The organism is Rhizobium sp. S152, from assembly GCF_030380735.1.
Taxonomy (GTDB): Bacteria; Pseudomonadota; Alphaproteobacteria; order Rhizobiales; family Rhizobiaceae; genus Rhizobium.
The window spans coordinates 56,052-112,052 of sequence record NZ_JAUDRZ010000026.1 but is presented as its reverse complement, the minus strand read 5'-3'; the positions used below and the strand labels follow the sequence as shown (position 1 = coordinate 112,052).

Annotated in this window: 58 protein-coding genes and 1 tRNA gene (2 of these 59 running past the window's edge); 30 read left to right on the top strand and 29 right to left on the bottom strand. The window is 61.9% G+C overall.

Annotated features, from left to right (window positions below; translation table 11 throughout):
- From speC to QTL95_RS19750, 5 genes are all read left to right on the top strand, one after another.
- Positions 1-1,222, top strand: the 3' portion of a protein-coding gene (speC, locus tag QTL95_RS19775) for an ornithine decarboxylase (protein ID WP_289721630.1). It extends 1,142 nt beyond the left edge of the window; 1,222 of the gene's 2,364 nt are visible here — the last part of the coding sequence; its start codon lies off the left edge, out of view; its stop codon occupies positions 1,220-1,222.
- Between the two features lie 20 nt (positions 1,223-1,242).
- Positions 1,243-2,601, top strand: a complete 1,359-nt coding sequence (gene potE, locus QTL95_RS19770; protein WP_289721629.1) for a putrescine-ornithine antiporter — start codon at positions 1,243-1,245, stop codon at positions 2,599-2,601.
- A 15-nt stretch (positions 2,602-2,616) separates the two neighbouring features.
- Positions 2,617-3,534, top strand: coding sequence for an amino acid ABC transporter substrate-binding protein (locus QTL95_RS19765; protein WP_289721628.1), 918 nt, complete (start codon positions 2,617-2,619; stop codon positions 3,532-3,534).
- 144 nt (positions 3,535-3,678) lie between these two features.
- Positions 3,679-4,323, top strand: coding sequence for a cyclic nucleotide-binding domain-containing protein (locus QTL95_RS19760; protein ID WP_289721627.1), 645 nt, complete (start codon positions 3,679-3,681; stop codon positions 4,321-4,323).
- Between the two features lie 112 nt (positions 4,324-4,435).
- A complete protein-coding gene (locus tag QTL95_RS19750) occupies positions 4,436-6,151 on the top strand; it encodes a sensor histidine kinase (RefSeq protein WP_442981324.1) in 1,716 nt (571 codons plus the stop codon).
- 237 nt (positions 6,152-6,388) lie between these two features.
- Here QTL95_RS19750 and QTL95_RS19745 read toward each other — a convergent pair.
- Positions 6,389-6,473: transfer RNA gene (locus tag QTL95_RS19745), tRNA-Leu, on the bottom strand.
- Positions 6,474-6,659: 186 nt separating this feature from the next.
- On the opposite strand from QTL95_RS19745, the gene lipB reads away from it, so the two are divergent.
- On the top strand, positions 6,660-7,388 hold the full coding sequence (gene lipB / locus QTL95_RS19740; protein WP_289721626.1) for a lipoyl(octanoyl) transferase LipB: 729 nt from the start codon (positions 6,660-6,662) through the stop codon (positions 7,386-7,388).
- Between the two features lie 57 nt (positions 7,389-7,445).
- Here the strand turns inward: lipB and QTL95_RS19735 are convergent, their stop codons facing one another.
- From QTL95_RS19735 to QTL95_RS19725, 3 genes are all read right to left on the bottom strand, one after another.
- Positions 7,446-7,811, bottom strand: a complete 366-nt coding sequence (locus tag QTL95_RS19735) for a hypothetical protein (RefSeq protein WP_289721625.1) — start codon at positions 7,809-7,811, stop codon at positions 7,446-7,448.
- A 268-nt stretch (positions 7,812-8,079) separates the two neighbouring features.
- Complete coding sequence (locus QTL95_RS19730) at positions 8,080-8,577, bottom strand: BON domain-containing protein (protein WP_289721624.1); 498 nt, start codon at positions 8,575-8,577, stop codon at positions 8,080-8,082.
- 83 nt (positions 8,578-8,660) lie between these two features.
- Positions 8,661-9,155 (bottom strand): peptide deformylase, encoded by a 495-nt coding sequence (locus QTL95_RS19725; protein WP_289721623.1) that lies wholly within the window; start codon positions 9,153-9,155, stop codon positions 8,661-8,663.
- A gap of 169 nt (positions 9,156-9,324) precedes the next feature.
- Here QTL95_RS19725 and mgtE point away from each other — a divergent pair, with 169 nt between their 5' ends.
- On the top strand, positions 9,325-10,737 hold the full coding sequence (mgtE, locus tag QTL95_RS19720) for a magnesium transporter (protein WP_289721622.1): 1,413 nt from the start codon (positions 9,325-9,327) through the stop codon (positions 10,735-10,737).
- 111 nt (positions 10,738-10,848) lie between these two features.
- A complete protein-coding gene (locus tag QTL95_RS19715) occupies positions 10,849-11,241 on the top strand; it encodes a MerR family transcriptional regulator (RefSeq protein ID WP_037178397.1) in 393 nt (130 codons plus the stop codon).
- Here the strand turns inward: QTL95_RS19715 and QTL95_RS19710 are convergent, their stop codons facing one another.
- Positions 11,242-12,243 carry a heparan-alpha-glucosaminide N-acetyltransferase gene (locus tag QTL95_RS19710; protein WP_289721621.1) on the bottom strand — a complete coding sequence of 334 codons (1,002 nt, stop codon included), beginning with the start codon at positions 12,241-12,243 and terminating at the stop codon, positions 11,242-11,244. It abuts the gene before it with no gap.
- The gene (locus QTL95_RS19705; protein WP_289721620.1) at positions 12,244-13,008 is read right to left on the bottom strand and encodes a DUF599 domain-containing protein; all 765 of its coding nucleotides are present in this window, start codon (positions 13,006-13,008) and stop codon (positions 12,244-12,246) included.
- A gap of 189 nt (positions 13,009-13,197) precedes the next feature.
- On the opposite strand from QTL95_RS19705, the gene QTL95_RS19700 reads away from it, so the two are divergent.
- The 3 genes from QTL95_RS19700 (at position 13,198) to QTL95_RS19690 (ending at position 15,680) form a co-directional block, all read left to right on the top strand.
- Positions 13,198-14,604 (top strand): L-serine ammonia-lyase, encoded by a 1,407-nt coding sequence (locus tag QTL95_RS19700; protein WP_289721619.1) that lies wholly within the window; start codon positions 13,198-13,200, stop codon positions 14,602-14,604.
- A 131-nt stretch (positions 14,605-14,735) separates the two neighbouring features.
- Positions 14,736-15,131 (top strand): hypothetical protein, encoded by a 396-nt coding sequence (locus QTL95_RS19695; protein WP_289721618.1) that lies wholly within the window; start codon positions 14,736-14,738, stop codon positions 15,129-15,131.
- A gap of 111 nt (positions 15,132-15,242) precedes the next feature.
- Complete coding sequence (locus tag QTL95_RS19690; protein WP_289721617.1) at positions 15,243-15,680, top strand: DUF1489 family protein; 438 nt, start codon at positions 15,243-15,245, stop codon at positions 15,678-15,680.
- 5 nt (positions 15,681-15,685) lie between these two features.
- Here the strand turns inward: QTL95_RS19690 and QTL95_RS19685 are convergent, their stop codons facing one another.
- The 7 genes from QTL95_RS19685 to QTL95_RS19655 all read right to left on the bottom strand — a co-directional run bounded on the left by QTL95_RS19685 (position 15,686) and on the right by QTL95_RS19655 (position 22,000).
- Positions 15,686-15,964: a hypothetical protein gene (locus tag QTL95_RS19685; protein WP_289721616.1), complete on the bottom strand. Its 279-nt coding sequence runs from the start codon at positions 15,962-15,964 to the stop codon at positions 15,686-15,688.
- 115 nt (positions 15,965-16,079) lie between these two features.
- Positions 16,080-17,534, bottom strand: coding sequence for a D-alanyl-D-alanine carboxypeptidase (locus tag QTL95_RS19680; protein WP_289721615.1), 1,455 nt, complete (start codon positions 17,532-17,534; stop codon positions 16,080-16,082).
- 134 nt (positions 17,535-17,668) lie between these two features.
- Positions 17,669-18,460 carry a hypothetical protein gene (locus QTL95_RS19675; RefSeq protein WP_289722414.1) on the bottom strand — a complete coding sequence of 264 codons (792 nt, stop codon included), beginning with the start codon at positions 18,458-18,460 and terminating at the stop codon, positions 17,669-17,671.
- 197 nt (positions 18,461-18,657) lie between these two features.
- Positions 18,658-19,263 carry a transglutaminase-like cysteine peptidase gene (locus QTL95_RS19670; RefSeq protein WP_289721614.1) on the bottom strand — a complete coding sequence of 202 codons (606 nt, stop codon included), beginning with the start codon at positions 19,261-19,263 and terminating at the stop codon, positions 18,658-18,660.
- Between the two features lie 372 nt (positions 19,264-19,635).
- A complete protein-coding gene (gene pip, locus QTL95_RS19665) occupies positions 19,636-20,604 on the bottom strand; it encodes a prolyl aminopeptidase (protein ID WP_289721613.1) in 969 nt (322 codons plus the stop codon).
- A gap of 60 nt (positions 20,605-20,664) precedes the next feature.
- A complete protein-coding gene (locus QTL95_RS19660; protein ID WP_112534314.1) occupies positions 20,665-21,276 on the bottom strand; it encodes a PilZ domain-containing protein in 612 nt (203 codons plus the stop codon).
- 88 nt (positions 21,277-21,364) lie between these two features.
- On the bottom strand, positions 21,365-22,000 hold the full coding sequence (locus QTL95_RS19655) for a PAS domain-containing protein (RefSeq protein WP_289721612.1): 636 nt from the start codon (positions 21,998-22,000) through the stop codon (positions 21,365-21,367).
- Positions 22,001-22,301: 301 nt separating this feature from the next.
- Here QTL95_RS19655 and QTL95_RS19650 point away from each other — a divergent pair, with 301 nt between their 5' ends.
- Positions 22,302-23,072, top strand: coding sequence for a rhomboid family intramembrane serine protease (locus QTL95_RS19650; protein ID WP_289721611.1), 771 nt, complete (start codon positions 22,302-22,304; stop codon positions 23,070-23,072).
- A 96-nt stretch (positions 23,073-23,168) separates the two neighbouring features.
- Positions 23,169-23,603: a CBS domain-containing protein gene (locus QTL95_RS19645; protein WP_289721610.1), complete on the top strand. Its 435-nt coding sequence runs from the start codon at positions 23,169-23,171 to the stop codon at positions 23,601-23,603.
- 14 nt (positions 23,604-23,617) lie between these two features.
- Here QTL95_RS19645 and QTL95_RS19640 read toward each other — a convergent pair whose 3' ends face one another.
- The 3 genes from QTL95_RS19640 to folE form a co-directional block, all read right to left on the bottom strand.
- Positions 23,618-24,586, bottom strand: a complete 969-nt coding sequence (locus QTL95_RS19640) for a patatin-like phospholipase family protein (protein ID WP_289721609.1) — start codon at positions 24,584-24,586, stop codon at positions 23,618-23,620.
- A 112-nt stretch (positions 24,587-24,698) separates the two neighbouring features.
- Positions 24,699-25,154, bottom strand: coding sequence for a phosphoribosyl-AMP cyclohydrolase (gene hisI / locus QTL95_RS19635; protein WP_289721608.1), 456 nt, complete (start codon positions 25,152-25,154; stop codon positions 24,699-24,701).
- Positions 25,155-25,183: 29 nt separating this feature from the next.
- Positions 25,184-25,798 carry a GTP cyclohydrolase I FolE gene (gene folE / locus QTL95_RS19630; RefSeq protein ID WP_289721607.1) on the bottom strand — a complete coding sequence of 205 codons (615 nt, stop codon included), beginning with the start codon at positions 25,796-25,798 and terminating at the stop codon, positions 25,184-25,186.
- Positions 25,799-26,108: 310 nt separating this feature from the next.
- Between folE and QTL95_RS19625 the strand changes: the two genes are divergently transcribed.
- Entirely contained in the window at positions 26,109-26,555 is a 447-nt protein-coding gene (locus QTL95_RS19625) for an iron-sulfur cluster assembly scaffold protein (RefSeq protein WP_289721606.1), read from the top strand.
- A gap of 6 nt (positions 26,556-26,561) precedes the next feature.
- Entirely contained in the window at positions 26,562-26,960 is a 399-nt protein-coding gene (gene yidD / locus QTL95_RS19620) for a membrane protein insertion efficiency factor YidD (protein ID WP_289721605.1), read from the top strand.
- A 3-nt stretch (positions 26,961-26,963) separates the two neighbouring features.
- On the opposite strand, the gene QTL95_RS19615 is transcribed toward yidD, so the two are convergent.
- Positions 26,964-27,398, bottom strand: a complete 435-nt coding sequence (locus QTL95_RS19615) for an NUDIX hydrolase (RefSeq protein WP_289721604.1) — start codon at positions 27,396-27,398, stop codon at positions 26,964-26,966.
- Complete coding sequence (locus QTL95_RS19610) at positions 27,385-27,915, bottom strand: NUDIX hydrolase (RefSeq protein WP_289721603.1); 531 nt, start codon at positions 27,913-27,915, stop codon at positions 27,385-27,387. Before QTL95_RS19610 ends, QTL95_RS19615 begins: the two co-directional genes overlap by 14 nt.
- Positions 27,916-28,130: 215 nt before the next feature.
- Here QTL95_RS19610 and thrS point away from each other — a divergent pair, with 215 nt between their 5' ends.
- Positions 28,131-30,140, top strand: a complete 2,010-nt coding sequence (gene thrS / locus QTL95_RS19605; RefSeq protein WP_289721602.1) for a threonine--tRNA ligase — start codon at positions 28,131-28,133, stop codon at positions 30,138-30,140.
- 90 nt (positions 30,141-30,230) lie between these two features.
- On the opposite strand, the gene QTL95_RS19600 is transcribed toward thrS, so the two are convergent.
- On the bottom strand, positions 30,231-31,322 hold the full coding sequence (locus QTL95_RS19600; protein ID WP_289721601.1) for a hypothetical protein: 1,092 nt from the start codon (positions 31,320-31,322) through the stop codon (positions 30,231-30,233).
- A gap of 113 nt (positions 31,323-31,435) precedes the next feature.
- Here QTL95_RS19600 and QTL95_RS19595 point away from each other — a divergent pair, with 113 nt between their 5' ends.
- The 3 genes from QTL95_RS19595 (at position 31,436) to QTL95_RS19585 (ending at position 33,881) form a co-directional block, all read left to right on the top strand.
- On the top strand, positions 31,436-32,020 hold the full coding sequence (locus QTL95_RS19595; RefSeq protein ID WP_289721600.1) for a nitroreductase family protein: 585 nt from the start codon (positions 31,436-31,438) through the stop codon (positions 32,018-32,020).
- Positions 32,020-32,622, top strand: coding sequence for a flavin reductase family protein (locus QTL95_RS19590; RefSeq protein ID WP_289721599.1), 603 nt, complete (start codon positions 32,020-32,022; stop codon positions 32,620-32,622). The genes QTL95_RS19595 and QTL95_RS19590 overlap by 1 nt, the downstream gene beginning before the upstream one ends.
- Before the next feature lie 122 nt (positions 32,623-32,744).
- On the top strand, positions 32,745-33,881 hold the full coding sequence (locus QTL95_RS19585; RefSeq protein WP_289721598.1) for a DUF2336 domain-containing protein: 1,137 nt from the start codon (positions 32,745-32,747) through the stop codon (positions 33,879-33,881).
- Positions 33,882-33,904: 23 nt separating this feature from the next.
- On the opposite strand, the gene QTL95_RS19580 is transcribed toward QTL95_RS19585, so the two are convergent.
- The gene (locus tag QTL95_RS19580) at positions 33,905-34,315 is read right to left on the bottom strand and encodes a hypothetical protein (protein WP_289721597.1); all 411 of its coding nucleotides are present in this window, start codon (positions 34,313-34,315) and stop codon (positions 33,905-33,907) included.
- A gap of 126 nt (positions 34,316-34,441) precedes the next feature.
- Here QTL95_RS19580 and QTL95_RS19575 point away from each other — a divergent pair, with 126 nt between their 5' ends.
- Entirely contained in the window at positions 34,442-34,900 is a 459-nt protein-coding gene (locus QTL95_RS19575; RefSeq protein WP_289721596.1) for a GNAT family N-acetyltransferase, read from the top strand.
- On the opposite strand, the gene QTL95_RS19570 is transcribed toward QTL95_RS19575, so the two are convergent.
- A complete protein-coding gene (locus QTL95_RS19570; RefSeq protein WP_289722413.1) occupies positions 34,901-36,073 on the bottom strand; it encodes an AI-2E family transporter in 1,173 nt (390 codons plus the stop codon).
- 229 nt (positions 36,074-36,302) lie between these two features.
- On the opposite strand from QTL95_RS19570, the gene QTL95_RS19565 reads away from it, so the two are divergent.
- Positions 36,303-36,758 (top strand): OsmC family protein, encoded by a 456-nt coding sequence (locus tag QTL95_RS19565; protein ID WP_289721595.1) that lies wholly within the window; start codon positions 36,303-36,305, stop codon positions 36,756-36,758.
- A gap of 15 nt (positions 36,759-36,773) precedes the next feature.
- Here the strand turns inward: QTL95_RS19565 and parE are convergent, their stop codons facing one another.
- A complete protein-coding gene (gene parE / locus QTL95_RS19560; protein ID WP_289721594.1) occupies positions 36,774-38,852 on the bottom strand; it encodes a DNA topoisomerase IV subunit B in 2,079 nt (692 codons plus the stop codon).
- 213 nt (positions 38,853-39,065) lie between these two features.
- On the opposite strand from parE, the gene QTL95_RS19555 reads away from it, so the two are divergent.
- The 5 genes from QTL95_RS19555 to QTL95_RS19535 all read left to right on the top strand — a co-directional run bounded on the left by QTL95_RS19555 (position 39,066) and on the right by QTL95_RS19535 (position 43,993).
- Complete coding sequence (locus QTL95_RS19555; RefSeq protein ID WP_289721593.1) at positions 39,066-39,950, top strand: alpha/beta hydrolase; 885 nt, start codon at positions 39,066-39,068, stop codon at positions 39,948-39,950.
- Positions 39,951-40,182: 232 nt separating this feature from the next.
- A complete protein-coding gene (gene tpiA / locus QTL95_RS19550) occupies positions 40,183-40,953 on the top strand; it encodes a triose-phosphate isomerase (protein ID WP_289721592.1) in 771 nt (256 codons plus the stop codon).
- A 106-nt stretch (positions 40,954-41,059) separates the two neighbouring features.
- The gene (secG, locus tag QTL95_RS19545) at positions 41,060-41,575 is read left to right on the top strand and encodes a preprotein translocase subunit SecG (protein WP_289721591.1); all 516 of its coding nucleotides are present in this window, start codon (positions 41,060-41,062) and stop codon (positions 41,573-41,575) included.
- A 184-nt stretch (positions 41,576-41,759) separates the two neighbouring features.
- Positions 41,760-43,388 carry a CTP synthase gene (locus QTL95_RS19540; RefSeq protein ID WP_289721590.1) on the top strand — a complete coding sequence of 543 codons (1,629 nt, stop codon included), beginning with the start codon at positions 41,760-41,762 and terminating at the stop codon, positions 43,386-43,388.
- Between the two features lie 140 nt (positions 43,389-43,528).
- On the top strand, positions 43,529-43,993 hold the full coding sequence (locus QTL95_RS19535; protein WP_289721589.1) for an SRPBCC family protein: 465 nt from the start codon (positions 43,529-43,531) through the stop codon (positions 43,991-43,993).
- A 93-nt stretch (positions 43,994-44,086) separates the two neighbouring features.
- Here QTL95_RS19535 and QTL95_RS19530 read toward each other — a convergent pair whose 3' ends face one another.
- A complete protein-coding gene (locus QTL95_RS19530; RefSeq protein ID WP_289721588.1) occupies positions 44,087-45,769 on the bottom strand; it encodes a methyl-accepting chemotaxis protein in 1,683 nt (560 codons plus the stop codon).
- Positions 45,770-46,061: 292 nt separating this feature from the next.
- On the opposite strand from QTL95_RS19530, the gene QTL95_RS19525 reads away from it, so the two are divergent.
- The 4 genes from QTL95_RS19525 to QTL95_RS19510 all read left to right on the top strand — a co-directional run bounded on the left by QTL95_RS19525 (position 46,062) and on the right by QTL95_RS19510 (position 51,248).
- Entirely contained in the window at positions 46,062-46,586 is a 525-nt protein-coding gene (locus tag QTL95_RS19525; protein WP_442981339.1) for a FecR domain-containing protein, read from the top strand.
- Between the two features lie 6 nt (positions 46,587-46,592).
- Positions 46,593-48,455, top strand: coding sequence for a CHASE2 domain-containing protein (locus QTL95_RS19520; protein ID WP_289721587.1), 1,863 nt, complete (start codon positions 46,593-46,595; stop codon positions 48,453-48,455).
- Between the two features lie 97 nt (positions 48,456-48,552).
- On the top strand, positions 48,553-50,496 hold the full coding sequence (locus QTL95_RS19515; protein ID WP_289721586.1) for a DEAD/DEAH box helicase: 1,944 nt from the start codon (positions 48,553-48,555) through the stop codon (positions 50,494-50,496).
- A 35-nt stretch (positions 50,497-50,531) separates the two neighbouring features.
- Positions 50,532-51,248 (top strand): class I SAM-dependent methyltransferase, encoded by a 717-nt coding sequence (locus QTL95_RS19510; protein ID WP_289721585.1) that lies wholly within the window; start codon positions 50,532-50,534, stop codon positions 51,246-51,248.
- A gap of 13 nt (positions 51,249-51,261) precedes the next feature.
- Here QTL95_RS19510 and QTL95_RS19505 read toward each other — a convergent pair whose 3' ends face one another.
- The 6 genes from QTL95_RS19505 to trpD form a co-directional block, all read right to left on the bottom strand.
- Positions 51,262-51,678: an ACT domain-containing protein gene (locus QTL95_RS19505; protein WP_289721584.1), complete on the bottom strand. Its 417-nt coding sequence runs from the start codon at positions 51,676-51,678 to the stop codon at positions 51,262-51,264.
- A 132-nt stretch (positions 51,679-51,810) separates the two neighbouring features.
- Complete coding sequence (locus QTL95_RS19500) at positions 51,811-53,013, bottom strand: diguanylate cyclase (protein ID WP_442981338.1); 1,203 nt, start codon at positions 53,011-53,013, stop codon at positions 51,811-51,813.
- Between the two features lie 158 nt (positions 53,014-53,171).
- Entirely contained in the window at positions 53,172-54,413 is a 1,242-nt protein-coding gene (locus tag QTL95_RS19495; protein ID WP_289721582.1) for a molybdopterin molybdotransferase MoeA, read from the bottom strand.
- A complete protein-coding gene (moaC, locus tag QTL95_RS19490; RefSeq protein ID WP_289721581.1) occupies positions 54,410-54,907 on the bottom strand; it encodes a cyclic pyranopterin monophosphate synthase MoaC in 498 nt (165 codons plus the stop codon). Before moaC ends, QTL95_RS19495 begins: the two co-directional genes overlap by 4 nt.
- A gap of 1 nt (position 54,908) precedes the next feature.
- Complete coding sequence (trpC, locus tag QTL95_RS19485) at positions 54,909-55,721, bottom strand: indole-3-glycerol phosphate synthase TrpC (RefSeq protein WP_289721580.1); 813 nt, start codon at positions 55,719-55,721, stop codon at positions 54,909-54,911.
- 9 nt (positions 55,722-55,730) lie between these two features.
- A protein-coding gene (gene trpD / locus QTL95_RS19480) for an anthranilate phosphoribosyltransferase (protein WP_289721579.1) crosses the window boundary here: on the bottom strand, positions 55,731-56,001 show its end. The gene runs 746 nt beyond the window's last position; the window shows 271 of its 1,017 coding nt (coding positions 747-1,017); its start codon lies off the right edge, out of view; its stop codon occupies positions 55,731-55,733.

The window sequence follows — 56,001 nt, the reverse complement described above, 5'->3', positions numbered from 1 at the left end:
GTCGCCTGACATGCCGGGGCTTTTCTCCACGCAATCGGTGCACAAGCAGGGCGCGGGCTTCTCGCAGGCCTCGCAGATCCACAAGCGCGACGAACATATCAACGGCCAGCGACGCTTCATCGAGCACAAGCGGTTCAACGAATCGCTGCTAATGCATGTCTCGACATCGCCGTTCTATCCGCTTTTCGCGTCACTCGACGTCAACGCCAAGGTGCATGAGGGCAAGGCCGGCGAGATGCTGTGGGATCGCTGCATTGAACTCGGAATTGAGGTGCGCAAGAAGCTGCGCGGGTTCGTCGCGCATTACGAGACGAAGGCGGCGTCGCCCGAGGAGCAATGGTTCTTCGATCCCTTCGTGCCGGACAAGGTTTCGGTATCGGGGTCGAATCATACTGGTGATATCGCCGACGCCAGGTGGGAGGATATCCCGACCGAAGTGCTGAAACGTGAGCAGCAATGCTGGCGCTTCGATCCACAGGCGAAATGGCACGGCTACTCCGGCTATGCGCCCGGCTACACGATGGTCGATCCGAACAAGCTGGCGCTGCTCACCCCCGGCATCGACCGCAAGACCGGCGAGTATCGCGATTTCGGCATTCCCGCGACCGTCGTCGCCAACTATCTGCGCGAGCAGCGCGTGGTGCCGGAGAAGTGCGACCTCAACAGCCTGCTCTTCCTGCTGACGCCTGCCGAAGACGAGAGCAAGCTGAACACGCTGGTCGCCAAGCTGGTGAAGTTCAAGAACCTGTGGGACCGCGACGCGCCGCTTCAGGAGGTGCTGCCGACAGTGTTCGCCGCCAATCGCGAGCGCTACCAGGGCTACACCGTCCGGCAGGTCTGCCAGGAGATGCACTCCTTCTACCGCGAAGCGGGCGTGAAGGAGTTGCAGCGCCTCTGCTTCCGTTCCGAGAGTTTCCCCGAGCCCGCCATCCCCTCGAAGCAGGCCTATGAGGCACTGGTCGCCAACAATGTCGATTATGTTCCTCTGGCCGAGGCGGTTGGCCGCATCTCCGCGACGCTTGCACTGATCTATCCGCCGGGTATCGGCGTCATCTTGCCGGGCGAGCGCTGGGACGACCGGGCGTGGCCGATGCGCGACTATTTCCTGGCCTTCGAGGAATCCTTCAACCGTTTCCCGGGCTTCAACTACGAGGTCCAGGGCGTGTTCCAGGAGCGGATTCAGGGCCGCATCAAGTTCCATACCTACGTCGTGCGCGAGTAGCCGGAGGGGAGGGTGACATCATGACCGACAATACACTGCACGTCGTCAGCGAAACGACCACGAAGAAGAAGATGAACCTTGTGCAGCTGACCTTCATCGTTGCCGTCAACATGATGGGATCGGGCATCATAATGCTGCCGGCCAACATGGCGCAGGTGGGTGCGATCTCGCTGCTCTCCTGGCTGGTCACCGCGGTCGGCTCGATGGCGATCGCCTACGGCTTCGCGCAGGCCGGTCTGTTCAACCAGCGCCCCGGCGGCATGTCGGCCTATGCCGAGGACGCCTATGGCCGGGACGGCTATTTCCTGGTGTTCTTCCTCTATTTCCTATCGCTCGCGATTGGCAACGTCGCGATCGGCATCTCAGCTGTCGGCTATCTCGCCGGGTTCTTCCCGGTGCTGACCTCCACGCCTGTCATGACCTGCGTGGCGCTGATCATCCTCCTCTGGCTGACCACGGCCGCCAATTTCGGCGGCCCGCGCATCACCGGGCGGATCGGGTCGATCACGGTCTGGGGCGTGATCATTCCGGTGGGGCTGCTCTCCATCATCGGCTGGTTCTGGTTCAGCTCGACCACCTTCGGCGCGGCATGGAACCCGAAGGGGCTCAGCCTCGCGCAGGGGATGGGATCGAGCATCTCGCTAACGCTGTGGGCCTTCCTCGGCATGGAATCCGCGGCGCAAAATTCCGATGCGGTGGAGAACCCGAAGCGCGACGTGCCGCTCGCCTGCATGTTCGGGACGCTCGGCGCCGCGGTCATCTATATTCTGTCGACGACGGTCATCCAGGGCATCGTGCCGAACGCCGATCTGGCGGCATCCACCGGACCCTTCGCGCTTGCCTATGCCACCATGTTCAACCCGACGATCGGTTCCATCATCATGGCGCTGGCGGTGCTCGCCTGCCTCGGCTCCCTGCTCGGCTGGCAGTTCACGATCGCGCAGACGGCGCGCAGTGCAGCGCAGGAGCGAATGTTCCCGGCGGTCTTCTCACGCGTCAACGAGCTCGGAGCGCCGGTGCAGGGCATGGTCATCCTCGGCGTCGTGCAAACGCTGCTGGCGTTGATGACGATCTCGCCGACGCTCAGCGAGCAGTTCTCGGCTCTCGTCAATCTCGCCGTGGTGACCAACGTGCTGCCATACATCATCGCGCTGTCGGCGCTGTTCGTCATCATGAAGAAAGCTGGGGTGCCGCAGGCGAAGTATCGGCTCAACGCTGCCATCGCCACGGTCGGCATGCTCTACAGCGTCTACGCGATCTATGCCTCCGGCAAGGACGCGGTGCTGGGCGGCATGCTGGTGCTCGGGATCAGCTTCATCATCTACGGGCGGATCGCGCCGCGTTTCGCCGGCGGGCTCAATCGCGTACCGGCCGAATAAGGGGAGGGATCATCCATGTCGTACAACGCATATCGTCTGGTCGCATTGATCTCCGCCTTGTGCGCCGGAGTAGCCCTCCAGGCGGAGGCGCAAGCCCAGACGCTGGATCGGGTGCGCTCCACGGCCACGCTGAAGCTCGGCTATGAACCGGATGCAAGGCCGTTCTCGTTCAAGAGCGAGCAGGGGGCACCGGATGGCTATGCCGTGGCTCTCTGCAACAGGATCGCCGACAACATCAAGGCCGAGGCACAGATCGCGGATATGAAGATCGAATGGGTGCCGCTGGAGGGTGATGCGAAGGCGGGGGCGGTCAAGAGCGGTGCGGTCGATCTCCTCTGCGGTGCCGAGCCGGTAACACTGTCGCGGCGACAGGAGGTTTCGTTCTCGCTGCCGATCTTTCCAAGTGGGACAGGGGTCGTCGTCAGCAAGAACGCGCCGCTCGCCTTGACGGAAGTGCTGGCCTATGGCGAGCCTTCAGACCGTCCGGTCTGGCGCGGCTCGCCGGCGCGCACCATCCTCGAGCACAAGACCTTCCTGTCCATCGCCGGCACGACGAGCGAGCACTGGTTGGCGGACAAGATCAAAACCTTCCAGCTGGCGGCGTCGTCCGTGGCCGTCGAAAACTACAAGGCCGGTATCGATCGCGTGCTCGACGGCAGTTCGCCTGCGCTCTTCGGCGAGATGCCGTTGCTGATGGACGCCGTCGCCCGCAGCAGCGACGCGGACAATCTCGTCGTCCTGAGGCGGCATTTCACCTATGAACCGCTCGGGCTGGAACTTGCGCGCGGCGACGAGGATTTCCGTCTGCAGGTCGACCGGGCGCTTAGCCAGACTTACGCATCCCCCGATTTCGCGGCCCTGTTCACCACGTGGTTCGGACCGCCGGACGAGCCGGTCGTGACATTTTTCCGGCAGACCGCGCTGCCGCAATAGCGAGCCTATCAGGTAAGGGCGGCTACATCGCCTTGCCGTCGCTCCACCATCGCGCGACGCGAACCTCGTAGGAACACGTAGGGGTCGTTGCGAATTTTCCGACCTCTTGCGAAGACGTAGCGTCTCCTTCGATGGAGGGCGACCATGACCATTGCGAACAACGTCGCGACTGCGGGATTCCGACCGGTCGGGCCCGCCGAGATCAACCGGCTGAGAGCCCCGGTGCAGCGTCTGCTGTCGTTCGAGGGCGGACAACTCATCTACAGACAAGGCGAGCAGGCTTCATCGATCTATCGGGTGAACGAGGGCGCGGTGCGCGTCTATCGCATCCTCCCGGATGGGAGGCGCTACATCCTCGCCTTCCATTGCCCCGGCGATTGGTTCGGCCTGCAGGCGAACGGAAGGCATGACGATTTCGCGGAGGCGATCTGCGAGAGTAACCTGGCACGCTTCCCGGTGGTCGACCCCGCGGCGCTTCCCGTCAGTCTTCTCAGCCTGGCGATGGAAAACCTGGCGACTGCACGCGAACGGCAACTGGCGCTGGTGTGCCAGAGCGCCATCGGCCGCGTCGCGTGGTTCGTTCTCGACATGGCGGAGCATTTCGGAGGGTCGGACTACGAGCTCTTCATGTCGCGCCGGGATGTAGCAGATTATCTCGGGCTTGCCGTCGAATCGGTCGCGCGTTCATTCACCAAGCTCGCCGATCTTCACATCATCCAGATGGAGGGCCGCTCGCACCGCCTTATCCGGATATTGAGCCGCGAAAAGCTCAAGGCGCTGATAGATTGACGACCGTCCGCTGCATGACCATGTTCCGCCTTGATTTTACTTGCCTATATGCGACAGTGGAGACCCTGAAACACGAATGCCATCGTTCCTGGCAGATAGGGCGACCATGTCGTTGGATCAGACTTCCGACCGTCCCACGCCGCTTGCCAGCCTTACGCGGGCGACATCTCTTATCGCGCGTGCTCGCTCGATGGAGGAGGTGATTGAAACCATCCGCACGACCGCGCGCAGCCTGATCGGGTGCGAGGGAATCTCGATCATCCGCAGGGAAGGCGATCTCTGCCACTACGTGGAAGAGGATGCGATCGGGCCGCTGTGGAAAGGCCAGAGGTTTCCGGCGGCAGCCTGCGTTTCCGGCTGGGCGATGATGAACAAGCAGACGGTCGTCGTGCCTGATATCGCGATGGACGACCGAATTCCCTACGAACTTTACGCGGGTACCTTCGTTCGCGCCGTGGCGATGGCGCCGGTACGGGTGAACGATCCCGTAGGTGCCATCGGTGCCTATTGGTCACAGACCTACGAGCCGACCCAATGGGAGATCGAAACGCTGGAGGCGCTGGCGGAAGCCGCCACCACCGCCATCGAGACCATCGGCTTCATCGCATCGCTCTCCAATGATTTCACCCGGCCGGGTACGTCGAACAGCGAAATGTCCTCGGACTTCGCCAGGGATATCGAATCAATCGCCGGCATCGCCGCCGTGCCGACCATTCTTGATGTCGTCCTTCGTACCACCGGCATGGGGTTCGCAGCCGTCGCGCGGGTGACGGAGACGCGTTGGATCACCTGCGAGGCGCTCGATTATGTCGGGTTCGGCCTGAAGCCCGGCGACGAGTTGCCGATCGAGAGCACGCTCTGCAACGAAATCCGCGACCACCGGCAGGCAATCGTCTTCGACGACGCCGTCGTCGACCCAAACTACCGCGATCACCACACGCCACGCACATATGGGCTGCGCAGCTATATTTCCGTTCCGATCATCCTCGCCAACGGTACGTTCTGGGGGACGCTCTGCGCCATCGACGCCAATCCGGCAAAAATCAATAATCCGCAGGTGATCGGCACTTTTCGCCTGTTCGCGGAACTGATCGCGCACCATCTCGGAGCCGGGGAGCGGCTGGAGGCGACGCAGGCGTCGCTGGAACAGGAGCGCGAACTGGCTGAGCTGCGCGAGCAGTTCATCGCCGTTCTCGGCCATGATCTGCGCAATCCCCTGGCCGCCGTGGACGCCGGCACGACGCGGCTTTTGAAGGAAGGCTGGACGGAGCGCAGCCCACTTATCCTCCAGCTGATGAAATCCAGCATCTGCCGTATGGAGGCGCTGGTCGACAATGTCATGGACTTCGCGCGCGCGCGTCTCGGAAGCGGAATTTCGCTCGAAGTCAGTGACGCGGATCTGGCGGTGACGCTGCAGCATGCCGTGGACGAAATTCGCGCGGCCCATCGGGATCGCAATGTCGAAAGCGCGTTCACGTTCGATCACCGTGCGCGCGTCGATCACTTGCGTCTGGCGCAGATGTTTTCCAATCTCGTCTCCAATGCAATCACGCACGGCGCCGAGGCGCATCCCGTAAAAGTCAGAGGAAGAACGACGGCGGGCGAATTGGAGCTTTCCGTCAGCAACAACGGTAAGGCGATTCCCCCCGAGCAGGTGCCGAAGCTCTTTCTACCGTTTCGACGCGGCGACGCGAAGCCCGGGGTACAGGGTCTCGGTCTCGGCCTTTATATTGCATCCGAGATCGCCAAGGCGCATGGCGGCAGAATTTACGTAACGTCAAGCGATGCGGAGACGCGATTCACGTTTCGGATGCCATTGTTGTATTAGACGGGGAATCGGACAAGGCCGGTTCGACGTCATTCCTCTTATGAAAAAGAATCGGCGAAAAACGGTCGCTGAGCGAGTCGCTGATAACGATGTCGAATCATATCGCTATGGCGATTCTTTCATAAATGGCTTTATCGGTGAGGGGTGTGGCCAGAAGCGACAGGAAACAATAACTTTGTTTCGGATGATGCGCGGATCGTCAGTGACGATCTCGCGATCAGTTCCCTTGAGAAGGGATGGTGCGGTCGAGAAGACTCGAACTTCCACGGGTTGCCCCACAGCGACCTCAACGCTGCGCGTCTACCAATTCCGCCACGACCGCATCGTGGTAGGTGCCGGTTTGTGCCGGCGACGCAGCATGTAGCAAAAGGATTTCCGGGACACAAGGGCGATATGACAGATTTTTTTCAAAAGAAATCAGAGCATTTGAATCGGCCTGCAAACGGGGCCATATAGGCACTCTCAGCCGCTTTTCCGGATGTGGAAAAACGGGGCCAAGGATTCAAGCATGCTGCGCAACGATATCGATTTCTCCATGTTTCCCGCCGAAGGCGCGCGACCGGTGCGCTGGCGTGTTGCCGAGGGGCTCGTGCCTTATCAGGAGGCTGTAGGTATCATGGAGCGGGAAGTGGCCGCCATCGCCGAGGGCGGCGATGAGTTGGTCTGGCTGGTGGAGCATCCACCGCTTTATACCGCGGGCACCAGCGCCGATTCAGCCGATCTCGTGCAGCCCGACCGGTTTCCCGTTTTCGCCACGGGGCGGGGCGGTGAATACACCTATCATGGGCCGGGCCAGCGCGTCGCCTATGTGATGCTTGACCTAAAGCGGCGGCGGCAGGACGTAAGGGCTTTCGTGGCCGCGCTGGAAGAGGTGATCATCCGAGCGCTCGATTCGATGAACGTGCGTGGCGAACGGCGCGAGGACCGGGTCGGCGTATGGGTTCGCCGGCCGGAAAAGCCGCTGCTGCCCGACGGGACCATGGCCGAGGACAAGATCGCGGCGCTTGGCATCCGGCTGCGCAAGTGGGTGACATTTCACGGACTGTCGCTCAACGTCGAGCCGGAACTTGAGCATTTCAGCGGCATCGTGCCGTGTGGCATCTCGGCCTATGGCGTGACCAGCCTCGTCGATCTCGGCCTGCCCGTCATGATGTCGGACGCCGACCTCTGTCTTCGGCAAGCGTTCGAAGCCGTGTTCGGCGAGACGGTGTATGAGAGTGCGTTCCAGGAGGCGTGATATCGGTCCGCAGAGATCGAAGGCCGGCGGGACCGGCCTTCGGCTCCGAAGCGATTCTCAGTGTGTTTCGCGGCAGGCGGTCGGGCGTGTCGTGCCGCTGTCGCCACCCTGGGTGTGGACGGTCTGCTTTCCGTGAATCATGCTGTGGCATGGGGGCAGCGGCTTGATGCTCGCAGTCGCCATCTTGTCGACCGCAGGCGGCGCCATCTTCACGGGCGCAAACCCGTCGCTGTCGTTGGTATAATCCGACGAGTATTGCGGGGCGGCGTGCCGGGCGTAGTGGATCGGCTTGGCTGGTGCCACCTTAACCGGCGCGAAGCCATCGCTGTCATTGGTATAGTCATTGGAATATTGCTGCTGGGCAAAGGCCGAGCCTGCAAGGCCGAGGGCAAGAATGGACGCGGCGGCAAATGAAAAGCGCATAGGAGTTCTCCTCAATCCTCTGTTGCATTAAGCAACGCTGATTACCCCCCGGCAGAAGTAATTCGGCGCCCCAATTGTGGCAGGAATGTGGGAGTTTTGCACCGGTGAAGACGCGATTTATTCACGGAAATTCACGGATTCGCGACGGGATTTGATCGCTGCGTGTCGGAACATCCGCCGGCTAAATCGTTGACTGGCGCCAAACAGGATCCGCAATCATTGATTGCGGATCCATCGCCGCTGGTGGCTTCCATCGATCAATGCAAGCTCAGTCCTCATTGGGAATGTGCGCATCGACACCGATGGTTTCCAGGCGATTGCGGACCTGATGGACGCCATCGACCGAGAGGGCGGCAAGTTCGACCTTGCGGGCAATGCCTATGGTTTCCACGGAGCCCTCGATGGTCACTGTGTGGCCGTCCGCATGCACGTCTACGCTCTCGACGTCCACGTCGGGTATGTTCTCCAGATTCTCGGTGACCTTGGCCTCCAGCTCGTCGCTGTCTTCGCGATCGATCGTATCGGGGCGCAACGAATCCTTAAGGCGATTTTCGCCACCATCCGCATCGACACCGTCGATACGGAAGCCGCCGTTGCGTTCGCGATCAAAGTTGGCGCCGGTGTCGCCATAGGCACGATTGTCGGGCGCACTGGAGCGAGAGCCTGCGCCATCAGCATAGGGCCAGCCATCCTCCACATCACGCTCTTCGAAGTCACGGTAGTCCTCTTCGCGCGACAGCGGGTTCTTTTCGTCATTACGGGGCATCGTGGTTCTCCGTCCGTTTATTGTTCTCGGTAAACTCATCGGGACGGGATTGGTTCGGTAAAAAAGCGGGCAGACGATCGTGCTCAGCCGTTCGCTTTATCCCATTTCTTGACGAGGCGGTCGCGTTTGAGCTTGGACAGCCGCAGCAACCAGAATATGCCGTCCAGCTGATCGATCTCGTGCTGGATGCACACCGCGAGGAAACCCTCGGCGTCGTTTTCGTGCCAGCCGCCGTCCAAATCCTGATAGCGAATGCGGATGGCGCTGGGGCGAGTCACCTCGTCCACCATACCCGGCATCGAAACGCTGCCTTCCGTATGCCGGATCGTCTCCAGCGACGTGTCGAGGATTTCCGGATTGACATAGACGCGTACGCCATCCTCGCGGCTGAGTTCGAGCACGAAGATGCGCTTGAAGACGCCGATATGAGCGGCGGTGATGCCGACGCCGGGCGCCGCGCGCATGGTATCGAGCAGATCGTTCGAGAGAACGCGCAAGCTTTCGTCGAAGGTTTCGACGGGATCGCAGCGCGTCCTGAGGCCCGCGTCGGGGAAGCGTAGAATGGTGCGAACGGTCACAGCGTCGGGTTCCTGATTTCAGTCGGCGGAAACTATCGTCCCCCGCAGGCGTTGTCATCCTGGAGGGCGTTTGCTGCTGGACGCAACAGCATGTTTCAGCTAGCACGAAGACAATATTGCGGGCAGGCGAAGTCGTTGAACTTCAAACAGGATGCGAGGGCGGCACAAGATGACGAACGACGCAGAAGAGCTCGTCCGCGCACGTCCGGATGACGACAGGGCCGACATCTACGACGAGAGCGGAAACGTCCGCGGCGACTTTCTCTCGCTAGTCGGAGCGGCGATTGCCGACCGCGACACCATCTTCCTGCGCCAGTCCGTCGCGCGCCTCCACGAATCCGAACTCGGCGACCTGCTCGAATCTATACAGCCCGACCAGCGTCTTGCGCTCGTGCGCCTGCTCGGAGACGAATTCGACTTGACGGCGCTCACCGAAGTCGACGAGGCGATCCGCCGCGAGATCGTTGATCAGATGCCGAACGAGCAGATCGCGGCGGCGATCGGCGAGCTCGATTCGGACGACGCCGTCTACATTCTCGAGGATCTCGACAAGGAAGACCGGGAAGACATTCTGGCGCAGTTGCCGTTCACCGAGCGGGTGCGGTTGCGGCGCGCGCTTGATTATCCCGAGAGCTCCGCCGGTCGACGCATGCAGACGGAGTTCGTCGCTGTGCCGCCGTTCTGGACGGTGGGGCAGACGATCGACTACATGCGCGACGAGGAGGACCTGCCTTATTCCTTCTCGCAGATCTTCGTGATCGATCCGACCTTCAAGCTGCTTGGTGCCGTGGACCTCGACAAGATCCTGCGCACCAAACGGCAGATGAAGATCGAAACCATCATGCGGGATACCAACCATCCCATCCCCGCCGAGATGGACCAGGAAGAGGCAGCCCAGCTCTTCGAGCAGTACGACCTCCTTTCCGCCGCCGTCGTCGACGAGAACGAGCGGCTGGTGGGCGTGCTCACCATCGACGACGTTGTCGACGTCATCCACGAGGAGGCCGACGAGGATATCAAGCGCCTCGGCGGCGTCGGCGACGAAGAGCTGTCCGACAACATCGTCTCGACCGTTCGCTCGCGTTTTCTCTGGCTCCTGATCAACCTTGGAACCGCGCTGCTTTCGGCAAGCGTTATCGGGCTGTTCGACGGCTCGATCGAGAAGATGATCGCACTCGCGGTGCTGATGCCGATCGTCGCCTCCATGGGAGGCAATGCAGGGACACAGACGATGACGGTGACGGTGCGGGCGCTCGCGACCGGCGACATCGATATCTACAATGCGGGGCGAATCATCCGCAGGGAAGCGGGCGTCGGGATCGCCAACGGAGCGATCTTCTCCGTCCTGCTCGGGATCATCGCCGCCACTTGGTTCCACGACTATCAGCTGGGATTTGTCATCGGTGCGGCGATGATCATCAATCTCTTCGCCGCAGCGCTTGCAGGAATCCTGCTGCCGCTGCTGCTCGACAAAGTCGGCGCTGATCCGGCGATCGCGTCTTCCGTCTTCGTGACGACGGTCACCGACTGTACGGGCTTCTTCGCGTTTCTCGGCATCGCCACATGGTGGTTCGGAATCTGAAACCAACAAAGTCTCGTTGAGCCAGATAATTTAGCCGGCGCAAAGCCCCATGCGCAAATTGACTATTACGTAAAAGTCAATATTATCATTTGCTAGAATGGTGGGGAGCCAATGCCGGTCAGTAAATACTACAGCATCACTGAATTGACACGCGAATTCGGCGTTTCCACGCGAACGCTCCGGTTTTACGAGGACGAGGGCCTCATTCATCCGGAACGGCGGGGGCGCACACGGCTGTTTCGGCCGACCGACCGGCGGTTGATTCAGGAGATTCTGCGCGGGCGCAGAATCGGGTTCACCATCGCCGAGATCCGCGAGATCATCCAGGTCTACAAGGAGCCTCCGGGCGAGCTCGGACAGCTCAAGCTGTTGATGAAGCGCGTGGACGAGAAGCGCGAGGATTTGCGCCAGAAGCGCAAGGATATCGACGACACGCTGGCGGAACTCGACAATATCGAAGAGGCCTGCCTCGGCCGCCTAGCCGATATCGGTGTCGGCACCTGATTATTGCGCGCTGGCGCTGCACTCGTCGGCCAGCGACATGATGCGGCCGTCATCCGGCTTGATTACCCCGGACTGAAACTGCGTGAAGAGGTTCTGCTGCTGCAGCTTGTCGAGCGTGCACTGGCAGAAGGCGCGGCAAAGCGCTTCGCTTTCCTGCAGCACGCAGGATGCGTTGCACTGGCGAAGATAGCCTTCAACCGGATCCGGCTTTGCCGGCGGCACGACGAAGGTGAGGCCATAGGCGATCGCAATCAGCACTGGCTGATGCACGAGATAGAAGAGCAGGCTGTGGCGCCCGATTTTCGCCAACGGGCTATTTCCGGTTCCTAGCGCGGCCAGCCGCTGCGGTAGCGCCGTCAGCATGGCGATCCGCGTTGCCGTCAGGCCGACGAGGAACGGTACCGCCCAAGGGAAGACAGGCACATAGTCGTTGGAGCGCTGCGGCATTTCGGCAAAGCCGATCCAGGCAAGATAGCGCGGATTGAAGATTTCCGAACGAAGCACGCCGGGCGCGATCCAGGTATCGACCAGCCAAGCAATCGTGACCACGACCGTCGCCAGGATGGTGATGGCGAGCGGCAGACGCGTGAAGGCGAGGCCGACGAGGCTCAGGACGGCGATCGCGTGCAGAATGCCGAAGAATATCCACTCGCCGGGCACGAAGTAGAAGGTCGCGAGCGAGATCAGCAGCGCCGCAGCCGCGATCATCGCGAATCGTTTCCAGAACGGGCGCCAGCGGATGTCAGGTGTGCTGGCCAGGACCAGGCTGATGCCGACGATGAAGAGGAAGGTCGAGGCGATGGCGCGGGCGTAGAGCTTCAGCCAGCCGGTCTCTGCCGTGCCGGGCGCCAGATAGCCCATGAATTCCAGGTCCCAGCTGAAGTGATAGGTCGCCATGGCGATCAGCGCCGCGCCACGAACCGTGTCCAGGAGGCCAATGCGCGGCGGCCGGGCCGCCCTCGGTGCGGCTTGCGCCGTCGTGTCAGTCGCCGGAACGGTCATTCATTTTTCCCCGAGTGAGTCGCTGCCGTCAGTGGACGGCTTGCCGCGGGGAACAGGTAAAAGGTGGAGATTTGATGGCACCCGGTCGTCCATGATCGCCAGCCGCGCCTCGGAAAAGAACTGCCGGCGCGTCAGGACAACGATGACGATCGTTGTCGTCGCCATGAAGACGTAGGGGTTGATGAACCAGCCGAGATAGCCGATCGACAGGAAGATGGCGCGCAGGCCCTCGTTGAAATGCGAACCCGCGATCGTGTTCATGCGGATGACCCGCTCGGCCGCGCGCTCGGCGGCCAGATTGTCTTCTTCGGCGTCGCGCACCATCGGGATGGCACCGAAGAGGATGGTGCAATAGTTGAACAGGCGGTAGGACCAGCCGAACTTGAAGAAGGCATAGCCGAACAGCGCCGCCAGCCCGCCGACCTTCATCTCGAAAACCGCATGGCCGCTGTGAAAGACGAAGGGCAGGTCGGCGAAGACGGCGTCCACCTTTTCGGTGGCGCCGAGCAGCGCGAAGCAGCTGCCGATGGCGAAGATCGAGGTGGAGGCGAAGAAGGCCGTGCCGTTCTGCAGGCCGGCCATGATCTGCGTGTCGATCATCTTCAGGTCACGACGCAGCGAATTGTAAATCCACTCACGCCGGCGTTCGCGCATGGCGTGGGTGAGGCTGGTGCGGCCGAAAAGGCTTGCGCTCTGCAGCAGCCGGGCGTAGCCGAACCAAACGGCGGCGAAGAAAACAAGCGCGATGTAATCAGACGTCGTCATCACTATATCGATTCATGGTTCCGCTATTTTCGCGCCACTCTACATATGCAAGCGTGCGCCGCAATGACCGCGACGATGCCACACTTCGTTTTACCGGTGTCGCACGCGTGAAATGCGATGTCGGGGAACAGAAGGGATCGCTAACGGCTTTGGCTTAGGCTTCTCGAGCTAACTTTACAGGACGCACACATGTTCCTTTCCGTTTTCGACGTCTTCAAGATCGGCGTTGGCCCCTCCAGCTCGCACACGATGGGTCCGATGACGGCGGCCAACCGCTTTCTCGATCTGATCCTGTCGGACGAGTGGCCCCGGCCGTCGACGGGCGCGCAGATCGTCACGATCAAGTCCAGCCTGCACGGCTCGCTGGCCTATACCGGGATCGGCCATGGAACGGGCAGGGCGGTCGTGCTCGGCCTTATGGGCGAGCAGCCGGATACCGTTGATCCCGACAACATGGACGCGATCATCGACCAGGTCGAGCGCACCGGCCGCATCACGCCACCGGGCCACCCCGGTTACGCCTTCCAGCCGAAGACCGACCTGATCTTCGACAAGAAGACCCCGCTGCCGGGCCACGCCAACGGCATGTCCTTTTCAGCCTACGACAAGAACGATCGCCTGCTCCTGAAACGGATCTACTATTCGGTCGGTGGCGGCTTCGTCGTCACCGATACCGAACTCGAGCGCATGAGCGCCGGTAAGAAGGCTGCCGCCAGCGGCCCCAAGGTGCCCTATCCCTTTGCGACGGCCAAGCAGATGCTCGACATGGCGCAGCGCTCCGGCCTTTCGATCGCGCAGATGAAGCGCGCCAACGAGGAGAGCCAGCGCAGCCCCGAGGAGCTCGACGCCGGCCTTGACAGGATCTGGGAGGCGATGCGTTCCTGCATCGAGCGCGGGCTGAAGGTGGACGGAATCATGCCGGGCGGGCTTAACGTGCGCCGTCGCGCCCGCGCGATCCACGACAAGCTGCAGGAGGAATGGCGCAGCAACCGTATCAACCCGCTGCTCGCCAACGACTGGCTGAGCGTCTACGCCATGGCCGTCAACGAGGAGAACGCCGCCGGCGGACGCGTGGTGACGGCGCCGACCAACGGCGCTGCCGGCGTCATTCCGGCGACGATCCGCTATTACGAGCATTTCCATGACGACTGGGACCAGAAGGGCATCCGCGACTATCTGCTGACGGCGGCCGCCGTCGGCGGCATCATCAAGCACAATGCCTCGATCTCCGGCGCCGAAGTGGGCTGTCAGGGCGAGGTCGGATCGGCCGCGGCGATGGCCGCCGCCGGGCTGGCCGCCGTCATGGGCGCCACGCCCGAGCAGATAGAGAACGCCGCCGAAATCGCGCTGGAGCACCATCTCGGCATGACCTGTGATCCGATCGCCGGCCTCGTGCAGGTTCCCTGCATCGAGCGCAACGCGCTCGGCGCCGTCAAGGCGGTCACCGCCGCGTCGCTGGCAATCAAGGGCGACGGCCAGCATTTCGTGCCGCTCGACGCCTGCATCGAAACCATGCGTCAGACCGGCAACGACATGAGCGAGAAATACAAGGAAACTTCGCTGGGAGGGCTCGCGGTCAACGTCGTCGAATGTTGATGGTCGTCCACGGCTGATATCGTCAAGGAAGCCGTGACGCATCGGAAAGTTGCAGCGTATGAGAGAGGGCAACCGTTCTTGTTCTTTCCCGGCGAGAATGCCATATTCAGTCGAAAGTAAGGGACTTCGACATGGCCGACGAAGAAAAAAAGCTGCTGGCGCTGATGGAAGCGATGTTCAATGGTCAGAAGCGGACCTTGGGCATGGTTGAAGCCGCGATCGAGAAATTCAACTCGGTCGAAATTGAAATAACCAAGCTCAATCGGAAAATGAACGGATTGCACGACATCACCGTCAGGCAGCACAGCGAGACCTCAGGAAGGCTTGATGCGATCTCCGCGCGGCTCGACGAGACCGAGCGACTGCTCGACGATCGCGCTCGCGACCTCGCGCGAACGCAGATCGACCTCGCTGGTCAATACAACGATGTTCTGACGGCTCTCAGAGATTCGGCACATGCGTCGCGCAGCGCTGACGAACTTGGCGCGCGACTAGCCGATGTTGAGAACAAGATCGCTCATCTGTAGGGAAGGTTTATCCGGCCATTCCCGCTGCCCATCAGCGCAAAGCTGCGTCACATCTGCGCGCGGCCTGCTTTCCCGCTTGACGCTGCCGGGCAAAAGGATTTGAACGGCAGCATGGCATTGCATCTTATCAAACTGTGCGTCGGCGCCGACTCGATCGACGACCTTCGCGAATGGGTGGCGGAGCGCTCGCTGCGCGCCATTGCGGCCGGGCTTGAACCGCATTCGGTGCATACGACCCGGATGGTTCCGAAGCGTGTCGAGGAATTGCTCGACGGCGGCTCTCTCTATTGGGTGATCAAGGGGCAGGTGCAGGCGCGCCAGAAGCTGCTGGATATCACCACCTTCACGGATGGAGAGGGAATTTCGCGCTGCAATCTAGTGCTCGGACCAGAGGTGATCGAGACCTCACTGCAGCCGAAGCGCGCATTCCAGGGCTGGCGCTATTACCCGCAAGACGATACGCCCCGTGACATCACGACGTTGGGCGAAGGTGTCTTGGAAATGCCCGCGGACCTGCGCCGCGAGCTTTCCGAACTTGGGCTGCTCTGAACGGATCAGCGCAGGCGCAGCGTGACGGGCGAACGGCGGCCTGCGCAGGTGACGTTGAGGTGGATTCGGGCCTCAGGCTGCGAATAACGCCAGGCGCGAGCACCGTGGCAGAGAAGCAGATTGATGAGATCCTTGGTCTTGGCGCCCTTCGGCTTCGGGCGCTGCAGCCCGATTTCGGCAAGGCGAAGCGCCGCTTCATGGAGCGGGTGCATTCCGATCCGCGGGTTCTTGCCGGTCAGCCGGCCAACAGCCGGAAATTCCGGCATATTTTCGTTCGTTGCCATAGTCATCCCCGTACGCAATACAAATCGAGTCTGAATACACCGGCCGGATCGCGAACACCGATCGCGGCCGTATTTCGAACGGATCGCCGGCATGGCGCAGGCGATCCGAAAGTCACTATTGAGCCGAAGCCCAGCACTTAACGCCGGAGCGCTTCAGCGCGTTGCAGGCATTGACGGCATCACGCTGCTCGTCGAAGCCGCCGAAGCGGGCGCGGTAGCCGCCGGCATAGGCGACGGCGAAGGGCTTAGCGGAGCGCAGGGCCTTGCCGCCCTTGGCTTTGGCGCCATTGAGGAGGTCCATCGCGCCGTCCTTGCTGGACGAAATACCGATCTGAACAACCCAGCCGCTCGGCATCGCTTCCTTGGTCGAGGCGGTGGTCAGTGCGTCGACCGCTGTGTCACCCTGTTCCGGCGGGGTATAGGACGGCGTCGCGGTCGGCTGGGCGATGGACGCCTGCTTGATCGTCTGCGTCTTCACGCGGCTCGGAGCGGGCATTTCCTGCTGCAGCAACGGATTGGCGGACTTGGCCGGCGCGGTATCGGCATAAGCGACCTGCGCGGAGGCAACCTCGGTGCGGATGTCGGGCTTCGGCCCCTTGTTCGGCAGGCCGATATCGGTGGAAGCGGCAGCGGCGACTTCCTGCGGGATCACAGGTGCCGGCGCCTTCTTGGGCAATTCGGCGACAAGATCGCTGGAGCCGCCACGACCGGATGCTTTCGGCAGATAGGCGGCGATCAGCTTGCGCATCTGGTTGTCGCGGGCAGGGGTGGAGGCGCCGCCGAGCACGACGCCGACGATCGACTTGCCATCCACCTGCACCGAACTCACGAGATTGAATCCGGCCGCGCGGGTGTAGCCGGTCTTGATGCCATCGACGCCGCGCACCGAGCCGACAAGACGATTGTGGCTGCGAATGATGCGGTTGCCGAACTTGAAGCTCTGCGTGGAAAAATAGCCGTAATACTGCGGAAAATGCTGGCGAAGCGCGATGCCGAGACGTGCCTGATCGCGGGCCGTCGTCATCTGCGCGGTGTTCGGCAGGCCGTTGGCGTTGCGATAGGTCGTCCGCGTCATGCCGAGCGCATGCGCCTTGGCAGTCATCATCTGCGCGAAGCGGTCTTCGCTGCCGCCCAGCAGCTCGCCGAGAGCGGTGGAAGCATCGTTGGCCGACAGGGTGACGAGGCCGAGGATGGCCTGCTCGACGCTGATCTGACCGCCGACGCGGACACCCAGCTTGGTCGGCGCCTGGCCGGAGGCGTGGGCGGAGAAGGGAACCGCGGTGTCGAGACGAATGCGACCCTGTTCGAGCGCTTCGAAAGTCAGATAAAGGGTCATCATCTTGGTGAGCGAGGCCGGATACTGCAAGCGGTCGGCGTTCTCACTGTAGAGGACATTGCCGGTCTTGGCGTCGACGACGATACCGGCATATTTCGAATTGGCCGCCTCGGCCTCGGCGTTGACCGCTTCGGTCGCGACGATGCCGGCCGCCAGACTGAGCGCCATGATCGCCTTGAGAAGGAAATTGCGGGACCGGGATGGAGGTACGGAGGAGGAGACTGACCTTGACACTATTCAACTCTTCGCTTGCATTGACATCGGAGAGACCGCGCGCCCTCTCGCGCAATCGTTCTCTTCGGAATTTAGCCGCCCGGAGTTACCAATCCGTTTATGATTAATCGTTTCTTGCGGCATATCGGATCATTCTAGCGGCCTGTCGCAGAACGGCTCACGAGGCGCGTTTCTACAAATTGGCGAATAGCGGCATCAATATGGTCCCAATCGGGCAAATGCCGACTGGAGAAGCGGTAAAGCACACTTAAATCGTTGCCGATGCGGATATCACGCTGGCAGTCGCCGCTGCTCTGCAAAGCGGGCGTCGCCGGCAACACGCAACGTACGACGTATTCGGAACCATCCTTGCGAGGGGCTGTAAGCAGGACCTCGTCGGCATAGCCAGCATCGGCGCGCAACCGATGCAGTATCATGCCGTTCTGGTAGGGCACCGGATCACCATCGAGGAGGTGCGAGTAGATCGGCTCGAATCGACCTGACATGTCGCGTGACATGGTGCCTTGGGAAATCTGCAGGAAGATCAGTCCCGCGGACTGGGAGACATCGTCGAAACGGGCGCGGTGCTCATTGGCATAGCCCTGCATTTCCGGCCACGTGAGGTAAAGATCGGCGCGCTCCAGCAGACCGTCGCGCCTTTGGCTCGGGAATCGCAGGACATTCTCCGGCAGGCGCAGCGTATCGCGGCCGATGGTGATCGTGACCGGCGCTTTGCTGTCGGTGTTGCCGGCGAGGGAGACGCGGGCGCCAAGCCAGCGTCCGCCGATGCTGATGACCAAAGTCAGCGCTGCGAGCAGCGCCACGACGGCGGTGGCACGAACCAGGAAACCATTCGAAACCAGCGGCGTTTCCGAGATATCGTCCTGGTGGTGAGCGGAATGGCTCATTGGCGGCCTTCGGGTGTGAGACCGCCGCAGGAGATACAAGAGCCGCCGGTGCTGAGATGATGCCGGCAATCATCCGGCTCTTGCGGTTAAGAAAACATTAAAAGCTTGCGCGAAGCCTTAAAACAGGCGAGCCGCCCCTGGGACAGCAGGAGCGGCTCCGGGCGCCGGTCGGCACGGGGATGCGGGTTGACCGGGGCGCCTGACCCCGCTGCCGGCATGACTCCGGCAGCAGGGAACTATTTCACGCTACCAACGGCCACGGCACGGCCATCCTGAAGCTTCACCCAACGCGAGGGATCGGCGGCGTTCTGGCGCTTGAGGTAGGTGTATTCGGTATCGGCCCACAGCAGGACCTTGTTGCGCATGTTGTCGAGGATGAAGTCGCCGCGGTCGGTGCGGACGGTCAGTACCGCATGGCCATCGCCATTCGGCTGGAGCACGACGGTCATCAGCAGGTCCGACGGCGAGATGCCGGCATCGATCAACAGCTTGCGCTTGAGCAGCGCGTAGTCTTCACAGTCGCCGACGGTGGTGGGGTAGGCCCAGCGTTCCTCGACACCGTAGATTTCCATGTCGGTCATCGGCGTGATCTTGGAATTGGTCTCGTAGTTGACCTTGAGGATCGTCTTCCAGAGGTCCTCGGTCAGAACGAGCGCGCCTTCGTCGCCCGCTGGGTTCTTGCAATCGGATGGGATTTCCTTGCAGAACTGATAGGCGCCGATCGGCGGGCTGGAGTTGCCAAGAACCGTCATGTTGAGAGGCGTCGCTTGTCCCGAGCCCATCGTTGCAATCAACATCGCACCGGCCGCCAGGCCGCTCTTGATAAAAGTTGCTATCGTCATTTGTCGTCTCCCCGTTGTGAGGAGAAATTGACACAGACGTTTTTATCCGGCGCAAAATTACGTAGTCAAATTAAGGGCTTACTTGATTCAAACACGCGGAGAATTCGACTAAAAACAAAATCAAATGCGCATAAAAATCGAACCGAATTCGAGGCAAATTCGATTAAAATTGTTTCTTTCGCCGAAAGAGGATGGGTAGCGAAACGGCCGGATTCGGGACAAGAAGTTAACGCCGTCGCGAAAGTGCGCATTTCCGTAACTACTGCTTTACCATGCAGCTCCGCTGTAAGGCGTCGCTTTTTGATGCGAAAGGGCTGGGATACCGGGGCTAAAACGGCGGCATTCGCGTTTGCGCGCACAGATCGCCAGAAATTATTTTTGAGATTCTTTTCGAAATCGGTCAGTGGCGGCGACGATCGCCCGGGCCATTTCGTCGTGATAAGGCGAGTGGGCAGCCTTTTCCATGACTATCAGCTCGCTTCCCGGCCAAGACCTCGACAATTCCCAAGCGGTTGTCAGCGGCGCCTCGAGATCGAGACGTCCCTGGATCAGCATGCCTGGAATACCTGCGAGCTTGTGGGCATCACGCAACAGTGCGCCATCTTCGAGCCATGCATTGTGCCGGAAGTAGTGGGTGATGATACGCGCCCGGGCCAGCAGATAGTGCGGATCGCTCCAGCGACGCGGCATTCCATCAGGATCAGCAAGCAGGATCGAGGCCGCTTCCCAATCATGCCAGTCGCGGGCGGCTTTGAGACGCGTCGCCATATCAGGGGCGTTGAGAAGGCGATGATAGCCCTCCAGCGGGCCGAGCACGCGCAGCTCAGGCGGAAGAGCGGCAAGCATTCGGTTCCACTCCTCGGGAAAGAGGATCGCCATGCCGCGCGTCAGCCAATCGATCTCCTGCGGACGTGTGGTCGTGACGCCGGCGAGGATCATGGCGCTTACGCGCTTCGGATGCGTTTCGGCATAGGCGAGCGCCAGGGTCGAGCCCCAGGATGTGCCAAAGAGCAGCCATTGCTCGACGTTTAGGTGGCGCCGCAGACGCTCCATGTCCTCTACAAGATGCCAAGTCGTGTTATCCGTGAGATCATTCCCGAAGGCACCGGCATGCGGAAGGCTCTGGCCGCAGTTGCGCTGATCGAGGAGAATGATCCTGTAGACGGCAGGATCGAAATAGCGGCTTGCGGAGACGGAGCTGCCTGAGCCGGGGCCACCGTGAACGTAGAGCGCCGGATAGCCAACAGGATTGCCGAAGACCTGCCAATGAATGCGATTGCCGTCGCCGACATCGAGCAGGCCCTGATCGTGGGGTTCGGATTGTGGATAGAGAGACGTCATGGACCGATCCTAGAAGGGTGGTCCTTTTCGCTCAGTTTCGTGACAGTGAAATGGCAGGCGTCAGAGAAATTCGCGCAGCGTCTCGCGTGACTGGACCGACAGGAACTCAATCGCCACGCCCTCGACAAAATGACGGACGACACGGCCGCGCATGTTGCCGAGTCTGAGCGGCGTGCCGATGGCAGGGCGCATTTCGACGTCGACGGCAGCACCCGACAGCGAAAGGTCCATGATGCGGCAGGTGTAGCGGCTGCCGTCTTCCAGCGTGATCTCGGTGGTCGTTTCGCGCGGCGTCAGACGGTCGTGGCGACGATCTTCCGGCAGGCCGAGTTCGTGCTTGTTGGCGAGCCATGTGAGCTGGGCAGCAAGTTTTTCACGCTTGCGTTCGGTGGCGTGGATCGACATGGCGAAGCCGCGGCCATCCACCGTCTGGACATAACCCTCGACGCGGCCGAGATGATCGATGTAGGCAATGACGCGTTCGGCGGAGCGGGGACGTCCCAGGCAGGTGACATACATATCACCAGGAGACATATCGACCACAACGCACTCGAATTCTTCATAATTGGCCAGCATCAGCCGGCCCTGCATATTAATCGGGACGCGCTGAAAGGCACCTTGTTCGAGGCGTGGCGCAGTCCGTTGTGGCTGAACTTGCTGGAACGCGTGCATCAAAGGGCTTCTTCATCAAATAAATCGAGCCGATCATTACCCGCAATCCCTTAACAGAAGGTTGTTTCAGAGCTGCACTTTGACAGTTTCAGTTGTGCCGTGGCGTAACACTGACGTCACTGTTTGCATCGAATAGATGCGACATCATCTGCCGTACAGTCTCGGCGATGGTCAGCGGGCGCGTGGGCGCGGAACCATTGACAGTCTCTTCACCGGCCACAGAACTCTTGCCGAGTTCCTCGTGCAACAAACGGCTACGATCAAGAACGAGGAATTCGAGCGGCACAACCTCCAGCCAGCTTGCAGCCGTGGCCGGTGCGATAGCGCCGAGCAGCTTGTCGCATTTGCCCTCGGCGTTGCGTAGCGGCAGGAGGATGATCTCGAAAGCGGCGCGGTGGCCGGCAGCGCTGTAGCCTGTCGCATTGAGCAGAGCGGGCAATGCGTGCGTCATGACGCCGGCCGCCGTCTTGCCGATGTCGTCGCAACCATGTGCCCACAGGCTGTCGATCGCGGCACCGCCGAGATCACGGCCGAAAAAATCGCAGATACGGGTCCCCGCCAGACGGAAGACGACGCGGTCGGAATCGACCATCTCAAGCATGAAGAGGCTCGATAGAATATTGCGCAGTTGCGTCGGCTCGACCTCGTTTCTGAGCGGCGCTATTTCCGCGCCGCGAAGGCGATTCCAATAGTCAAACAGCTCGATTGTGGTTTTGAGACGCATTTCGGCACCAGTTGTTTCATTCCGGATCAACAGACGGTCTTCATGGCCGCCTTGGTCTCTACCTTGCGTTTTTCATGCCAGATCCGGGCGGTTAAGGTTAAAGAAGGGTTTCGATTGAACATCGCCCGACGACATGGCACTCTTTCTTCATCGCTTCCTGGCTAGGAAGTTCAGCACAACTCATCGGGTGCGGGGACAAATATCCCCGGGGGCGCTCGACCGGCCGTTCGGCGCAAGCCGGACGGCTTTTTTTTTGACTGCTCGTCGTGTAAGGACCGGCCACGAAACATGAGGCAGGAACATGGACGAGCATTCGGTCGAGCCGCAACCGGCTACGGAGCCCACCACAAAGCCGCAGCGCGAACCTGCCTTCAATCTACCAGGCCCGGTGCTGGCGAGCCTTGCCGTTCTGATCGCGATCTACGCGGTGCAGACGCTTCTGCTTTCCGATAACGCGATCGACTGGCTCTTTTTCAATTTCGGCTTCATTCCGCTGCGTTACGCTACGTCGCTGGCGGAGCAGGGCCTGCAGCCGTTCTGGACACCGCTGACCTACTCGCTTCTGCACGGCAGCATCGAACACATCCTTTTCAACAGCCTATGGCTGATGGCGTTCGGGACGCCGGTTGCACGACGCATCGGCGCCGGCCGCTATCTTGTATTCTGGATCCTTTCGTCGGCTGCTGCGGCGGCTCTGCACGCAGCTCTCAATTGGGGCAGTCCGGCGCCGCTCGTCGGCGCTTCCGGCGTGATTTCAGGCCTCATGGGCGCTGCCTGCCGCTTCGCCTTTCCGCCGGAGCGGCGACCAAACCGGGCCGCACATCTCAATCCACGGCTTTCCGTCATCGAAACGTTCCGCAGCCGTACCGTGCTGATGTTCATCATCTTCTGGTTCGCCGGCAATATCCTGATCGCATCAGGCGTGCCGGTTTTCGGCGGCGACGGACAGGCCATCGCCTGGGACGCCCATATCGGCGGTTTCCTCTTCGGCTTCCTGCTGTTTCCTCTCTTCGACCGTAAGCCGCCGGCGCAGCCTGTCATTTCAGAACAAACTGAAACATTGCAATCCTGAGGATTGGAGTGCACCATTCGAACCGATCCGTGATGGGAGGAGAAGCCGCCGCGGATGCCTGTGATAGCCTGATTTATTCACTGCATAGGAGGTTCAATGTCCAATTCAGTCAAAGCGATACTCGATATCAAGGGCAGGGATGTCGTCACCGCCGGCCCTCAGACGACCGTATCGGAAGCCGCGCTGATTCTGAGCAAGAAGAAGATCGGCGCCATCGTCATCGTCGGGATGGAGAACAAGATTTCCGGCATATTCACCGAGCGGGACGTCGTCCATGCCATCGCCAAATCGGGTGCCGCCTGTCTCGATCAGCCAGTCGCGTCGCTGATGACCGCCAAGGTCTATCGCTGCCACGAGGATTCGACGGTGAACGAGTTGATGGAGCTTATGACCAGCCGCCGCTTCCGGCATGTTCCCGTCGAGGCCAACGGAAAGCTCGCCGGCATCATTTCCATCGGTGACGTGGTGAAGACGCGCATCGCGGAAGTCGAGATGGAAGCCGAGCAGATCAAGGCCTATATCGCCGGCTGACGGTTTCGCCGGCTTCACACGGAGCCGGCGAACAAATCCTGCATCCGCTTCAATTCAGGAAGCCGCACCTTGGTCTCCTCGTAACCGCGCGCGATTGCTTCGCCGGCGCGATGAAACTCCGACAGACCGATATCGCTCAGGCGCGGATTGATCGAGATATCCGGCGGGTCGCCGGCAAGGCGCGCCCGCGCGATCCTGTCCTGGATGATGTTGAAGGCCTGGACCATGACGCCGGTCATGCCAAGCCGCGTTGTCGGCGCTTCCTCGCGCTTGTGAACCTCGGACGGCGACAGGCTGGCATTGTGGCGCACGACGGCGGAGCGCCCGTAGAGATCGTAATTCAGGTTCACCGCGACGACGAGCGGCTGCTCATAGGCGCGGCATACGGAAACCGGCACCGGATTGACCAAGGCGCCGTCGACCAGCGTGCGCTGGTTGCTGCGTATAGGCTCGAAGATGCCGGGCAGTGCGTAGGAAGCACGCAGCGCCGTGATCAGCGAGCCGTTGCCGATCCAGACCTCGTGGCCGGTATTGACCTCGGCGGCGACGGCCACGAAGGGGCGGTCCAGCTGTTCGACTGTGAGACCCTCGAGATGCTCCTGCATGCGCTTGGTAAGCCGCATGCCACCGAACAGGCCGCTCCCGCCGATCGTCAGATCCAGCAGGCTGGCGATGCGGCGCATGGTCAGTGAGCGGGCGAATTCCTCGAGTTCATCAAGTTTCCCTGCGAGGTAACAGCCGCCAACGAGAGCGCCGATCGAGGTGCCTGCAACCATGCCGACCTCGATTCCCTCCTCATCCAACGCGCGTAACACGCCGATATGGGCCCAGCCACGCGCGGCACCGCCGCCGAGCGCGAGCGCTATGCGGGCTTTTTTGGGCGCGGGGGCGGGAGGGGAAATGCTCATGTCAGGTATTGCGGGGACGCCAGGATCAGAGGTGACCGCGTCGGAGGACTGCCGATACAAGTTCCAATTCAGCACGGCCCGCCCTCCCTGCGGTAAACACCCAATAAGCTATATTAGCGCCCCTTTTGCCCTTTCCAATCGGTGTATCGCGTAAAATTCCGTTTCAATATGATGCGGATGCGTGTGTTCAGCTGTCTTTCTTGTAGACCTCGTGAGGATCGAACTGCAGCTCGTCGTCGGCGATCTCAAGCATCGGCTTGCCGTCCTCCAGATTGACCGTGCGATAGAAGCAGGAGCGGCGGCCGGTATGGCAGGTCGCATCGTGGCCTGCGACCTCGACCTTCAGCCAGATGGCGTCCTGGTCGCAATCGGTGCGGATTTCCTTGACTGTCTGGATGTTGCCTGAGGTCTCGCCCTTGAGCCAGAGCTTGCCGCGCGAGCGGCTGAAATAGTGGGCCTGGCCGGTCTGGATGGTGAGCGCCAGCGCCTTGGCGTTCATGTGCGCCACCATCAGCAATTCGCCGTCCTTGGCGTCGGTGACGATCGCCGTGATCAGGCCGCGATCGTCAAAGCGTGGCGTGAAATCGCCGGCATCTTCAAGTTCGGATTTGTCTTCGGACGGCGCATTGAAGGCGAAGGGCATCGTTGCTGCTTTCTCAAGCGAAGCCCTTATCAGCGGCTCCGAACCATGGTCATGAAGCGGGCTTGGTCAGCCGGCTCAGTTTTGAAAGTCCCAGTAAAGGTTGTCGTCAATGTGGTGGAACCCTGCTTCTGCACACCGCGCATCGCCATGCACATGTGTTCGGCCTCGATCATGACCGCAACACCGCGAGGACGCAATGTTTCATCAATCGCCTTGGCGATCTGCGAGGTCATGGTTTCCTGGGTTTGCAGGCGACGGCCGTATATTTCGACGGCGCGGGCGATCTTGGAAAGACCGAGCACCTTGCCGTCAGGCATGTAGGCGACATGCGCCTTGCCGATGATCGGTACCATGTGGTGTTCGCAATGGGAGAAGAACGGGATGTCCTTCACGAGGACCATGTCGTCATAGCCGGCGACCTCTTCGAAAGTGCGGCCTAGAACGTCCTCGGCATCCATCTCGTAGCCGGCAAAAAGTTCGCGGTAGGCCTTGGCTACGCGCGCGGGTGTGTCGAGCAAGCCTTCGCGCGCCGGATCGTCGCCGGCCCAGCGAAGCAGGACGCGCACCGCGTCTTCGGCTTCCTTCTGGGTGGGGCGGGATGAATCAGATGCCGTCTGCGGAAAGTTCTTTACGATGGCGTCCATGTTGCAACTGTCTCCTGATCCGCATCGCGGACCGTCTTTCGGACTAGCCACTGGCAAATCCCACTCACGGGAATTACATGCACCTTTGGCAGGCTCCGGGGCTTTCGGGGCGGTTACTCGCGGCCCTTCCGGCACGGTTTCCCAATCAAACTTACACGAGGCCATTGCATTTTTCTGGCCTTCGAACGACATACATATAGGAAACCGGCCCTCCTATGTAAGTCTTCGAACAGGAGACAATGTGTTTTTTGTCTGAGACACGACAACAGGGTGAGCGCCGATCCGCAGAGAATCCGGAGCGGAATTCGAGATGGACGACATCTATAACAGCAAAATCCTCGAATTCGCGGGCAATATCCCGCTGATCGGCAGCTTGGCCGATGCCGATGCCAGTGCCCAGGCGCACTCCAAGCTGTGCGGCTCAAAAGTGAAGATCTGGCTGAAGATGGACGGCGACAGGGTGAGCGGTTTTGCCCACGACGTCAAAGCCTGCGCGCTCGGACAGGCTTCGTCCTCAATCATGGCCCGCCACGTGGTGGGCGCCACAGCGGACGAGGTGCGCGCGGCGCGCGGCGAAATGATCGACATGCTGAAGGCGGACGGCGAGGGGCCATCGGGGCGGTTCGAGGACATGCGGTACCTCCGGCCGGTCAAGGACTACAAGGCCCGCCATGCTTCGACCATGCTGACCTTCGACGCGGTCGTCGATGCGATCGGCCAGATCGAGGCAAGCCGCGCGCAGCCGGTGGAAGCGTGAGCGGCCATGTGCCAGTTCTGCTCCATCCCCGACCATGAGGACGAGGACGACGGCGGTGCAGCCGCCGCACCGAGGAAGCAGCCAGCATTTTCACGCAATTACCGGGGTCCATTCCGCAAGACGCCGGACAGACTATTCGGCATGGGCTTCATCCGGTTCTACCAACTGACGCTCTCCGGCTTCATCGGCAATTCCTGCCGCCATATTCCGACATGTTCCGAATACGGCTACGAAGCCATTGCACGGCATGGCCTGTGGCCCGGCGGCTGGATGACGCTGTTTCGCGTCGGTCGCTGCGGGCCGGGAGGGACGAGCGGACTGGATCCGGTGCCGGAGGCGCTGGAGCGGCGGTTTCACTGGTGGACGCCGTGGCGGTATCTCGCGCTTGGCCGGAAGACGGCGTGAACGCTATCGGCGTCCGCCGTATTTGCGGGCTTTTTCGGATATTGCTGCTCTAACCGGCGCAAACAAACTGGTCTTGATAGAAGCTTCCAATTCGCTCAACGTCATCCAGGATACATTCGAAAATAGATGTGGTTCCATTACGCGAGCGGAGAGTTCCTGAGGCTCACAGAGGAAATAACCGATGACCCGATGTGTATCGGGATGAACACGGGTTCCGATCGACCTGCTGACATTGCACAGAATGCCGGCTTCTTCATAAAGCTCCCGTCGGGCAGCATTTTCGGGTGATTCACCCGGCGCGACCTTGCCGCCAGGAAACACCCACGACAGTTCGGCATCGTCACGCCGCTCCAGCATGAGCACGCGATCCTCGTCGATTACAACGGCCAGAGCGACATCCGGGCTTGCCAGGCTATCGATTTTTCTACTGCTCTTCATTCCTCAGCTCCTGTAGAAATTTCTGAACAGGCTCGAAGACATTTGTACGCATTCGCTTTTCGGCATCGGCTGCTAGAACCCATTCGACACCGGAATTTTCGCCGATGTCGAGATTTGTGGCGTCTCCCGAAATAAATGAACAAGCAAAATAATACATGTAGACACCGGTGTCGGGGTGCTTCCGCTCTCCCAATTTCCTTTCACAGCGGCATTCAACCCCTGTTTCCGCCCGAACTTCCTGAAGCGCTCTTACAGCAGGCTCTTCCCCTCCTTTAACAGAGGCCGAGGGAAAGTACCACGTCAGAGGCTCTCCCCTTCCTCGTCGCCTGACCATAAGGACTTCATTTCCGCGATAGACGATCGCTGCAGCAGTCTTGGCTTGACCAGGATTGGGGCCAGGCTTCAACCATTCACGAATCCTTGGTGAAAAAGTTACCGTCAGACCAACGATCGCTGCGACAGCTCCAATGATTGGCAAAATATAATTACGAACAAAAGACTGAATCTCAAACCACATTCGGATCACCTGCGACTTCGATTCTGAAACGCCGATGCAATCACAGATAGTTGACCGGTGCAATGCACCCAACAGGATGAAGCTGTTTACAATGTAACCACTCGAGCAAAGTGTTGCATTGAATCCCGACTAATATTATTCGCATCACGCTGCGGTAGACCGCATCATTGCAACCACCCGCATTCGTTGGCGGGACTGGACAAGGAGAATTCTGAATGTCCCAATCCGTTTCCCTGACATTTCCCGATGGTTCCGTGCGCAGCTATGATGCCGGCGCAACCGGCAAGGATGTCGCAGAATCCATTTCCAAGTCGCTTGCCAAGAAGGCCGTCGCCATCGCGATCGACGGCACGGTGCGCGACCTTTCCGATCCCGTCATTCCGGGTACCATCGAGATCATCACCCGCACCGACGGCCGCGCGCTCGAGCTGATCCGGCACGATGCGGCGCACGTGATGGCGGAAGCCGTGCAGGAGCTCTGGCCCGGCACGCAGGTCACGATCGGCCCCGTGATCGAGAACGGCTTCTATTACGACTTTGCCAAGAACGAGCCCTTCACACCGGAAGATCTGCCGAAGATCGAAAAGAAGATGAAGGAGATCATCGCCCGCAACGCGCCGTTCACCAAGCAGGTGTGGTCGCGCGAAAAGGCCAAGGAAGTGTTCGCCGCCAAGGGCGAGAGCTACAAGGTCGAGCTGGTCGATGCGATCCCCGAGGGGCAGGACCTGAAGATCTACAATCAGGGCGAATGGTTCGACCTCTGCCGCGGGCCGCACATGGCCTCCACCGGCCAGATCGGCACGGCCTTCAAGCTGATGAAGGTCGCCGGTGCCTATTGGCGTGGCGATAGCAACAACGCCATGCTCTCGCGCATCTACGGCACGGCGTTCGCCGAGCAGTCTGAGCTGGACAACTACCTGCACATTCTCGCCGAGGCCGAGAAGCGCGACCACCGCAAGCTCGGCCGCGAAATGGACCTGTTCCATTTCCAGGAAGAGGGTCCGGGCGTCGTGTTCTGGCATGGCAAGGGCTGGCGGATGTTCCAGACGCTGACCTCCTACATGCGCCGTCGTCTGGCCGGCACCTACGAAGAGGTGAACGCGCCTCAGGTGCTCGATTCCTCGCTGTGGGAAACTTCGGGCCACTGGGGCTGGTATCAGGAAAACATGTTCGCGGTGAAGTCGGCCTATGCCTTCACGCATCCCGACGACAAGGAAGCCGACAACCGCGTCTTCGCGCTGAAGCCGATGAACTGCCCGGGTCACGTGCAGATCTTCAAGCACGGCCTGAAGTCTTATCGCGAGCTGCCGATCCGTCTCGCAGAGTTCGGTACGGTGCATCGCTACGAAGCCTCGGGCGCGCTGCACGGCCTGATGCGTGTACGCGGCTTCACGCAGGACGATGCCCACGTTTTCTGCACCGACGAGCAGATGGCGGCCGAGTGCCTGCGCATCAACGACCTTATCCTGTCGGTCTACGAGGATTTCGGCTTCAAGGAGATCGTCGTCAAGCTCTCGACCCGCCCGGACAAACGCGTTGGCACCGATGCGCTCTGGGATCGCGCCGAAAGCGTGATGATGGACGTGCTGAAGACGATCGAGGAGCAGTCCGGCGGACGCATCAAGACCGGCATCCTGCCGGGCGAGGGTGCCTTCTACGGGCCGAAGTTCGAATATACGCTGAGGGACGCAATCGGCCGTGAATGGCAGTGCGGCACGACACAGGTCGACTTCAACCTGCCGGAACGCTTCGGTGCCTTCTACATCGACAGCAATTCGGAAAAGACGCAGCCAGTCATGATCCATCGCGCCATCTGTGGCTCGATGGAGCGCTTCCTCGGCATCCTGATCGAAAACTTCGCCGGTCACATGCCGCTCTGGATCGCGCCGCAGCAAGTCGTCGTCGCGACCATCACGTCGGAAGCCGATGGCTATGGAGCCGAGGTTGCCGAAGCGCTGCGTGAGGCGGGCCTGAACGTTTCGACCGACTTCCGCAACGAGAAGATCAACTACAAGGTCCGCGAACACTCGGTCACGAAGGTTCCCGTCATCATCGTCTGCGGCAAGAAGGAAGCCGAGGAGCGCACGGTCAACATCCGTCGCCTCGGCAGCCAGGAACAGACCTCAATGTCGCTCGACGAGGCGATTGCCAGCCTGTCGTTGGAAGCAACGCCTCCTGACGTGCGCCGCAAGGACGAAGCGAAGAAGGCCAGGGCTGCCGCCTGAGCCTGATCTAATGACCTGAAACGAAAACCGCCTGGCTATCGCAACCGGGCGGTTTTCTTTATTCGTCTTGGAACAACGACGTAGCGGCCGTCAGTCCGCGTCCTGGCCGCTGTTCGCGGAGCCTTCGAGTTGATCGAAAGTCGGCAGCGGGGCGTGAGGACCGGAGGCAGTGGTCGCATCCTGCGGCGGCGCCTGGGTTTCAAGCGTCGTGGCGGCATTGCCCGGCTCATCCGGCTGGACATCCTGCATCAGGACCTCGACATCGGTATTGCGACCGGCTTCCACCTTGAAGTCGCGCTGGTAGATCTTGTCCTTGTTGCGGGCGACCGCAGTATATTCGCCTTCGGCCAGCACAAGGGTCGGGAAAGCGCTGACGCTTTCGCCGACACTGTCACCGGCCGCTGTGAGGATCGACCAGGCGGTGTCGGCGATCGCCTCGCCGCCCTTGTCAGACACCAGCTTGAAGGTGATCTGGGCCGCCTTGTGCTGGATCGTCGCTTCGGTGAGCTTGCCGGCCTCGACCTGGATGTCGGCGCGGATCGAGGCGTTCGTGTCGCCGTATTCGGAGACGATGTGGTAGGTGCCGGCATTGAGGCGCACGACAGTGTTCGGCGGCACGTCGGCCATGACTAGGCCGCGTTCGCCATCGCCGCGCACCTCCGCCGAATAGATGGAGAAGCTCAGCTGATCCGGACGGATGCGGACATCGGAGCCCGAGACAGCGTTGAGCAGCAGGCCGCCGGCCTCCAGCACCATGGTCTGCCTGTCCACCACGCCCTCGTCGGGCACGACCAGCTTCCGGGTGACACCGGCGCGGCCGAAGGAGACGTTGACAAAATATTCGCCGGCGGCGAGTTGGAAATCGGCCGAGCCGCCCTTCGAGCTCGCGATCAGAGGCAGCTTGCCGTCCGTGCCAGCAATCGGGCTGAAGACGTACCAGGAAAGCCCGTCCTGCACGGGTTCGCCCGATGCCGTCAGCTTCGCCTCCAGCGCAACCGCATGCAGCTTCGAGCCCGCCGGCACGTTGCCCGGCGCGATGAAGGCATTGAGCTTCGGCATCTTCGCCGTCGTGTCGAGCTGCTTGAACTCCTGGAAGGCATCCTGCCCCCTTGCGCCGAAAGGGGCGAGGGCGACCATTAGGGCCGCTAGGCTCAAGCGCGCGGTGGGCATTATGCCGGGCATGTGTTTTGGCAACCAATTGACATCTGAAACCACAGAGGCCACTTCAAGACCAATGCGATGGCAAATTCAAGACCCATCCCCGATACGCCCCTGAAAATGAAAGTCTTCGCTGCATGAAATCCGATATCAAGTTGATCGACTACCTCGGCGTTCGCCGCTCCATTCCCGCGTTCCAGATGTCCGAGCCCGGCCCCGACAAGGCCGAGATCGAGGAGATCCTGCGGCTGGCGTCGCGCGTGCCCGATCACGGCAAGATCGCGCCGTGGCGGTTCATCGTCTACCGCGGCGAGGAGCGCGCGCGAATCGGCGAGGAACTGCTCGCGCTTGCACTGGCGGTCAAGCCTGAACTGTCGGACGAGATGATCCAGGTGGAGCGCGCCCGCTTTACCCGCGCGCCGGTCGTCGTCGCCGTCGTCAGCAAGGCGGGCCCACATGTGAAGATCCCCGAGTGGGAGCAGCTGATGTCGGCCGGTGCCGTCTGCCTCAACCTCATCTTCGCCGCCAATGCCCATGGCTGGGTCGCGAACTGGCTGACGGAATGGTTTGCCTATGATGAGCGCGCCTATCCGCTGCTCGGCGTCAAGCCAGGCGAGAAGGTCGCAGGCTTCATCCACATGGGTTCGACCGATTTCCCCGCCGTAGAGCGGCCTCGGCCGGAGCTTTCCGAGACCGTCACCTGGGTCGGCGGCGAGAGCTGATGTTCTATACCACCGACAGGAACCAGCACGGGCTGGCGCATGATCCGTTCAAGGCGATCGTGTCGCCGCGCCCGATCGGCTGGATCGGCAGCCGCGGCGCAGACAACTCGATCAATCTCGGGCCATACTCCTTCTTCAACGCCGTGTCCGACCGGCCGAAGCTGGTGATGTTTTCCTCGGCCGGCCGCAAGCACAGCGCGCGCAATACGGCCGAGACCGGTGAATTCACCTGCAACTTCGTCGGCCGCGAGCTTGTCGAGCAGATGAACATTTCGTCGGCGGCCGTCGACTACGGCGTCGATGAATTCGCGCTCGCAGGATTAACGGCGCGCAAGGGCGAACTCGTGGATGCACCCTATGTCGCGGAAGCCTTCGCGGTGCTGGAATGCAAGGTGACCGAGATCATCGAGCCGAAGTCGCTGTCGGGCGAAGCTTCCGACAACATCATGGTTTTCGGCCAGGTCGTCGGCATCCACATTGATGAAGCCATCATCCGCGACGGACGGCTCGACATGACGCTCGCGCGGCCCGTGGGGCGCATGGGTTACATGGATTACAGCGAGGCCAGCGACGTGTTCGAGATGCTCCGGCCGCGCGTATGACGCCGGAAAGGCTCCTGCAGCGATGAACGCGACCTTAAAGAATATGGTGAACCAATCATAAACCATTTCAGCCTAGCCTAATCCTGTCGCGAGAGAATCGCGTTCGGGCATGGGGCAGGCGAGTGATCGTAGACGCATTTCTTCGTTGGGCGGAAACAGCCAAGGCCGGCGACAGGGCCCGGGCTGCGAGCGCGCTTGGCAGGGCCTACCTGCAATCCGACATGCAGCCCGAGGAGCGCAAGGCCGCCGAGATGGCAATGACCTACCTTCTCGACGATCCCGCACCGAACGTCCGGCTGGCGCTGGCCGAAGCCATCGCATGGTCGCCCGCCGCGCCGCGCGCCCTGGTTCTTTCGCTTGCCGTCGACCAGCCCGAAATCGCCTGCCACGCCGTGACGTGCTCGCCAATCCTGTCGGATACGGATCTGGTGGATCTCGCTGCGCGCGGTAGTGCCGTGACCCGCATGCTGATCGCAGCACGCCCAACCATTTCACGCGCCGTCAGTGCCGCTCTAGCCGAGATCGGCGAGGAGGAAGACGTGCTTTGCCTTCTGGAGAACGAAGGTGCATCGATCGCGCCCGCCTCCCTGAAGCGTATCGCCGAGCGGCTCGGCGATTGCTGCGAGCTTCGCACGCTGCTACTCGATCGCTACGATCTGCCGGCCGATGCGCGGCAGCTGCTCACGCAGCATGTCAGCAAGGCGCTGCTGAACCTGCCGCTGGCGCAGGCGACCGTGGGCACGATGCGCCTGCAGCGCATCACCCGCGAGGCGACGGAGACCGCCGTCGTCTCGATGGCCGGCGAGATCTCACCGCGCGAAATTCCCGATCTCGTCGAACATCTGCGCGTTTGCGGCCGGCTGACGCCGTCTTTCCTGATGCACGCGCTGTGCTGCGGCAAGGTCGATTTTTTCGCCAGCGCCATCGTCAACCTCACGGGCTGCGACGAGCGACGCGTGCGCTCCATCCTCGCGACGGGGCGGATGCATGCGATCCGTGCGCTCTACGAATCGGCGGGGCTGGCACGCGATATCAGCGTCATCTTCGTCGAGGCGACGCTGCTTTGGCGCGAGGCCTCCCGCAAAAGTTCGGGCACGATGCTCGGCAACGTCTGCGGGCGCCTGCTCGACCAGTTCCGGCACCACAGGACGCCTGATGGCTCCGCGCAGGAGCTGCTCGATATGGTCGAAAAGCTGCACATCGCCGAACAGCGGCAGTCGGCGCGAAGCTACGCCTATCTTGCCTCCGCCGCGGCATAAGGCTCGGCAGCCGAACGCTTGTGCTAGTTCTCGATTTTCTTCACCGCCCAGGAATAGCTTGCCGACACATAATGGACCGGCTTCTCCAGCGTTGCCTGCACCGATTTGCGTGTCGGCAGGTAGGAGCGGACTTCGTGGGATATGCGGTCGGCGAAGGCCGCAAAGCGGCTGTGCTGCTCCGGCGCCTGCGGCCCGGGCTGCGGGACGGGTGCGGCGGCGACTTTCGGCTCGGGCGGCAGTGGTGATTTCGGCGGCTCGCAGACGGCGATGACGGTGGGATAGCTGACATTGCTATAGCGTCGCAGCTGCTTTTCCGAATCGGCATCGCATAGCGTGACCGTCTCCCAGTGCTTCTCGACCGTCGCCACGTAGTTGCACTGGGTGACGGCGTCGTTGCATCCGAGGATGGTCATGGCGATGAGAACGGCTTGCATATTCGGCCCTTTGCAATACTGACAGAGTGCCTCCCTTAGAGGCAGCAATTCCAACCGAAAAATGGCGCCCGCATTAAGTTTTCTTCGTCAGGTGCGCATTCCGACCAAAAAACAGCAGGAAATACCGTGTCTCTCACCATCGCCCTGGAATCTCCCCGCCAACCCGGCGTCGTGCGCCTGCTCGACCTTTCCGATGCCTATGCGCAGTCGCTTTATCCGCCGGAAAGCAATCATCTGGTCGATCTCTCTACGCTGGAGAAACCAACGGTGAGCTTCTTCGTGGCGCGCCATGGCGGCGAGATCGTCGGGTGCTGCGCGCTGGTGGAGGCGGGCGACGGCACGGCGGAGATCAAGCGGATGTTCGTGGATCCCGAGGCCCGCGGGCTGAAGGTGGCGAGCGGGCTGATGAACGCCATGGAGGCGCGCGCCAGCGATAAGAAGCTCACCGCTGTCAGGCTGGAGACGGGTATCTACCAGCCCGAGGCGATCAGCCTCTATCGCAAGTACGGCTATGTCGAGATCGAGCCTTTCGGCAGCTATCTGCCGGATCCGCTCAGCCTGTTCATGGAAAAGCGGATCGGATGATCAGCCTTCCGCGGCGCGCTGCTTGGGCGGCGGCGCCTGCTCGTCGATGATGACCTGCGGGCCGGCATCCAACGGCTCGGCATTGCGCACCTCGTGCATCCATTCGCGCCAGATCGCGACCAGCAAGGCCATCAGCACGGGACCGATGAAAAGCCCGAGGAAGCCCATTGTCTTCACGCCGCCGATCAGGCCGAAGAAAGTGGGCAGGAAGGGAAGCTTGATCGGGCCGCCGACCAGCTTGGGACGGAGCGTCTTGTCGACGATGAACAGTTCGACCGTTCCCCAGACGAAAAGGGCTACGCCGGCCACATGCGAGCCGCTGGCGACGAGATAGACCGAGACCAGCGTGAACGACAGCGGCGCACCGCCTGGGATCAGCGCCATGATTCCCGTAAGCACACCGAGCGTGACGGGCGAGGGGACGCCGGCGACCCAATAGGCGACGCCGAGCACGATGCCTTCGCCGATGGCGATCAGCGTCATGCCCATGACGGTCGAGCTGATCGTGGCCGGAACGACGCGCGAAATGCGCTCCCAGCGGTTCGGCAGGATGCGCTCGCCGAGCATGTCGATCTGCTTCGAGAAGGAGGCGCCGTCGCGGTAGACGAAGAATAGCGCGATCATCATGAAGAGCAGCGTCAGCAACAGGTGGAAGGCACCGCCGCCGGCGGCCAGTATGGCACGATAGATATTGCCGATATTGGCGCCGCTGACCGCCTGGATCACTTCGCCCATGGCGCCGGGGCTGCCGATATACTTGGTCCAGGCCTCGTCGAGATAGGGGCCCGCAAAAGGCAGCGAGACAATCCACATTGGGGTCGGCGCGCCGTCGCGATTGGCGTGAACCATCCAGACGACCCATTCGCGTACTTCGCCGGTCGTGTAGGTGATGGCGAAGACGATCGGGATGATCAGGAAGGTTAGAATGAGGACGATGGCGATGGTGGCGGCCACCGTGGTGTTGCCGCCAGTGCGATAGAGAAGGCGGCGATAGAGCGGCCAGCTGGCGAAACCGATGACGAGGGCCGCGAGGACAGGGACGACGAAGCCGTAGAAGAAGTAGACACCCGCAGCGACAACGAGGATCAAAAGCCAGCGTGCGGCGGAGATCGAGGGGATCAGAGGCGTACGCGCGGATGCGGATGGGCCGAGCCACCGAGACTCTCGCTGCATATTGCTATTGTTCGGAAGGCTCACGTCTTCTGTTTCCCCCTTTTTTATTACCTAACGCATATGGGCCATGCGCCTGCCTGGCGCAAGCGTCGTGGCCGATTTATGCGAGCCGCCACCCCTGGCTGTGGCCGCAGTTTTCATACTAGGCTCCATAACTTTAATTTCCGCAATCAATTATGACAAAGCCGAAGACTTTGTTGTTCGAGCCAGTGAATGAAGGAGGATCGATATGACCACGTTTTCAGCCCGCGTGGCGTGGGCGCGCGGCGAGGGGAGTTTCACCGACGGGCGTTACAGCCGCGGACATGAATGGTCGTTCGACGGCGGCGCCACCGTTCCGGCGTCCGCCTCGCCGCACAACGTGCCGCTGCCTTATGCGGTGGCGGAGAACGTCGACCCCGAGGAAGCTTATGTCGCCGCGCTGTCGAGCTGCCACATGTTGTTCTATCTCTGGCTGGCGTCGAAGAAGCGGATCGGCATCGACAGCTATGTCGACGATGCCGTCGGCGTGATGGAGACGATCGACGGCAGGACGATGGTCAGCCGCGTTGAGCTCAGGCCGCGCGTCGTCTATTCCGGCGAGGCGCCGGAAAGGGCACTGGAGGAGCGGATGCACCATGAGGCGCACGAACTCTGCTTCCTCGCCAATTCGGTAAAGACGGTGATCGAGATCAGGCTCGACTGAGCCTGATCCTAAACCTCAGATGTCAAGGTTTTCAGCGAAGGCGGCGCGATCCTGGATGAAGCGGAAGCGGGCTTCTGGCTTCGTGCCCATGAGATCGTCGACCGCGGTGCGCGTTCCCTCGAAATCCACTTCGTCGATCAGCACGCGCAGCATCGTGCGCTTGCTCGGATCCATGGTGGTTTCCTTGAGCTGCGCCGGCAGCATTTCGCCCAGACCTTTGAAGCGGCTGATCTCGACCTTCGCCTTGCCCTTGAACTCCGTCTCCATCAGCTCCGCGCGGTGGCGGTCGTCGCGCGCATAGGCCGATTTCGCACCCTGCGTGATCTTGTAGAGCGGCGGCACGGCAAGGAACAGGTGTCCGCCGCGCACCAACTCCGGCATCTCCTGATAGAAAAAGGTGATCAGCAGCGATGCGATATGCGCGCCGTCGACGTCGGCATCTGTCATGACGATGATGCGTTCGTAGCGCAGGTCTTCCTCGCGATACTTCGATCGCGTGCCGCAGCCGAGCGCCTGGACGAGGTCGGAGAGCTGCTGGTTGGCCCCGAGCTTCTCGCGGCCGGCGCTGGCGACGTTGAGGATCTTGCCGCGCAAGGGGAGGATCGCCTGATTGGCGCGGTTGCGCGCCTGCTTGGCCGAGCCACCTGCCGAATCCCCTTCGACGATGAACAGTTCGGCACCCTGGGCGGTATTCTGCGAGCAATCGGCAAGCTTGCCGGGCAGGCGCAGCTTGCGCACGGCGGTCTTGCGGTTGACTTCCTTTTCCTTGCGGCGGCGCAGGCGCTCTTCGGCGCGCTCGATCACCCAGTCGAGCAGCTTGGCCGTCTCGTTCGGGTTGTCGGCAAGATAGTGGTCGAAGGGGTCGCGCAGCGCGTTTTCGACGATGCGCTGGGCTTCGACGGTGGCGAGCTTGTCCTTCGTCTGCCCGACGAATTCGGGTTCGCGGATGAAGACCGAGAGCATGCCGACGGCCGAGATCATCACGTCGTCGGTCGTGATCTGCGCGGCGCGCTTGTTCTGCGTCAGTTCGCCATAGGCCTTGAGGCCCTTGGTCAGCGCGATACGCAGGCCGGCCTCGTGCGTGCCGCCTTCAGGTGTCGGAATGGTGTTGCAATAGGAGTGAACCTGCGGGTCGCCGCCGTACCAGGTGATCGCCCATTCGAGCGAACCATGGCCGCTGGTCTTCTCCGTCTTGCCGGCAAAGATCTCGCGGGTGACGGTGAAATCCTTGCCCATCGTCGCCTGCAGATAGTCCTTCAGGCCGCCGGGGAAATGGAAGACCGCCTTGTCGGGGATTTCGCCGCCCTCGGGCACCAAGCTAGCATCACAGCTCCAGCGGATCTCGACGCCGCCGAAAAGATAAGCCTTTGAGCGGGCCATGCGGAAGACACGGCCGGCGTCGAACTTGGCGTGATCGCCGAAGATCTGCGGATCCGGATGGAAGCGAACGCGGGTGCCGCGGCGGTTGTGAACGTCACCAAGGTCTTCGAGCCCGCCTTGCGGGATGCCGCGCGAAAAGCGCTGGCGGTAGAGCTTGCGATTGCGCGCGACCTCGACTTCGAGAACATCCGAGAGCGCGTTGACGACGGAAACGCCGACACCGTGCAGACCGCCCGACGTCTCGTAGGCCTTGCCGTCGAACTTACCGCCGGCGTGCAGCTTGGTCATGATGACTTCGAGCGTCGACTTGCCCGGAACCTGTGGGTGGTTCTCGACCGGGATACCGCGGCCGTTGTCGCTGACGGTCAGGAAGCCCTCTGCATCGAGATGCACTTCGATGAAATTGGCGTGCCCGGCGACCGCTTCGTCCATCGAGTTGTCGATGACTTCGGCGAATAGGTGGTGCAACGCCTTTTCGTCGGTGCCGCCGATATACATGCCGGGACGCATGCGCACCGGCTCCAGGCCCTCGAGAACGCGGATCGAGGACGCGCCGTAATCGTCGGAGGTCGAGCTGGCCGGGCCGGGGCGCGCCGCTGCAGGGGCGGGCGCTGCGGCCACGGCCGGTTTGGCAGCCGGTTCCGGCGCCTTCGGTGCTGACTCCTGCTTCTGTACCAGGGGCTGTGCGGAAAAGAGGTCGTTGCTGTCGTCCATGGAGCCGTTCAGATCTTCATCTTGTCGCGGGTCGCCCTCATGGGGCATGACCCAAAATCACCGCATTTGATGTCACGTTTGCGAATCAGGCAGATTCTGCCAGAAAGCGCCTCGTTACGCGACGCCGCCCTGTCCGGCGGACTTTCTCAGGAAATGGTTTGCGTTGACGGGCGAGGAATGGCAAGCGGCCAAGAGGCCCAGGGAACCATGCGCATGCGAATGTCCACAAGTCATTGCACAATTATCACGGCAATTGCGGCCTTTTTGCTGCTCGGCGCTGCCGAGGTCAGGGCGGCCGACATGCTTCCTCCCTACAAGGACGAGCTGTTTTCCACACAAAAAGTTCTGCAGACCGGCGATGGCGGCGACTTCGAGGTCATCGACTACGACGAGATGCGGGATATTAACGGCCGCGACCAGATCCCGGAAAAGCGGGCTCAGCAGAAATATGTTTCACTGGGCGTAAAGAAAAGCCAGACCGACGAGACGCTGTCGCTCGACGGCCGCCGGCTCGATGTCACCAGGGTGGGACCATCCAGCGGCGCGGCATTCACCGTCATCTTCATCCACGGGCGGAACGGCGACCGCCGGCTCGGCGCCAACGACTATACATTCGGCGGCAACTTCAACCGCCTGAAAAACCTCACCGCGGGAAATGGCGGCGTCTACTACTCACCGACGGTCAAGACATTCGACAGCGACGGCGTTGCCGCCATCGCCGGCCTCATCCGCTATTCGAGCGAACAGTCGGGCGGCAAGCCCGTGATCCTCGCCTGCGCTTCCATGGGAAGCCAGGTGTGCTGGGGCGTGACCCGCGATGCCGACAGCGTGAAGCGACTGAAGGGAATGATCATCACCAGCGGCGTGACCGATCCCGACTTCATCAAGAGCCCGTATTACAAGGCGAAGCTTCCGCTCTGGTTCGCGCATGGCAGCCGCGACCCGGTCTATGCGGCCGCCGACCAGCAGGCGCTCTTCGGAAAGCTGCACAAGGCGGGTTACCCCACCCATTTCACGCTCTACCAGACCGGCAACCACGGAACGCCGATCCGCATGATTGATTGGCGGCAAACGCTGAACTGGATTTTCGCCGGCTGACGACATCGTCTTCAAGGTCGGGCATTCACAAGAAAGGCCGCATAAAACCCATGCGTGTTTTCACCACCATGCCGGTCGCCTTGAACGTCAGAGTTTAGGCAGCACGACCGACAAATTTTAAGCATTTGCGCGCGAAATCAGCCTTATTTCCCTTACGTAAGGGTCCACAACCTTTTCATTATGGCGAGCTTTTGCTATGGCCGCTGGATATCGAAAAAATGGGATAGCTGGCATGACCCCTGACGTGCGCCCGCTGGTGGCGGGAAACTGGAAAATGAACGGCACTCGCGCCTCTCTTGATCAGATTAAGGCGATTGCTGCAGGTGTCGAAGGCCCGCTTTCCTCGAAGGTCGAAGCGCTGATCTGCCCGCCCGCGACACTGCTTTACGTCGCCACCGCACTCTGCACCGACAGCCCGCTTGCGATCGGCGCGCAGGATTGCCACCAGAACCCATCGGGTGCCCATACTGGCGATATTTCCGCCGAGATGATCGCTGATTGCTTCGGCACCTATGTTATCGTCGGCCATTCCGAACGCCGCACCGACCATGCTGAAACCGACCATCTGGTGCGTGCCAAGGCTGAAGCCGCGTCGGCTGCGGACCTCACCGCCATCATCTGCATCGGCGAGACCGCCAACGAACGCAAGGCCGGCCAAGCGCTCGACATCATCAAGCGCCAGCTGTCCGCATCCGTTCCGGAGAGTGCGACGCCCGAGAACGCAGTCATCGCCTACGAGCCCGTATGGGCGATCGGCACCGGCGTTACGCCGACGCTTGAAGACGTGGAGAAGGCGCATGCCTTCATGCGCTCCGAGCTCGTGGCCCGCTTCGGCGAGAGCGGCCGCAAATTCCGCATCCTCTATGGCGGCTCGGTCAAGCCGAGCAATGCGAAGGAGCTGATGGGCGTCGCCAATGTTGACGGTGCGCTGATCGGCGGCGCGAGCTTGAAAGCGACCGATTTCCTCGCCATCTACGGCGCATACGAAGCGCTGCTTGCCTAGAGGCGTGTATATTCCGGGCCGAAGGGCTTGGAATAGCCGATCACCTCATGTAAAGAGCGCCAGAATTTTACTTTGATGCCCGCGTCGCGTGGGCAGGACTGGACCCATGCAGACCGTATTGATTGTCATTCATCTCATGATCGTGCTGGCGCTTGTCGGCGTCGTGCTCATCCAGCGCTCGGAAGGCGGCGGTCTCGGCATCGGCGGCGGTTCGGGCTTCATGTCCGCACGCGGCACGGCCAATGCGCTGACGCGCACCACCGCCATCCTGGCGGCGCTGTTCTTCATCACCTCACTCGGCCTCGGCATCCTGAACCGCTACGAGAGCCGTCCGACGGACATCCTGAACCGCATTCCGGCAACGAGCGGGCAGGGCAACGGCATTCTCGATTCGCTCGGCGGCCAGAACGGCGCGGCCGCTCCGGCAGCACCCGCGGCCCCCGCCGGCAACGGCGTACCGACCGGCGGCGAAGCACCTGCCGCCACCGCGCCGGCTGCACCTGCCGCTACGGCTCCCGCAGCCCCGGCAGCACCGGCACCGACGACTGAAACTGCTCCGGCAGCTCCGCAGGCGACGACGCCTGCCGCTCCGGCTCCGGCCACTGTCCCCAGCGGGCAGTAAGAGGCCGAAAACATAACCGCCGGCAGGCCCCAGGGTCTGCCGGTTTTCTTTTGTTCAGATTCCTTGTCACAGCGCGCGCATCGACGATGCCTGAGAGAATGCTGTGAAAATTAAAGCCCTAAAATTCCGGAAATGAATTTTAGGGCTGGTGGAATCGTTTTTGAAAAGGTATCCGGTGGCTCCCATGGCGCGATATGTATTCATCACTGGCGGCGTGGTTTCCTCACTCGGTAAAGGAATTGCGGCCGCGGCTCTCGGAGCGTTGCTGCAGGCCCGTGGTTATCGGGTGCGGCTACGCAAGCTCGACCCCTATCTGAACGTGGACCCGGGCACGATGAGCCCGACCCAGCACGGCGAAGTCTTCGTCACCGACGACGGCGCGGAAACCGATCTCGATCTCGGCCACTACGAACGCTTCACGGGGCGCTCGGCGACCAAGACCGACAACATCACCACCGGCCGCATCTACAAGAACATCATAGACAAGGAACGCCGCGGCGACTATCTGGGCGCGACCGTCCAGGTGATCCCGCACGTCACCAACGAGATCAAGGACTTCGTCACCGAAGGCAATGACGACTACGACTTCGTCATCTGCGAGATCGGCGGCACGGTCGGCGATATCGAGGCGATGCCGTTCATGGAAGCGATCCGCCAGCTCGGCAACGACCTGCCGCGTGGTACCGCCGTCTACGTCCACCTGACGCTGATGCCCTACATCCCAGCCGCCGGCGAACTGAAGACCAAGCCGACGCAGCACTCCGTCAAGGAACTGCAGGCGCTCGGCATTCACCCCGACATCCTGCTGGTTCGCGCCGATCGCGAAATTCCGGAAGCAGAGCGCCGCAAACTCTCGCTGTTCTGCAACGTGCGCGAATCCGCCGTCATCCAGGCGCTCGACGTCGGCAATATCTACGACGTGCCGATCGCCTACCACAAGGAAGGCCTCGACAACGAGGTTCTTGCCGCCTTCGGCATCGAGCCGGCTCCGAAGCCGCGTCTTGATCCCTGGGAAGAGGTCTGCAACCGTATCCGCACGCCCGAGGGCGAGGTCACGATCGCGATCGTCGGCAAGTACACCGGCCTCAAGGACGCCTACAAGTCGCTGATCGAGGCGCTGCACCACGGTGGCATCGCCAACCGGGTGAAGGTCAATCTCGAGTGGATCGAATCGGAAGTCTTCGAAAAGGAAGATCCGGCTCCGTATCTCGAGAAGGTGCACGGCATTCTCGTGCCCGGTGGCTTCGGCGAGCGTGGCTCGGAAGGCAAGATCCTCGCCGCGCAGTTCGCCCGCGAGCGCAACGTTCCGTATTTCGGCATCTGCTTCGGTATGCAGATGGCAGTCGTGGAAGCGGCCCGCCATCTCGCCGGCATCGAGAAGGCCTCGTCGACCGAATTCGGCAAGACCGATGAGCCGGTCGTCGGCCTGATGACCGAGTGGGTCAAGGGCAACGAACTCGAGAAGCGCAACGCAGCCGGCGACCTCGGCGGCACGATGCGCCTCGGCGCCTACAAGGCGGCGCTGAAGAAGGACACGAAGATCGCGGATATCTACGGCTCGACGGATATCTCTGAGCGTCACCGTCATCGCTACGAAGTCAACGTCGACTACAAGGACCGGCTGGAAAACTGCGGCCTCGTCTTCTCCGGCATGTCGCCCGACGGCGTGCTGCCTGAGACGATCGAGTATCCCGATCATCCGTGGTTCATCGGCGTGCAGTACCACCCGGAACTGAAGAGCCGTCCGCTCGATCCGCATCCGCTGTTCAAGAGCTTCATCGAGGCCGCGACCGAGCAGAGCCGTTTGGTTTGAGCCGTCACGTACTATCTGAATGAAGGCGCCCCGCAGTTCACGCTGCGGGGTTTTCTTTTTGGGGTGACGGCAGCCGCGGCGGCACGATTTCCTTGGCCTTGCGTTTGAATTTTCAGCGGCACCTTCTAGCTTGTCTTTTGATGGGTAGTGAACGCAGCACGACGGTATCGAAAATGATCCGCGCTCCAAGGGAGGCGGTCTACGCGGCATTCCTCGATCCCTGGGCCGTTTCAAAATGGCTGCCGCCGGGTTCCATGCGCGGGATAGTGCATGATTTCGAGCCGCATGAAGGCGGACGCTTCAGCATGTCGCTTGTCTATGCGGATGCCGACGCGCAGGGCAAAACCTCGGCGGATGCCGATACCTTCGAGGGCCGGTTCTCACGGCTGGTGCCCGATGAGCTGGTCGTATGGGCGACCGAGTTCCAATCCGACGATCCCGGCTTTGCCGGCGAGATGACCGTGAGTTCTGTCCTGAAGACGGTTCCCGGCGGCACGGTCGTGACCATGACCTGCGAAAACATCCCATCGGGTATCCGCCTCGAAGACAACGAGGTCGGCTGCAGCATCACACTGGAGCAGATGGCGCGTTTCGTCGAGGGATGAAATCTTCTCGGGCCAAATGCCAAAAGTCGAAATGAAAAGGGCCACCGTCATGGCTATGACGGTGGCCCTCATCGTTTGATCCGGATTGAGCGGCTACGCGGCGTGTTGCTGCCGCGGCGTCGCCCCAGCTTGTTCGCGGATCGCGCTGCGCCGGTTGAGCTTGAAGTGGTTGACCAGTTCGGCAAGCAGGGCGGCGCCCGCCGCAAGCTCCGAGCTGATCCCGGTGGTGCGCTCCACCATGCCCGCGTTCTGCTGCGTCATCCGATCGATCTGCGAGACGGCGTGGTTGATCTCCGAGAGACCGGTCGACTGCTCCGCTGCTGCGGTTGCAAGCGCCGTCATGTTCGTGTCGATGGATTCGACGTAAGTCTCGATCTCGTTCAGCGCCGATCCGGTGGCATCGACAAGGCGGACGCCTTCATTCACTTCCTTGCCGGAATTCTCGATCAAACCCTTGATCTCCTTGGCCGCCTTGGCGGAACGCTGCGCCAACTCACGCACCTCCTGGGCGACGACGGCGAAGCCTTTGCCAGCCTCGCCCGCGCGGGCGGCTTCCACACCGGCGTTGAGTGCCAGAAGATTGGTCTGGAAGGCGATCTCATCAATGACGCTGATAATCTGGCCGATCTCCCTAGACGCCGAAGCGATCCGCTGCATCGCAGTGATGGTTTCACGAACCACCGATGCGGAGGAGGAGGCGGAAGCGCGGGCGTTTTGTACGAGCTTGCGGGTTTCCTGCGTATTCTCAGTGGAGGATTTGACCGTCGCCGTCACCAGTTCCAGCGCCGCCGACGTCTCCTCGAGCGAGACCGCTTGCTCCTTGGTCCGCTCGGAAAGCTGTTCGGCCGCCTGACGCATTTCCTGGCTGTTGCCGTTTAGGGCGTTGGTCTGCTGCAGCACCTTGACGAGCGTCGCCTGGAACGCGCCGATCGAGGTGTTGAAGTCGCGGCGCAGGCTCTCGAATTCGCCGACGAAGGGCTCGTCGATCGTCTGGCGGATGTTGCACTCGGAGAGGCGGGCGAGGCCGGCGCCGAGATCGTTGACGACCTTCATGCGCTCGGTCACGTCGGTGGCGAACTTCACCACCTTGAACACGCGACCGGAGTCGTCGAGGATCGGATTGTAGGACGCTTGGATGTAGATCTCGCGGCCGCCCTTGGCGATTCGCTTGAACTGATCGGCAACGAACTTCCCGGCGGCGAGATCGGCCCAGAACGCCTTGTAGGCGGGCGTGCGGCTGTAATCACCCTCGCAGAACATCGAATGATGCTTGCCTATGATCTCGTTCAGAGAATAGCCGAGCGCCGCGAGGAAGTTCTCGTTGGCCGTGATAATGTGGCCGTCCGGCGTGAACTCGATCACGGCCTGGGCGCGGGAGAGAGCCTCGAGCTTGCCCTTGTCTTCGGCGGCCTGCTTCTTTGCCGCAGTGATATCCGTCGCGAATTTTACGACCTTGAACGGTTTCCTGCCGCGGAAGATCGGATTGTAGGTCGCTTCGATCCAGATCTCACGACCGCCCTTGGCGATGCGCTTGTACTGACCTTGATCGTGTTGACCCTCGCCAAGACGTTTCCAGAAATCGGCATAGTCTTTCGAGTTTGCCTCGGCAGGCTCTACGAACATCCGGTGATGCTGCTCGACGATTTCGCGCAGGTCGTAACCGACCGCTTTGCAGAAATTCTCGTTGGCCGTCAGAATTTTACCCGTAAGGTCGAATTCGATGATGGCCTGCGACTTGTTCAATGCGTCCAGCACGGCACTTTTGGACGAGCCCATGCTTGATAGAATTCCAACCATTGGCAAAACCTCGACAGCTATTCCTCGGTGAAAATGAATGTTGGCAACAATGGCGGATCTTGCTTAAATATTCGCTAAATGTTTATTAGTGTTGTATTTTTTCATTTGTGCGCCCCTGGGTAGAGGGCCGCATCTGCCGATGGAAAATGCAATTGTAGGCAAGAAAAACTCACCAGCAATTTGGCGTTGACTTTTTTCAGGCGTGCGGCAGCAATCGGAGTATGGTGGTTGCGCCGCGTCGCGCGGTACGGGGGATATCGATATGTTCAGGATCCGCAACGGCCTTCTTGCGCTTTCCGCAATCATCGCCGCGACATGCGTGATGTTTCCTGCAGCGTCGCAGGCTCAGTCGGCCGGCTGCGCGATGGAGCGGGTGCGGGGTACGTCGCGGCAGATCATGCGTTGCGCCGACGGGGTAACCGTCACGGCCGAGGGAGGCGCTCGGTTCAATCTCATCGACAATAACGGCGACGGGCAGGCGGATGCGGTGTCGCTGAGAAACAAGGCCGTTCTCGTCGATGTCGACAGCGGCAGGCGGCCGGGAGGTTTCCAAGTGGTGACACCGCAGGCGATCGCCGCGGTGCGCGGCACGCGCTGGGCCGTCGACGTCAAGAACGGAACGACCTCGGTCTTTGTCGTGCGCGGGCGCGTCGCCGTTGGGCGGTCCACGGGGCGGCAAACGGTCGTGCTCTCGGTCGGCGAGGGTGTGGATGTGACGCGCGGCAGCGAGCCGCTCACTGTCAAGCGCTGGCCGCGGCCACGCGCGGCAGCACTCCTTGCCCGCCTCGGCCAGTAGGCGACGATGACGCCACGGCAATTCCTGGTCACCACTGCGCTCGTTCTGGCCGCCCTGTGGGGCGGTTTCCTCGGCTACGTGCATGTGGACGGCAATTCCGGTTTCCTCAACAGGATGGAAGCGTCGCTGACAGATATCAGGAGCGCGCTGATCGGCGCGCGCCGGCCTCCTCGTGTCGTCAGCATCGTCGCCATCGATGACCGCACCGCTGCCATCAATGGCTATCCGCTGCCGCGCGCGACGCTGGCCAGGTTGGTGCGGACGATCGCAGCGCTGAAGCCGAAGGTGGTGGCGCTCGACCTGCTGCTTGTCGATGCGGGGCCGGAGGAGGGTGATATTGCGCTCGCCTCGGCGCTTCGGGAGGTGCCGAGCGTGATTGCCGCGGCGGGCGTATTTCCGGAAAGTACCCAGTCGGTGACCCGTGACGGCAACGATCCGCTTGCGGCGATCCCAACCGCCAGCGAGATATTGCTGCCGCTCGCCCGCTTTGCCGATGCCGCCGCCATTGGCGTCGTCAACGTGGCGACGGACCAGACCGGCACGCCGCGATTCATCCCGATGATCTCGCGGGGCGAAAAGCGGGTGGATGCATCCTTTCCACTGCGCGCGGCATCGCTGGCGCTCGGGATCCAGCCGGTGTTTTCACCCGGCGGACTTGCGCTCGGCGACCACAGGCTGCCTACTGATGGCGGCCAGCGGCTGCCTCTGACCTTCTACGGCCCGCGCGGCACGATTTCCACCTACAGCGCCGCGGATGTCCTGAACGGAAAGCTGCCGACCTCGGCGGTGGAGGACAAGGTCGTCGTCATCGGCTCGACGGTTACCGGCGGCGGTGATGTGTTCCCGACGCCGTTCGACCCAGTGCTGCCAGGTGTCGAGGTGATGTCGACCGCGATTGCCCATCTGGTGGCCGGCGACAGCATCGTGCGCGACTATAACATCCGCAGCTTCGACGCGCTGACGGCAATCGTTCTCCCGGTGCTGCTGATCGCTCTTCTGGCATGGCGGCGCAGCGCGGTCGGATATGGCACGATGGCGGCAATCGTGCTGGCGTGGGCAGGTCTCAACATGGCAGCATTCGCGCATGGCTATTGGTTCAGCGCGGCGCTGCCGATCGCGGCGGCACTGCCGGCAGTGATCCTGTTCGGCGCCTATGAGCTATGGAACGACCGTCGGCAAGCCGCCAGGCTCGCGGCGCAGAGCGATCTCCTGCAGCGGGTCGATGCGGCGGGATTGGGTGAATGGCTGGCGCGCGATCCCGATTTTCTCGCCAAGCCGATACGGCAGGACGCCAGTGTCGTGTTCATCGACCTCTCGGGTTTCACCGGTCTCAGCGAGGCCATCGGCGTGAGCGAAGTGCGCGAGATTCTCAGTGGCTTCTTTGAGCTTGTGAGCGGCGAGGCGCGGTCACATGGCGGCACGATCACCAGCTTCATGGGCGACGGCGCGATGATTCTCTTCGGCCTGCCGCATCCGGGTGTCGGCGATGCGGCGAACGCGGTCGCCTGCGCCGTCGGGCTGTGCGACCGGATGCGAAAATGGGTGCCGGAGCAGCCGCGCCTTGCCGAACGCAAGGTCGGCTTCAAAGTGGGAGCGCATTGCGGGCCCGTGGTCGCGTCGCGGCTTGGCACCGGCTCCCGGCAGCAGATCACGGCGACCGGTGACACCGTCAACGTCGCGAGCCGGCTGATGGAAGTGGCCGCCGCGCACGGTGCCGAACTCGCGCTCAGCAGCGCCTTGTTGCAGGCGAGCGGCGAGGCGGGGGCGGGGGTCCTCGCGCGTGGCGTTCTCGAAGGACCGGAGACCGCGAAAATTCGCGGCCGGGCGGAAAGTATCGAGGTCCGGTTCTGGCGTGGACATCCGCTTTGACATTTGCGGCCTGACGAAGTAGAGACGGCGCAACATCGCAGCCGGCTGGTTCCGGCCACGGCGCAGCATGCGCGTGCAAAATCCGAAAGACAGACAGATGACAGATTTCAACGGCGTCGTCCCGGCGATCGCCAAGGCGTTGGCAAAGCGCGGTTACAACTCGCTCACGCCGGTTCAACAGTCCATGCTCGATCCAGCGCTCGCCGCATCCGACGCGCTCGTTTCCGCACAGACCGGATCCGGCAAGACGGTGGCCTTCGGCCTGGCGCTGGCACCGACGCTTCTCGGCGACGAGGAACGCTTTGCCTCCGCCGCGGCACCACTTGCCCTGGTGATCGCTCCGACCCGTGAACTGGCGCTGCAGGTCAAGCGCGAGCTCGAATGGCTCTACGAGATGACTGGCGCCGTTATCGTCAGCTGTGTCGGCGGCATGGACATCCGCAGCGAGCGCCGCGCGCTTGAGCGTGGCGCCCATATCGTCGTCGGCACGCCTGGCCGCCTCTGCGACCATATCCGCCGCCGCGCGCTCGACATGTCCGAGCTAAAGGCCGTGGTACTCGACGAGGCCGACGAGATGCTCGATCTCGGCTTCCGCGAAGACCTGGAATTCATCCTCGAGGCGTCGCCGGACGATCGCCGCACGCTGATGTTCTCGGCAACTGTGCCGGCTGCCATCGCCAAGCTCGCGAAGAGCTACCAGAAGAACGCCGTGCGCATCGCGACGACGACCGAGGAGAAGCAGCACGTCGATATCGAGTATCGCGCGCTGGCTGTCGCCCCGAGCGACCGCGAGAATGCGATTATCAACGTGCTGCGCTACTACGAGGCGACGAATGCGATCGTCTTCTGTTCGACGCGTGCGGCGGTCAACCACCTGACCGCACGTTTCCACAATCGCAACTTCAACGTCGTGGCGCTCTCCGGCGAACTGACGCAGAACGAGCGCAGCCATGCGCTGCAGGCAATGCGCGACGGGCGCGCCCGCGTCTGCATCGCAACCGACGTCGCCGCCCGCGGCATCGACCTGCCGGGGCTGGATCTCGTCATTCATGCCGACCTGCCGACCAATCCGGAAACCCTGCTTCATCGCAGCGGCCGCACCGGCCGCGCAGGCCGCAAGGGCGTCAGCGCGCTCATCGTGCCTCTTAGTGCCCGCCGCAAGGCCGAGCGCCTGCTCGACAATGCCGGCATCTCGGCTGCTTGGGCATTGCCGCCGTCGGCCGACGAGGTGATCGCGCGCGACGAGGAGCGTCTGTTGGCCGATCCGATCTTCGAGGAAGCGTTGCGCGAGGAAGATCAGGATCTGATCGCCCGCCTGCTGTCCGCCCACGGCGCCGAAAAGCTGGCCACCGCCTTCGTCAACCTCTACCGCGCCAACCAGTCCGCACCCGAGGAACTGATCGAAATCACCCTGCAGGGCGGCCAGCGCAAGCCGCGCGAATATTCGGACGGTCCGCGCGAGCCAAGCCAGAAGGGGCCGCGCGACGATTTCGGCGCCGGCACCTGGTTCTCGATCTCCGTCGGCCGCAAGCAGAATGCAGAGCCGCGCTGGCTGATCCCGATGCTTTGCCGCAACGGCAATGTCACCAAGCGCGAGATCGGCGCGATCAAGATGCAGCAGGACGAGACCTTCGTCGAGATCGCCGCCGACAGCGCCGAAGCCTTCATGCAGGCGATCGGGCCGAACAAGGCACTGGAACGCGGCATCCGCGTAACCCAGTTGCCCGGCACGCCCGATCTCGTCGGCCGCTCCGCAAGCCCGAAGCCCTATGCCGCCAAGAAGAACTTCGGCGAGCGTCGCGACTATGGTGACGACCGCCCGAAGCAGAAGTTCGGTGACCGCGACGATTTCCGCAAGGGACCGCGTTCGGAAGGTGCAGGCGATCAGGGCGAGCGCGACTCCAAGCCGTGGAGCAAGAAGCCCGCCAAGGCCAAGTTCGAGGGGAAGCCGAAGTTCGAAGGAAAGTCCAACTTCGAAGGCAAGCCGAAGTTCTCGGGCAAGCCCGGCGCCAAGCCGAAATTCACCAAGAAGAAGGGCTGATAGCGCCGGAGCGCGCATGGGGGAGGGTGTGATCGATGAGACGGCGACCCTCAACACCATGCTCGACGGCGACAGCTAGCGCTCCCATTCCGCTGGACGAGGCGCCGGCTTCGAGAGATCACAGAGTTGCCGCGACACAGGCGTTCATCGCTGCCAATCTTCGGCTTCTTCCGGCGCCCGGCATTCCCGATATTCGACTCTACACCGCCCATGCGGCAAGCCGGCTTTCGCGCCTTGGCCGGAGCGCCGACACGCCGCCATACTGGGCGTATAACTGGGCTGGCGGAACCGTGCTGGCGCGGCACATTCTCCAAAATCCCGGTATCGTGCAGGGACGCCGGGTGCTCGACCTCGGCTCGGGATCCGGCATCGTCGCGATCGCGGCTGCGAAATGCGGCGCCGCGGAGGTGACGGCGGTCGACGTCGATCCCGATGCGATCGCCGCGATCGGCCTCAACGCCACGGCGAACGGTGTTGCGATCCGGGCTGTGCAGACCGATCTGCTCTCGGCGGAACCGCTATCGGTCAATGTCGTGCTTGCAGGCGATGTCTTCTACGACGCCGCGCTTGCCGGGACGATGCTACCGTTTCTCCAGGCTTGCCGAGAGAAGGGTATGGAGGTTCTGATCGGAGATCCTCGCCGGACGCCATTGCCGATCGGACAACTAAACTTGGTCGCGGAATACGCGGTTCCCGACTTCGGACATGGCACGGGGGAGATCATCGGCGGCGTTTTCGGCATTGAGCCGTAAACCGCTACCGTCTTCAAACCGCTGTAGCCTGCAGTGCTTTCAAGATCTCCAGTGCGCGATCGGCCATGTCGGCAGGCACGAAGACATGGTCGTGTTGGTAGGCCGCCACCATGTTGCAGGGAATGCCTTCGTCGCTCAGCGCCGAAGCAACCGCAGCGGTCAGCCCGACGCCCTCCAGCGACGAGTAGACTTCGAGCAAGATGCGGCGCATCGGAAGATCGCAGGGAAGGCCGAGATCGGCGGCGGTGCTCCTTGAAAGGATGAGAGATATGCCCTCCGCCTCCCGGAAGGAGGCAAGTGCCACGGGTAGGGCACGGACCAGGATGCGCTCGTCCCTGGAGGTGCAGAAGACGAAACTCCCCTCGGTGAGAATCGGCGTCATGCCCGACAGCATTGCCTTGCGATTACGAACTGGTTCCGGCGTCTTCATGGTCCTGGCTCCATTCGGTCCCCGGTTGAGGATAACACGAACATGCCAGCAAACACACCGGCGGCGTATGGCAGCCGACGCGATTGCGATCAGCAAGGCTCCATCAGGCGCCTGCGGATCACGCCACAAGCCTCAGGCCGTGAAGGCGACCTCGATGTTCTGGCGATCCTGCGCGATCACGCGGCACAACGTCTCGAAGCCTTCGCCCTTGATCGCCAGCATGAATTCGGCCGGAATGCCGGCGGAATTGGAGACGGATAGGCCGGCACTGTCTTCGCCGAGAGACTTGATTGTGCAGTCGATCGTCGAGCGGCGATCGTTGAAGACGATAGAGCCTGCCTTGAGCACACGACGCCGGGAACTCGTCGCCTGATCCGTGCGGATCGAGTTCCAAGCAACGCATCGATTCCGGCCGCGCGTCTTGGCGTGATACATGGCGGCATCCGCCTGGGCGAGCAACGTTTCGATATCCTTGCTGACGATCGACATCGACGCAACGCCAAAACTCGCGGTCACGTTCAGGATGCCATAATCACCGCGCACCGGCTGGCTGCCGATGGCTGCCCTTATCTTCTCGGCAGCGGCGAGCGCACCTTCGCGGTCTATGTGCGGGAGAACGACGCAGAATTCTTCGCCGCCCAGACGGCCAAAGATATCGCCAGCGCGGAGATTGGCTTTGCAGGTCGCCGCTACGGCGCGCAGCACCTGATCGCCTGCCGCATGGCCGTGCGTATCGTTGACGCTCTTGAAGTGGTCGATATCCAGCACGATACAGGAGAGATTGTGCTGGTGGCGGAGCGCCAGCGAGATCAGTTGGTCGGCCTCCTGCTTGAAGGCGCGCCGCGTCAACGCATCGGTCAGGCTGTCGGTGGCCGCCGATTGCATCAGTTCGATCCGATCCATGGCGGCGCCCGCCAGTTCCTGAAGGATTCCCAGATCTTTCGCGCTGAACGATCGCGGCGTGCGGTCGATCGCGCAAACGGTGCCCACGACATGCCCGTCCCTGGTATTCAATGGAACGCCCGCATAGAAGCGTACATGGTTTTCGCCTGTCACGGCGGGATGCTGGGCAAAGCGCTGATCCTTGGTGGCGTCCTGGACGACGATAGCCTCTTCATAGTCAACCACATAGCGGCAGAAGGTGTCTTCGCGCGGCACCTCGTCGACCGACATGCCGGCGCAGGCCTTATACCATTGGCGGTGGGCATCGATCAGCGTGACGAGGCCAATGTCGACCGTGAAGATTTCCTTGATCAAGCGAACGATTCGGTCGAACCCCTCGTCGCGCGGCGTATCCAGGAGATCCAGCTGCTCAAGAGCGGCAAGGCGCTCCATTTCCCGCCTTTTCGCGTCCTCCGAGGACTTCCCGAATGCCTTCACCACTGCCACGTCGTCGTTCCCTAGCGGACTGAGATAGGGATTGGTCGCATATATTAGTGAACAAATCAAAACCATCGCGCAGGGGCGAAGTTTACCAATCCGTTACCGCCCGACTAAGTGTTCGATTGCGTACAAAACGGGTTGGGGCGGATCAGCATCACCGGGCAAGCACCACCGGCCTTAAGCTTGGGTGCATGGGGCGGCCGGATTATCAGGCAATCGGCGTTGGCGAAGGTCTTCATCATCGACGAATCCTGCTTGCCGAAGGGCTCGGCCCTGAGCGCGCCGCTCTCTGAGCGAAGAAGTCGGGCGCGCACATAATCCTGACGCTGGTCGTTGGCATTGAGCGTCGTTGCAGCTTCCGCCGTGGTGATCCGATCCACGGCGGGCAGGGAGGCTAGCCGGCGGACGAGCGGCTCGAGAAACAACAGGCCGCAGACAAGACTGGAAACGGGATTGCCGGGCAGGCCAAGCACATACGTGTCACCCAGACTGCCGACCATCAGCGGCTTTCCGGGGCGCATGGCGATCCGCCAGAAATCAAGCTGCATGCCGGCACGCAGAAGCGTCGCCTGAACGAGATCGTGGTCGCCGACGGAGGCACCGCCGAGCGTGACGATCACATCGACCCCCGCCATGCGCGCCATAGAGATCGCCTTCTCGATGGCGTCCTGCCGGTCGGGGACAATGCCGAGATCGACAACCTCGCCGCCATTCTCGCGCACAAGGGCGGCTATGCCGAAGGTGTTGGAGGCGATGATCTGGGCCGATGCCGGCTGGCTGCCCGGCTGGACCAGTTCGTCACCCGTGGCAAGAATGGCAACGACCGGCTTGCGGTATACCGGCAGATCCGGATGGTTCATGGCCGCCGCGACCGTGACGCCGGAGAAATCGAGCCGCGTTCCCGCCTGCAGCACGGTTTCCCCCTCCGCGAAGTCCTGCCCGCGGGGGCGAACATGCCTTCCAGGGGCGACATCGAATGTCGTGCGGATTCGGTTCTCGCCGATCTTTTCGGCGTCTTCCTGAATGAGGATCGTATCGGCGCCATCGGGCACCGGAGCACCGGTGAAGATGCGCACGGTCTCGCCACGACCCAATCGACCTTCGAAGGCATGGCCCGCGGCGGCGCTGCCGATCACGGTCAGTTCCGATCCGATCACCGGGGCATCGGCTGCGGCCAACGCATAGCCATCCATGGCGGAGGCATCGAAGGGTGGCTGGGTCAGCTTCGCCTTCAGGTCAAGCCCCAGAACGCGGCCCGAGGCCTGCGCGAGGGGAGCCTTTTCAATGGCCTTGATCGAATTCGCGCGCGACAGCAGGCGCTCCTGCGCCTCGGCGACTGGCAGCAGGCTCATTTGCCGTGCTCCGGATGCCGGAAATCGCCGGACTTGCCGCCCGATTTCTCCAGCAGCCTGACGCCGCCGATTTCCATCGCCTTGTCTGCCGCCTTGGCCATGTCATAGATCGTCAGGCAGGCGACCGACACGGCGGTCAGCGCTTCCATCTCGACGCCGGTCTTTCCCGTGAGCTTGGCGGTGGCCGTGACGCGCAGGCCGGGCAGGGCGCAGTCTTCGGCAATATCGACCGATACCTTGGTCAGCATCAGCGGGTGGCACAGAGGGATGAGATTACTGGTCTGCTTGGCGGCCATGATGCCGGCAAGACGCGCGGTGCCGATGACGTCGCCCTTCTTGGCGTTGCCGGCGTGGATCAGCGCCAGGGTTTCCGGCGCCATCCTCACATGACCCTCGGCGGTTGCTACGCGGACAGTCTCGGCCTTGTCGCCGATATCCACCATGTGCGCCTCGCCGGAGGCATTGATGTGGGTGAGGCCGGCCTTTTCGCTCATGTCACTCGGCCGCCAGGGCGGCTTCGCCGAACAGCAGCGCCTTGGTGGCGGCCGCTACATCATCCTTGCGCATAAGGCTCTCGCCGACGAGGAAGGTATTGATGCCCGACGCCTGGAGGCGCTTGCAGTCGTCATTGGTAAAGATGCCGCTTTCGCCGACCAGCAGGCGGTCGGCGGGCACCATTGCCGAAAGAGTTTCGCTGACCGTAAGGCTGACCTCGAAGGTGCGCAGATTGCGGTTGTTGATGCCGATCATCGGCGAGGAGAGCTTCAGCGCCCGCTCGGTCTCTTCAGCGTCATGCACCTCGACCAGCACGTCCATGCCGAGACCGAAGGCCTCGTCCTGGAGGCGTTCGGCCTCGTCGTCGCTGAGCGACGCCATGATCAGCAGGATGCAATCCGCGCCCCAGGCGCGGGCCTCCTGGACCTGATAGGTGTCGAACATGAAATCCTTGCGCAGCGCCGGCAGCGAGCAGGCCGCGCGGGCGGCGGTGAGGAACTCCGGCGCACCCTGGAAGCTCGGAGTGTCAGTCAGCACCGAGAGGCAGGCGGCGCGGCCGAGTTCATAGGCCTTTGCCAGCGACGGCGGATCGAAATCCGGGCGGATCAAACCTTTGGAGGGACTTGCCTTCTTGATCTCGGCAATCAGGCCGACTTGTCCGGCATCGCGCTTGGCAACCAGCGCCTTGTGAAAGCCGCGCGGCGCTGATTGATCGGCCTGCATGGCCTTCAGATCCGCAAGCGAGACGCTGGCCTTGGCGGCGGCGATCTCTTCGCGCTTGTAAAGTTCGATCTTCTTCAGGATGTCGGTCATGGCTTCATTCTAGTCGATATCGTTGGACACGGCGACGAGTTTGTCGAGCGCCGCGGCGGTAGCACCGCTGTCGAGCGACTGGGCGGCGAGCCGCATGCCGTCGCGTATGGTTTCGGCCTTGCCGGCGATGACCAGCGACGCGGCGGCGTTGGCAAGCGCGATGTCGCGATAGGCGTTACGGGCACCGCTCAGCACGTCGCGGAGTGCTGCGGCATTGACGACACCGTCGCCGCCCTTGATCGCGTCGAGCTGTACCGGCTCGACGCCGAAATCGGCTGGC

Excerpts from the sequence above, each read along its gene's own strand:
- potE (WP_289721629.1), top strand. The coding sequence starts at position 1,243 with ATGACCGACAATACACTGCACGTCGTCAGCGAAACGACCACGAAGAAG.
- QTL95_RS19765 (WP_289721628.1), top strand. The coding sequence starts at position 2,617 with ATGTCGTACAACGCATATCGTCTGGTCGCATTGATCTCCGCCTTGTGC.
- QTL95_RS19760 (WP_289721627.1), top strand. The coding sequence starts at position 3,679 with ATGACCATTGCGAACAACGTCGCGACTGCGGGATTCCGACCGGTCGGG.
- lipB (WP_289721626.1), top strand. The coding sequence starts at position 6,660 with ATGCTGCGCAACGATATCGATTTCTCCATGTTTCCCGCCGAAGGCGCG.
- QTL95_RS19735 (WP_289721625.1), bottom strand. The coding sequence starts at position 7,811 with ATGCGCTTTTCATTTGCCGCCGCGTCCATTCTTGCCCTCGGCCTTGCA.
- QTL95_RS19730 (WP_289721624.1), bottom strand. The coding sequence starts at position 8,577 with ATGCCCCGTAATGACGAAAAGAACCCGCTGTCGCGCGAAGAGGACTAC.
- mgtE (WP_289721622.1), top strand. The coding sequence starts at position 9,325 with ATGACGAACGACGCAGAAGAGCTCGTCCGCGCACGTCCGGATGACGAC.
- QTL95_RS19715 (WP_037178397.1), top strand. The coding sequence starts at position 10,849 with ATGCCGGTCAGTAAATACTACAGCATCACTGAATTGACACGCGAATTC.
- QTL95_RS19710 (WP_289721621.1), bottom strand. The coding sequence starts at position 12,243 with ATGACCGTTCCGGCGACTGACACGACGGCGCAAGCCGCACCGAGGGCG.
- QTL95_RS19705 (WP_289721620.1), bottom strand. The coding sequence starts at position 13,008 with ATGACGACGTCTGATTACATCGCGCTTGTTTTCTTCGCCGCCGTTTGG.
- QTL95_RS19700 (WP_289721619.1), top strand. The coding sequence starts at position 13,198 with ATGTTCCTTTCCGTTTTCGACGTCTTCAAGATCGGCGTTGGCCCCTCC.
- QTL95_RS19695 (WP_289721618.1), top strand. The coding sequence starts at position 14,736 with ATGGCCGACGAAGAAAAAAAGCTGCTGGCGCTGATGGAAGCGATGTTC.
- QTL95_RS19690 (WP_289721617.1), top strand. The coding sequence starts at position 15,243 with ATGGCATTGCATCTTATCAAACTGTGCGTCGGCGCCGACTCGATCGAC.
- QTL95_RS19685 (WP_289721616.1), bottom strand. The coding sequence starts at position 15,964 with ATGGCAACGAACGAAAATATGCCGGAATTTCCGGCTGTTGGCCGGCTG.
- QTL95_RS19670 (WP_289721614.1), bottom strand. The coding sequence starts at position 19,263 with ATGACGATAGCAACTTTTATCAAGAGCGGCCTGGCGGCCGGTGCGATG.
- pip (WP_289721613.1), bottom strand. The coding sequence starts at position 20,604 with ATGACGTCTCTCTATCCACAATCCGAACCCCACGATCAGGGCCTGCTC.
- QTL95_RS19660 (WP_112534314.1), bottom strand. The coding sequence starts at position 21,276 with ATGCACGCGTTCCAGCAAGTTCAGCCACAACGGACTGCGCCACGCCTC.
- QTL95_RS19655 (WP_289721612.1), bottom strand. The coding sequence starts at position 22,000 with ATGCGTCTCAAAACCACAATCGAGCTGTTTGACTATTGGAATCGCCTT.
- QTL95_RS19650 (WP_289721611.1), top strand. The coding sequence starts at position 22,302 with ATGGACGAGCATTCGGTCGAGCCGCAACCGGCTACGGAGCCCACCACA.
- QTL95_RS19645 (WP_289721610.1), top strand. The coding sequence starts at position 23,169 with ATGTCCAATTCAGTCAAAGCGATACTCGATATCAAGGGCAGGGATGTC.
- hisI (WP_289721608.1), bottom strand. The coding sequence starts at position 25,154 with ATGCCCTTCGCCTTCAATGCGCCGTCCGAAGACAAATCCGAACTTGAA.
- folE (WP_289721607.1), bottom strand. The coding sequence starts at position 25,798 with ATGGACGCCATCGTAAAGAACTTTCCGCAGACGGCATCTGATTCATCC.
- QTL95_RS19625 (WP_289721606.1), top strand. The coding sequence starts at position 26,109 with ATGGACGACATCTATAACAGCAAAATCCTCGAATTCGCGGGCAATATC.
- yidD (WP_289721605.1), top strand. The coding sequence starts at position 26,562 with ATGTGCCAGTTCTGCTCCATCCCCGACCATGAGGACGAGGACGACGGC.
- QTL95_RS19615 (WP_289721604.1), bottom strand. The coding sequence starts at position 27,398 with ATGAAGAGCAGTAGAAAAATCGATAGCCTGGCAAGCCCGGATGTCGCT.
- QTL95_RS19610 (WP_289721603.1), bottom strand. The coding sequence starts at position 27,915 with ATGTGGTTTGAGATTCAGTCTTTTGTTCGTAATTATATTTTGCCAATC.
- thrS (WP_289721602.1), top strand. The coding sequence starts at position 28,131 with ATGTCCCAATCCGTTTCCCTGACATTTCCCGATGGTTCCGTGCGCAGC.
- QTL95_RS19600 (WP_289721601.1), bottom strand. The coding sequence starts at position 31,322 with ATGCCCGGCATAATGCCCACCGCGCGCTTGAGCCTAGCGGCCCTAATG.
- QTL95_RS19595 (WP_289721600.1), top strand. The coding sequence starts at position 31,436 with ATGAAATCCGATATCAAGTTGATCGACTACCTCGGCGTTCGCCGCTCC.
- QTL95_RS19590 (WP_289721599.1), top strand. The coding sequence starts at position 32,020 with ATGTTCTATACCACCGACAGGAACCAGCACGGGCTGGCGCATGATCCG.
- QTL95_RS19580 (WP_289721597.1), bottom strand. The coding sequence starts at position 34,315 with ATGCAAGCCGTTCTCATCGCCATGACCATCCTCGGATGCAACGACGCC.
- QTL95_RS19570 (WP_289722413.1), bottom strand. The coding sequence starts at position 36,073 with ATGCAGCGAGAGTCTCGGTGGCTCGGCCCATCCGCATCCGCGCGTACG.
- QTL95_RS19565 (WP_289721595.1), top strand. The coding sequence starts at position 36,303 with ATGACCACGTTTTCAGCCCGCGTGGCGTGGGCGCGCGGCGAGGGGAGT.
- parE (WP_289721594.1), bottom strand. The coding sequence starts at position 38,852 with ATGGACGACAGCAACGACCTCTTTTCCGCACAGCCCCTGGTACAGAAG.
- QTL95_RS19555 (WP_289721593.1), top strand. The coding sequence starts at position 39,066 with ATGCGAATGTCCACAAGTCATTGCACAATTATCACGGCAATTGCGGCC.
- tpiA (WP_289721592.1), top strand. The coding sequence starts at position 40,183 with ATGACCCCTGACGTGCGCCCGCTGGTGGCGGGAAACTGGAAAATGAAC.
- secG (WP_289721591.1), top strand. The coding sequence starts at position 41,060 with ATGCAGACCGTATTGATTGTCATTCATCTCATGATCGTGCTGGCGCTT.
- QTL95_RS19540 (WP_289721590.1), top strand. The coding sequence starts at position 41,760 with ATGGCGCGATATGTATTCATCACTGGCGGCGTGGTTTCCTCACTCGGT.
- QTL95_RS19535 (WP_289721589.1), top strand. The coding sequence starts at position 43,529 with ATGGGTAGTGAACGCAGCACGACGGTATCGAAAATGATCCGCGCTCCA.
- QTL95_RS19530 (WP_289721588.1), bottom strand. The coding sequence starts at position 45,769 with ATGGGCTCGTCCAAAAGTGCCGTGCTGGACGCATTGAACAAGTCGCAG.
- QTL95_RS19520 (WP_289721587.1), top strand. The coding sequence starts at position 46,593 with ATGACGCCACGGCAATTCCTGGTCACCACTGCGCTCGTTCTGGCCGCC.
- QTL95_RS19515 (WP_289721586.1), top strand. The coding sequence starts at position 48,553 with ATGACAGATTTCAACGGCGTCGTCCCGGCGATCGCCAAGGCGTTGGCA.
- QTL95_RS19510 (WP_289721585.1), top strand. The coding sequence starts at position 50,532 with ATGAGACGGCGACCCTCAACACCATGCTCGACGGCGACAGCTAGCGCT.
- QTL95_RS19505 (WP_289721584.1), bottom strand. The coding sequence starts at position 51,678 with ATGAAGACGCCGGAACCAGTTCGTAATCGCAAGGCAATGCTGTCGGGC.
- QTL95_RS19500 (WP_442981338.1), bottom strand. The coding sequence starts at position 53,013 with ATGGAGCGCCTTGCCGCTCTTGAGCAGCTGGATCTCCTGGATACGCCG.
- QTL95_RS19495 (WP_289721582.1), bottom strand. The coding sequence starts at position 54,413 with ATGAGCCTGCTGCCAGTCGCCGAGGCGCAGGAGCGCCTGCTGTCGCGC.
- moaC (WP_289721581.1), bottom strand. The coding sequence starts at position 54,907 with ATGAGCGAAAAGGCCGGCCTCACCCACATCAATGCCTCCGGCGAGGCG.
- trpC (WP_289721580.1), bottom strand. The coding sequence starts at position 55,721 with ATGACCGACATCCTGAAGAAGATCGAACTTTACAAGCGCGAAGAGATC.